Origin of the sequence: Paenibacillus sp. F411, from assembly GCF_017582705.1 — a bacterium.
GTDB classification, from domain to species: Bacteria; Bacillota; Bacilli; order Paenibacillales; family Paenibacillaceae; genus Paenibacillus_AQ; species Paenibacillus_AQ algicola.
On the sequence record NZ_JAGFIP010000005.1, the window covers coordinates 1 to 57,671 of the forward strand.

Genomic DNA, 57,671 nt, shown 5'->3' on the forward strand with positions numbered 1-57,671 from the left:
CCCCCGGCGCGGCTGCACTGCCGCCGCGCCCCTCCGAGCCCGCATCGCTGCGCGCGGGCTCGGCGGCGGGACCGGGCGGCTTCATGCCGCCGCTCCGGCTCCCGCCGTAAAAGCTGGCTGCGCGTGCCTTGCGCGCAGCCAACCGCCCGAGGCCGGGGTCCCGCCCGGCCTCAGCGGCAGCGGCAGGCTGGCGGCGCAGCGGCCGCGCCAGCCAGGCGCCGATGGCGGCCCATGGCAGAGCCAGGCGCCGCACGGCGATATCGGCGACCCACAGAAGCAGGGCCGCCGCCAGCAGCGGGTAGCTCCAATCATGGAGCACCTGCCGCGAAACCGCTTCGCGGTCAAACACCGCGGCCGGCTCCTCCCACTTAAGCACCCGGCCTCCCGTCAGCTCGGCCAGCTGCTGGAGCGCCTCTGCCCCGCCGCCCGTGGAGATCTTGTACTCCGGCGAATACGGGACGACGAATCCCGTGCCTGCCGCTGCCTGAACAGGCGTATCCCCGCTGTCATCCGACAGCGACAGCAGAAACGCACCGGGCTTGGAGATGTCCAGCTGACCTGTATAGCGACCAGGGGCCTCTTGAACCAGCTCGACCTGCTGCTCCTGCCCCTCTTCTCCGGTAATCATCGCAGACAGCTTCTCCGGAGCGCTGCTGCCATCTGTCGTAATCTGCAAATTCACCCGGCTGCCTGCAACCTCCGTGCTCACTTCATAAGGGGATGCCTCAAATTGCGGAAACGTCCATTTCACAAGCTCGGTCAGCGTGTCTGCAAATTTCGGCCACGAGACCCACGCCTTCGACCACTTTCCGCTCAGATCACTGCTCCAGGCCACCGTTCGTCCCGACCCATATTGCCAGCGGGCCAGAATCGGGTCCGGCTCCGGGCTCGACAGCACCACCTGGGCCGTCGATTTCGGCGTCGTTGCGACATAACCAAGCAGTCCGGGAACGCCCTCCGCGAATAACGGTCCCCAGTCGCCCGCATTTTGTACAGCTGGAATAAACGGCTTATCCACGATATAGGACTTGGCCAGCATAACAGCCTCCCGGCTGAATATGGCCGGAAGCGTTGTTTCATCTTCTACGAAGTAGTAACGGCCCTTCGCAGCCTCTGCCAAGGATTGCAGCAGCACCTGATCGGAATCCATGCCGACGGCTACGGAGGACATCGTAATCTTTTCCGCCACCATCTGATCCGTCAGCTCGCTGTAGTTGCCCCCCAGCGCCGACTGTCCATCTGTCATCAGAATCAGGTGCCTGCGCTGCGTGGTAATGTCCAGCATTTGCTCAAGCGCATCGGCGACAGCGGGATAAATGTTCGTTCCCCCGCTGCTTTGGATTCCCTGGATTGCCTCCAGTACCTCCTTCTTATCTCCCAGCTCCCGGGGCTCCACAACCCACCAGGGCCTGTCGTCAAAAGCAACCACCCCCACGGTATCCTTCGCCCGCAGCAGCTCGACCGTCCGCATCGCCGATTCCTTCACCAGCTCCATCTTGGCGCCGGACATGCTGCCAGAGCGGTCAATGACCAGAATCAGGCCGAGGGACGGGATTTCCCGCTTGCCCTCCAGCTCCATGGACACAGGCAGCGCTTTTTCGATCGGGGTCTTGAAATAACCGCCCATGCCGAAGCTGTCTTCGCCGCCAACCATCATAAACCCGGTGCCAAAGCTTCGCACGGACTGCTCAATCATCTCCATCTGCCGCCCCCCGACCCGGCTGCCAGACACATTATTAAAAATAATACTGTCATAAGCCGCATACTTCGCCGCTTCCAGCGGAAGCAGCTCCGGTGGAATGACTTCGACAGCAATCATACCTGAGTCCAGTGCAGCCTTGATGTTGCCTGAGCTGCCTTCCTCTCCTTCTACAATAAGCACCCGCGGCGGTCCGTCTACCCGGGTAAAATCAGCTGCTGCATTATTGGCAGAGGATGTGTCTCCATCCATAAAAATCTCCGCCCGATACCGGTGCAGCCCTGGAGACTTGGCCAAGCCTTGTACAGCATACCGGTTCTCACCCTTGCTGACCTCAATTTTCTGCCGCCCAATCTCCCGGCTGTCCTCATAAATGCGCAGCTCACCGGAAGCATTGTACGTGCTGTTCAGCAGCACCTCCATGGAAAAAGCCTCTCCCTGATACAGCTTGTCCGGCAGCTTCAGCTCCTCAACGGATACATCTTGAATGTCCTGTCCGGGTACCGGCAGTACATCCACGGCAATCCCACGGTCCTTCAGCAGCCGGCCCATAGAGGCCATGCTGCCTACATTCTCCTCCCCGTCCGAGAGCAGCACAATTCGCGCATCTCCCTTTCCCTCAAATAAATAGGAGGCGAGCTGCAGACCAGACTCCAGGCCCGTGAACGATTCCGCCACGGAAGCATTCAGGGAAGTGCCGCTCCCCTGTGCAGACAGCTTCTGCTCGACAGCTCCTTCAAGGCCCGTCGAGACCACCGCAATACGGTCCTTTTCTCCTTTCGTCTTCATGGACTCGCCGATCCACTGCTGAAGCCTAGCGGCATCCCCCATGCTGTCAGAACGGTCAGCCACATAAACAACCTGCTTGTCTTGCAGCACCGTAAATCCGTGTAGACCGGATATAGCCAAAACAAGCAGCAGAATAATGACGGCTCTCAGCCCGAAAGCGAGCTTTTTTCGGAAGCCGCTGAGCCGGTAATCTGAACGATAAGCACGGTACAGCAGCACGGCTGCCGGAATGAGCAGCAAGAGCCACCCGGGCTCGTTAAATTGAACGCCCACGCTGATACACCCCCCATTCCAGTGCAATCACGAGTAATGCCAGCAGCGCCAGCCATGGCAGAAGCGATAACCCGGGCAGCGCAGTCGACCGGCGACCTTCTTGATCCTCCCCAGTCTCTGCTGCCGCTGCACCGCTGCCTGCAAGCTGGCTAACGGCGGGGCCGCTCCCTTCTGCCAGATTGCCTTCAAAAGGATCCGGAGCTACAGCCAGCCAGCTGCTTACCGTCTCTCCGGCCGGATTCACCTGCTCAAACCTGTACAGTCCCGGCACATCCGGAACCGTCTGAGCTGCAGATATTCCTTTATCACTCTTTAGCGCCTCTGGCGGAATATATCCACTTTCCTTTACATATCCCTCTGCCGGAAGCCACTGTGCGTTTACGGTATCCAGGGCAACCGGAATATTTACAACCGTCCCTGCGATATATCGTCCGAGGCCGGAAGCGTTATCCGAGGTGATCCACTGCAGGACGTTGCTGACCAGCACCGGGAACTCCGGTGACAGCGGAAGATCACTATCCTGAAGACGAAAATCAAAGGACAGGCGAGGATGCCCGGCTTCTGTTCCGGCATAAATGACCGGTGTACCGCCAACTTTGACAATAGGCTCTCCCCACGACGGCCGTTCCCCGGATACGGAGCCAATGTATACTCCCGACAGACTAAGATAAGCCGTGACCGGATGACGCTCAATGACGGGCTGACCCTGCGGTCTCGATGTCCCCTTTGCCCCGGTACCCAAGGTCCAGAGCGGAGTCCGGGAGATCAGCTTCTCCCACTCTCCTTGCTGCACCGTCTCTGGCATCGGGCCATCCAGCACAATAAGATCAAATTCCCCTTCCGGCACCGGCAGAGATTTGGAGGCCTGATCCTGTGCCGGATTTCCTTCGCTCTCGGCATCAACATTCACGCGAGTCACCTGAGAGCCGCCCAGCTGCAGGGCTTTCTCCAGAAAGAAGCTCCCTGGCGTCAGCAGCAGCACTCTTGTTTCTGTCCGGTCGTATCCAAAAGCGTAGGCCTCATTATCCGCTTTGTAATGATCTGCACCCGTCAGTGCAAGCCGGTAAACCTCGGCATAGGGAAGACCATCAAATGACAGTGTCTGCCTCTCCCCTTCCGAAGACGGTACCTCCCGGCTTGCAAGCAGCTTGCCGTCACCATAAAGGCTGACCTCTACCCCCTCCGGCGAACTGGCATTGCTGGTGATCACAGCCACAGCCCTGGAGGAAGCTCCCGGACCAGACGCACCGGAAATACCGAACTGCTCCACAGCGGCATTGACCGGATTTCCGCCGCTGATCTTCTCAATACCGACCGGAACCTCGAAGGCAATCTGAGCTGTATCGTCCTTCCACTGGCCATCTGTAAAAATAACAACCTCCGAGTCTCCATCCTCCCGTGTAAGTGCTGAGGCCAGAGAGAGACTTTCCCGGTAGGAGGCCTGACCGTAGTAAGGCTGTAATTGTTCAATAGCCTTCACGATGTCTTCCCGGCTGCTTTCACGCGAGAGCAGTGCTGCCGGCCTTGCACCCACGGCAACAAGCGAAATATCCCGTCCGCGTCCTTCCCGCCCTGTATATTCCACCAGCCGCTCCTTTAACAGCTCCAGCCGGGTCGAACCGCCTGAGGAGGGATCTATCTTCTTTGCAGCATCGCCGGGGGCCTCTGCGCTCATGCTGCCCGAAGTATCCGCGACAATAACAAGGTGCTGACTGCCGCCGCCGGACACCTGCAGGAAAGGCTGCATCAGCGCAAAGACCAGAAGCGCCGCCGCCAGCAGCTGCAGCCAGAGCAGCAGCCGGTTCTGAAGCTTCTGCCAGGGACGATTCGCCTCCAGGTTACGGAGCACCCGATTCCACAGCATATGGCTGGGAACCGGCGTGTCGATATATTTTCGCTTGAACAGGTACATCAGCACAATCGCCGGAAGACTTAATCCGAACCAAAGGCTGAGCCATGATTGTATCCCCACTTGCCTTCCCTCCTCCCATGTAGCAAATAAAGCAAATAACAAGTAATTCTTCAAATTCGTACATTACAATGCTGCCCTGCGGCATGCATTTCAGCTCTTGACCAGACCTGCGCCGGCCAGGATACCAAACACCGCCTCCTGCAGCGGCATATCCTCCGGAATGAGCACGTAGGACATTCCTCTTTCGGCACATACTCTGGCCAGCATCCCCTGATAGCGATCCAGCTCCTCCCGATAAGCTTCCAGCAGCCTTGACGTTACGGCGACCTCCTTGCCTCCGCCTGTCTCCACATCCACAAGGCGAAGATCCCCCGCAAAGCGCGGTTCCAGTTCCTCCCGGGACAGCACCTGCACGAGCACGACCTCCTGCCCTGCCCCTGCTAGCAGCGACAATGAACGGGACAGCTCCTCTTCGCCGCCTTCCAGCCAGCAATCCGAAAAAATCCACGTCATTCCGGGCAGACGGGGCAAAGCACCCGGTACCGATAACGCAGCGGCGAGGCTTCCGTCTCCGCCTAGAGGAGCCTGCTGAAGATGGGAGAACAGCCGGTGGGCAGCCCCTTTGCCCCGCAGCACAGGCAGCCTGGAATCCATTGATTTGCTGTAGCATGCCAGCTGCAGCCGGTCATATGAGGATAGCGCCAAATATCCGATGCTTGCGGCGAGCTGACGCGCCAGCAGCCATTTGTCGGCTGCCGCTCCGCCCTGGCTTGTGCTCGGTCCGCCTCCTGTGCCAGCTTCCGTGCCTTGAATGCCAGCCATGGAAGCCGAGCAATCCACGTAGATGCTGACCATCAGCTCCTGCTCGTCCATAAATTGTCTGACGAACGCCTTACCGGTCCGGGAATAGACGCCCCAGTCAAACCGGCGTACATCATCGCCCGGCGCATACAGCCGGTAATCCGCAAACTCCAAAGACGAGCCCAGCCTCCGCGAACGCCGCTTGCCCTGAAGGGTCCCTGCCACCCGGATTCGGGTATTCAGGCTCAGCCGCTCCAGCCGGGTCAGCCATTCCGGCGGCAGCAGATGCTTGGACCCGCTCACACCCCTTTCTCCAGCTGCTCCATAATTTCGCGGATGACGGTATCGGTCGTCACGCCCATCGCCTGGCCTTCAAAGTTCAGGAACAGACGGTGACGCAGCGCCGGCAGCGCACAGGCATTGATATCACCGGTGGACAGATGCATTCGTCCTTTGAAGAGTGCGCGCACCTTGCCGATGGCAATGATGGACTGCACGCCGCGGGGACCCGAGCCATACCGGACATATCTGCGTACTCCCTCCGTTGCTGATGCATCCTCCGGATGAGTCATCATGAGCAGCCGGACTGCATAATCCAGCACTTCATCGGCAACGAGAATTTCCTTCGCCCCTTGTTGAATATCCAGCAGCTCAGCTGCTGTCATTTGCTTCTCCACCCCGATTTCCCGGGAAGACGTTGTTCGCTTTACAATCTCCTTCAGCTCCTCCCTGCTAGGGTAGGAAACCTCAATTTTGAGCAGAAAACGGTCGAGCTGGGCCTCAGGAAGCGGATAGGTCCCTTCATTCTCCAGCGGGTTTTGGGTAGCCAGAACGAAAAAGGGTCTCGGGAGCGTATGCGTCTCACCGCCCACCGTTACCGTCTTCTCCTGCATCGCCTCCAGCAGGGCGCTTTGAGTCTTCGGTGTGGCACGGTTAATCTCATCAGCCAGCACGATGCTGCTGAACAGCGGGCCTTTTTGAAATGACATTCCCGTACTGCCCTGCTGTCCGAAGGACAGAATGTTCGTACCCGTAATGTCACTTGGCATCAGATCGGGTGTGAACTGGATTCGGGAAAAGGATAAATCCAGCGCTTTGGAGATCGTGCTGACCAGCATCGTTTTCCCAAGTCCAGGTATCCCCTCCAGCAGCGCATGACCGCCGGCGAAAATACACCACAGCATTTGCTCTACCACTTCCTCCTGCCCCACAATGACTTGACCAATCTGCTGCCGGAGTCTGGCTATTTGATCGGTCCATTCCTTCGGTTTCATCATAATCTCAGACATACTATGTCCTGCCTTTCTTGATCAGTCTACGGATTCGGATTGATTTGGGTAAAATAGTCCTCGACCAGTCCCTGCATCTGCTCGGGAAGAAGATTGCGCTCCAGTGAGCGCCGCGCCTGTACAGCGTAATCCTGATATACTTCCTCATACGGCCTTGACGTCCCTGGCATCGTTGGCGATACGCCGCCCTTTTGAATGTCTCCTCCGCCGGTTCCGTTCAGCTCTCCCTTATCATTCTGCACATTGCCGCTGCCTTCCAGGCCACGGGGAGTTGTGACCAGCTCCCGGCCTCCGCTGCTGAGTCCGGCACCTGAACCTTGGCCGCCTCTTCCACCGCCGGCGCCACCCGTTCCCTGGCCTGTGCCAGTGCCCTGTCCGCCGGCGCCTTTCTGACCAGACCCTTGGCCTTGGCCCGAGCCCTGGCCACCTGTCCCCTGCGCACCAGCTGAAGAGCCGCTATCCGAGCCGGCCCCTTCGGTCTGCTCTGAAGCTTGCCCTTCAGCGCCACTGCCTTGTGCGAGCGCTTCTGCACTGCCGCCTCGTGCCCAGGAGTCCGAAACCTGCATACCCGAAGCCGCCATCTGTTCCGCCAGCTTCAAGCCTTGGGAGGCCACTGCTGAGGCCAGCTCTGATGAAAGGGAAGAGGCCGCTTCAGCAGCATTCTTGTCCTGTGCTGCCTTGGCCAGCTCCTCCGCCAGCTCCTGCAGCGCCTGCTGCTGCTCCTCAGTCAAGCCTTTCTTCAGACTTTCTGAAGCCATTTGAAGAGCACTGGACAGCGGGTCAGCTTCTTTCTTGGCTGCTTCTTCTGCCAGCTTCTCCAGCTCCTCGGCCAGCTTATTCTTCTCTTCCTCTGACATTCTGGCCGCCTCCTGCTTCAAACGGTCCAGATCCTGCTTCAGCTGCTCCGTCTTCCCTTGCTCCAGGCTCTGGCCTGCCTGCGCCAGCCGGGGCTGCTGCTGCATCTGCTGAGCGAGCTGGGATACCTTCTTGGACAGCGCCTCTTGCTGCTTTGTCATTTTGTCCAGCTTCTCCATAGCTTGCTCCAGCTTCTCCAGCGCTTCCTCCGGCTGCTTCAGTGCTTGAAGCTGCTGCTTCAGCTCTTGAATCTGCTCCAGCAGCAGCTGCTTCTCTTCAGAGCTCTCCCCCTCATTTTGAAGTGACTCGGCAAGCTCTTCACTTTTCTGAATCTGCTCTTTCACCCACTGGCGCTGCTCTTTCGCCGCTTCGATCTTCTGGTCCATGGAATTCGGAATCAGCATCAGGATCAGCATAGCCAGCACGCCCAGGCTGCTCGCTATGATCAGCTTCTGCGGTCTGGGTACTGGCAGCCGGCTCTGAATCCTGTCCACATATTGCTGGCCATAGCCTTCCGCTTGCTGACGCTGATAGCGTACAGCTTCTGAATCCTCACGGGCGAACGACAGCGCTGTCGTCATCATATCGCTCCGTTCCACGCCTTCTGGCATGTTGTCCATGACGGCAGCGGCTTCCTTCAGGGGCACCCGCCGGAGCCAGCCCCCTGCCCCTCCGATGAGCAATCCTGCGACAGGAAGGACTGAAGCCCATATGTTCAGCGCCGGGATTGGGACAATCCGTCCCATTGCAAGCAGAATCAGCGCAAGCAGCAGGCCGGCCAACAAGCCGTACAATCCATACACTGCCGCCTTAAACGCCTGCAGCCTTCGTCTGGCAGCTTCAATGAGTCGCAAAATACTGTCCATTCCTTACGCCCCTTTCTCTGATGTGCAGACACAGCTGTACCTGTGCTTTAAATATTCATCTAGCCTTCCCGGCTAACGCTTTCAGGTGGCTGCTGCGGCTTGGGTGATTTTCTCCTCATCCAGCTGCCCCGCTTAACAGGCCGAATCTTCCGGATTGCAACCATGAGAACCAGCACAATAACGACCGAATACACGATTACAAACTCTTGCCACAGCTGGATCGGCGCTTTACTGTTCAGCGAAGAGCCTCCCCGCATCATGTAAAAAACCTCTTTGGAAAAGCTCGGCTCAAACAAGCTGATGAGCGCACCAGCAGGGTTCAGTCCCAGAATATACCCGGTCCAGGAGATCGAGTTTACGGGCGGTGCTCCATTGATCATCAGATCCCGTGAATCCAGACTCATAAAAAACAAAAAAAGCAGTCCGGTCCCGAGGAAAATAAACAATCCCGCTCCGTAGGTGACGATGATCGCAACAATCGTTCTTTTGAACAGGGTTGAGAACATGACACCAAGCGAGCCCAGCAGCAGCATAACGAATAAATAAAATAAAAATACTGAGATAAGCTGCTGGGGTGAAATTCCTCCATATAAAAACACAATACTGTACACTGGCAATGTAGATAAAACGATCAGAGCCATAAAGCTGAGTGAAGACAGCAGCTTGCTCAGCACGATCGTAGCCGAGCTCTGCTGAGTCGTCAGCAGCATGCTAAGCGTCTGCTTTTCCCGCTCGCTGCTAATGACGCCGGCGGTCAGGGCCGGTGCCATGAATGCAATCAGAACAAGCTGAGCAAAGCTTAGTACATAGAACATGGATCGGCTCATGGAAGGGTCAAAACGCTGCTGTCCGCCCTGCTCTAAATACAGAAATATATAGATAAAAGCCATGGCCACTCCGCCCAGTGCCATCACATACAAAAGGACAGACAGCATGGATTTCGGAGAGCGCATGCGAAGTCGGAATTCTTTATCCAGCACCGGATTGATTAATTTTCGGCTCCAGTTCATTCCGCAGTCCCTCCCTTCGTAATTTCAAGGAATACATCCTCCAGATTACTCTGTGCCTCCTGAAATGACACCACAGGAATTCCCCAGGAAATAACTTCCCGCAGCAGCTCGCTCTGCTGGGCATCATCACCACTAAAATGCACATGGACTCCCGTATTGTCAGTCAGCACCGAGGTCACAAACGGCTCATCCCGAAGCTTGTCGCTCAGGCCGCTCTCCGGCTCTAGTGTGCGAATGTGGATGACCTTCTTGACACGCAGGCGATTCTGGATATCCGACACCTTGCCCTGGGCCACCATCTCTCCATGCTCGATAACTCCGATCTGGTCCACCATCTCTGCCAGCTCGGGCAGGATATGCGAGGAGATAATAATCGTCTTGCCCATCAGCTTCAGCTCTTTCAATATTTCGCGCATCTCAATCCGCGCTCTCGGGTCCAGCCCTGAGGCCGGCTCATCCAGAATAAGCACCTCCGGATCATGCACCAGACACCGGGCCAGGCAAAGCCGCTGCTTCATCCCGCGTGACAGGCTGTCGACATAGGTATCTTTTTTATCGCTCAGATTGACGAGCTCCAGCAGCTGTGGAATCAGCTTTTCCCGCTCTGCACGCGGAAGCCCGTAGCTTGCTCCGTAGAAGTGAAGGTATTCTGTCGCCTTCAGCTGATCGTACACACCGAAGAAATCCGGCATATAGCCAATCCGCTTGCGCACCTCCTTGGGATACTCGGTCACCTCATAGCCCCCCACCTTGGCTGTTCCCGAGGTAGGCAGAGCCAGCGTGGCGAGAATAGACATGGTGGTTGATTTACCGGCTCCGTTCGGCCCAACAAAGCCGAATACCGTTCCTTGCTCAATGTCGAGATTGATCCCCTTCAGGGCTTCAAAGGAGCCGTATCGCTTTTTCAGATCTCTGATTTCTATCATTTATTGATTCTCCCCCTTTAAGGTCAGCTCCGGCATCTGGATCATCCCCTGGCCCTTGGATTGGATGGAGAGTCGGATTTGGTTATCTACAATGTAACGCTCTGTATTGTCCATGACGTCATACGTATTCTGATTGGCAGGAAGCACCTCCCAAGCCGCTTGCTCTGCATTCCAGATTTCCATGGTAATGTTGTTTCCCTGCTTGATTTCTTTGATTGAGAATTCATCATATCTGGCATTTGGATTGCTCAGGAGTTGAAACTCCGCCGTGATGCTTCCTTGACCCATTTCAATGCCGTGCGGATAAACAAAAAAGTTCGTGGCATTGACCTGACTTACTTGAGGAGTCAGGAAACCATACGGAATGCTGAAGGCACCTTTTTGGCTCCAGTCCAGCTCTACACTCTGGGTCCACAGATTAAGCTGGTCGCTCGGGATGAAGCTTCCTCCAACCGTATAGCTCGACAGCTCCTCGTCACTCCACCCCACAACATACGCACTGGTCGAGAAATTACCCTGCTGATACGTGTACGCGGACAACATATCCCGCTGCCGATTAAAAGAATCCCTGCCCTGGTTCGGGTATGGATAAAGCTGATACGCCAGATCAGATCCCATTAACGTGATCATGGACTTCTTGTCTGACGGAATATCTGCTGTTCCCCGGGCAGAAATATCTCCAACCTTATAGGCGGTGCCTCCCACTACGAGCACAACCTGATCCAAATCATGAAGCGTTTCATTGGTTACTTTCCCGGCGATTTCGCCGTTATCATTAATGTCGAGGGTAACCGCAAATTGTCCGGTTTGCTCAGGCGCTGCACGCCGAGCCCACATTTTAGCGAGTGACCATTGCGGCATGTCCCTTAGCTCCAGCTTCGTCTGCTCCTGCTCCACGCGGATGAAGTTTTTATTTTCTCCCAGATTAGTCACGAAGCCGCCTGATCTGCGCTGGGTTTTCACATACGTGTTCTGCGGGAATTCAACCTGGTAATCACCACTTCGAGGTGTAAATAATGCCGTGGCCGTATCTATCGTTCCTAGGCCGGCTCCATCCAGCTCCACAATATTCAGCGTGTGCGCCATTTCCTCTGTCTTGTCGGTAGAGCCTGCCATATATACTGCGGCACTTGCAATGACCGCGACCAGCGGAATGAGAAACCAGGCCCATTCCCGCTTATCCGCCTTCTTGAGGATAAAGTATAGCAGCGGTGCCGCAACGAAGGCGTAAATAATCAGCATCCAGAGCAGCACGGGGAACGATGGCATTTGAATAGAAGGAAAAAATTCCAACGTATAGCTGAGCTGGTCCATGGACGGGTTATATCCACCATTACTCATCGGCAGGTCATTCTTTAGAACCGAAGCCCAGACTGCAGCGTGTCCCGCCCAGGAACTGACGGGCTCCATGCTGACGTCGTATGCGGCATACCGAACCTTGCCCTGTCCCACATCGCGATGAGCAAACAGCGGCGCACCTGCTGTTATCGTATCAACGACCGCCCCTTCCACGACCGAACCCTTGGAAAGGGTCAGTGTGTCCGCCAGACTAAGCGGTTTTCTGCCCAGCTGTACCAGCTCCGGCAAGCTGTCAACGTCCATTGTTCCTTCCGGCTGTACCGGAGCGATGTCGAGAAACGGTGCGGAGGTCTTGGCGTAGCCTGCCCCGCCGGACAGAACCAGCGTCCCTCCGGATTGAACCCATGAAGTGATGCTCTCCTGCTGTCGCTCTGTCAGGGTATCCGAGGCAAAATTGTTCATGACCAGCACGTCCAGACCATCCAGCAGCATAGCATTTTCATAAATATCATCTGCCTGAAGTGGAGCTCTGACGATGCTGTTGCCCTTTCCGTTCAAAGTGTTCAGAAAATTCATCGTATCCGGGTCCGCGGACAGCACACCGACAATCGTGCTTGCAACGGCACTTTTGGACAAGTAGGTTTTGCTGCCGGAGATCGCAACCGGCTTTCCTTCACTGTAGGAACCCTCATAGAAGGTGATTGTATTGTTATCCTTCGTCAGAAAGACGCCGGGAATCGCAATGACGATCTCTTTCTCTGTATCTTTAGGCAGCTCCACCCGCTGAACGTATGAAGCTGCCTCTCCCATACCGTTATTGTTCTGCAGCTGGATCACGATATCGCCGGCGAGATCCTCACTGCTCTTTAGCATGATTCTTAATGGATTCCATTTCCCTTGCTTGAACACTCCCTCGTACCCTAGCTCTGTCTGCATTTCAACCTGAGGTGCCGCGTTCGCTGTGCCGCTTAGCTGCGGAACAGCCAAGCCAGCCGCCAGCAGCAAGATGGCTGTCAGCAGCAGACATCCTTTTCTTATCATGGACAATGACAACATATAATTCCCCTCTCCTTATATCTGACGACCATGGCTTCCAAGCAGTTCTTATGTATTTGAAGTTCTTGGTCTATGCCTTCTATGATGTAAGACGAATCACCGTGGCTAAAAGTTTGCTGATCCACAAAAAAACATCCCGCTCCACATGAAAAAGGAGCGGGATGTTGATCTCTGCAGCAAGTATTAGGCTGCTCCAATAGGCATATTCAATGTTTGCTTCATATAGAGCATTGGTGCTTGGTTATTCGTGGTTTTAGGCAAAAACAGGCAAAGCCCTCTTAGAATACTACCGTTTTGTTGTGATGCACTAAGATGCGGTCCTCAATATGCCACTTTACCGCTCTGGCCAGCACTACCCGCTCGATCGTCCGACCGATCCGCTTCAGCTCAGTGACCTCATCCCGGTGGCTGACACGCTGAACGTCTTGCTCGATAATCGGGCCGCCATCCAGCTCCTCGGTTACGTAGTGGGCCGTTGCGCCGATGATTTTGACGCCGCGGTTATAGGCTTGAGCATACGGCTTGCCGCCGACAAATGCGGGCAGGAACGAGTGGTGAATATTGATGATCCGGTTGCGATAATGCTGAATAAATTGCGGACTGATAATCTGCATATAGCGGGCGAGGATGATTACGTCAATATCCTCTCCGATCACGTCAAGCTGCCTTTGCTCCGCTTCCGGTTTGGTATCCGCGGTGACCGGGATATGATGGAACGGAATCCCGAATGACTCGACATACTCCTGCATGTCTGTATGATTGCTAACCACCATAGCGATGTCTGCATCCAGATCACCGGCCTGCCATTGCCATAGCAGCTCGACCAGACAATGATCCTCCTTGGAGACGAAGATCGCAAGACGCTTTTTGCGTGAAGTGTTGTTAATATTCCATTCCATGCTGAACCGCTCAGCGACTTCACGGAATGAGGTCTCCAGCTCCGGCAGCTTGTGCGCCAGCTCCGGCAAATCGAACTCGATGCGCATGAAGAACATGCCCCCGGCAGGGTCCATCGTATATTGGTCGGATTGAACGATGTTCGCTCCATGCTCATGCAGGAAGCGGGACACCGCAGCTACGATGCCGGGTCCGTCCGGGCACGCAATCAGCATGCGGGCACGGTTCTCGCGCTCAGCCGCGGACGGTGTGTTTTTGTGAATGTGAATGTCCATTGTAAATGTACTCCTTCTGATTCCTTCTAAAATGATCTTCAATCAGGCGCGGCCGCTGCTTGCAGGCTTGTCCCTAATTCCAGCAGGCGGCCGTTCTGTCTTCTTCGGCATCACTTCATGACATGGCGTGCCGCCGGTGACGCTAAGGTCAGACGTTCGATCTCCTTCTTCTAACAGCCAGCATGAGCTTAGAGCTTATTTTTCCTGTCCCGCAAGCCAGGCAACGATACGCTGATTTATTCCTTCTTCACTTACGTCCGGCAGCAGGCCTGCACCCGCAACAAGATCATACAGCCGTTCCATGGGCTCGCGGGGATCAGCCTTCTTCGCCTTGGCGTCCGACTTGAGCAAATTCCAAGTGTCCAGCACGAACGGCCGGCCTGCAATGTTCTGTCCCTCAAAGAAAGCGCCAAGCTCCTTCACCTGTGACAGAAATTCCGATCCAAAGCGTTCTTCTACATTGCCGCGGAGAAGCGCAATTTCAATCTCGTACATCGGACGCTGGGTTTTGGCATCCTTGCCGATCCACGGCGTCTCCAGAATGAATGGTCTGCCCTGAAGCCGTTCATGGTGAACTACCTTCTTGATCGCCTCGTAGCCGATCCAGCCTGTACCCAGCGGAGTATGACGGTCTTTGGCTGCACCGCGCGGATTCTTGCTGTCATTCAAGTGCACCACAGTAAGACGGTCCAGTCCGATCAGCCGGTGAAACTCGTCCAGCACACCGTCCAGGTTTTCTACAATGTCGTAGCCGGCATCATGCACGTGACAGGTATCGAGGCAGATTGCAAGTCGTTCATTGTACTTCACTTTATCAATGATCCGGGCCATTTCCTCGAAGCTTCGTCCCATCTCCGTGCCTTTGCCTGCCATCGTTTCCAGGGCGATCTTGACCTCGGTTTCATTCGTGCCCCCGAGCACCTCGTTCAGCCCTTGTGCAATCCGGTCGATCCCATAATCGGCATCCATGTCCGTATACGCACCAGGGTGAAGCACGATGTTGTTCACGCCCGCAGCCTGCGTACGGCGGATTTCTTCCTGTAAAAACGTTACCGCCAGCTCATAGGTGTTCTCCTTATAGGAGCCCAGATTGATAATGTAAGGCGCATGCACTACAATTTCATCAATACCGCTTTCCTTCATTAGAGCATTTCCTTCTTCAAGGAACATCGTATCCATGGGCTTACGCCGCGTATTCTGCGGTGCGCCGGTATATATCATAAACGAGCTGGAGCCGTATGAATTGGCCTCCGTTGCCGCTGTCAGGAGCCCCTGTCCGGAGAAGGACACGTGGGAACCGATTTTCAGCATGCTGCATCCCCCTTTTTTTTCAAACAATTATCACCTATTTTAGCCCGAAAGCTGAAATAAATCTAGAAATGCGATATAATTCTTACGAAAGCTGTCTTTTTGGAAAAGAACGTATTGAGGTGAGATTCTATATATGGTTAACCTTTCGGCATCCTTCCAGACCTTGACCACCAGCGGTCCACCGTCGTGGTTTATGTATTCAATCGCTTTTTGGGGCTGGGTCATGCTCGGCTTGATGACGGTCGGCGGATTTTTTATGTTTCGTAAATTCCTGAAGGTGCTGCCCAAGGCAGACGGCAAGTCCAAGCTCGACTGGCAGAACCATTGGGTAGAGACCAGCCGCCCCCTGTGGACGGACGAATCGAAGAGCTTTCTGGATGAATTAGTACAGCCCGTGCCCGGCCCATTCCGGGATATCGCCAAGCATTCCATTGCTGCCGAGATCGGCAAGATTGCCGTAGAGAGCGGAGCGAGGGAAGTCACACGTGATCACTGCATCAAAGGCTATATCGTCGCGACACCGCGTCGGGATTACAAATTCCTAATGAACTTTCTTCACAAAAAAGGCATCGATTATTCTCCTTACCAGCACTTAATCAATAAATAATGAAACAAGACCGCCAGCCTTCGGGCCGTGCGGTCTTTGTTATTCTGGCTTACATACAGCAGCAGTCTGTTCTGTGAAATCCTCTGTTAGGAGAAAGAGGGGGCTGATGACCGAAGCGGTATAATGTGAAAGGCATAGGGCATCGGGCATAGAGCATCGCACAGCTTCAGCAAGTCAGCTCTCAAGAGGCCCGAAACGTATACTGCCCTTCAGCAATCACAAATACATCTCCTTCTCCCAGCATATATTCCTTGTAAGCCACCATAGGCTCCCCGCGCAGAAGCGTTCCATTTCTGGAGCCGAGATCCTTGATTTTGTAGCCTTCCGGGCTCCGGGACAGCTCGACATGCGCACGAGATACACCTGCTGACGCCGCCACGTACTGGGCGACCTCACCGGAACGGCCAATAATAAAGTGAGCCTGGTCAAGCTCTACCCGTTCAGATTCCTGCCGGGAAGGCAAGGATACCTCCAGATAGGGGCGCGGGCTGCCTGTGCTATCTGCTGCATCTGACCCATATCCTGTTCGGGGCTGCAGCAGCACAGTCCCTCCGTCTTCAGAAACAGCAGCCGCAGCCGCGAACCCGGACGCGCTTACTGCCGCAGGATCTTTGCCGATCCCTCCGATGGACGATCCTTGAAAGCGCTCCTGCAGCAGCTGATCCATCGGCATCGCTTGGTTGTTTACAGCACCGTCATAAAGTGCCATAGAGCCGGCATTTCGCACATTGGCCGAATCGCGATACCCGCTCCCAGGCAAGCCTTCATCATGCGGCGACAACTGATCGTCACCATGATCTCCGTAGTCATGGCCTGAAGAAGGAGGCTTGTTCCATCTCCATTTCTCCGACCCGGGCGGGGAGTCCAGATCTGGGGTATGGCCGCTACGGTCCTTCTTTCCACCCCGCCCCGACAGCAGGCCGGTAAACCGCTCCAAAGAGAAGATATGCTTCTCTGCCTCTTTCCGGTCGAAGTGAAGCGGTCCCGACACATCCTCAGGCATTCCGGCATCCATACGATCTGACACCTTTTTCGAGAACCAGCCTTGGAGCAGGCCGAGCCTCCCTTTCCAGCCCAGAACGGCGATAGTGCCAAGAACAGCTGAAGCTGCGCTGGACAACCACATCCCTCCAGCTGATGGTGCATCCATATATACAAAGCGCCACACCACAGCGATCGCGAGTAAACCGCCCAGCAGCCAGTACACGCTGGAGGAGGTTTGCCTCGGCTCATCATCATATAGCTCATCCCAGCCTCCGCTCTCCCAAGCTTCAGTTCCGGATGCTCCGGATGCTGGTAATCCCGGCGAGCCTGTTGTCATGTTCACCTGCAGCTGCTTCACGGAATTGGCATTCCACACCGTTTGCAGAGGGCGTTCCTCTCGCCCACGCTGCGGTTGAGCTGCTCCCGGGAAAGGAGTCACAGGACTCTTTGAAGAGCTGGAGCCATTACGGATGTGTGGAATTTGCGGCGCACTGGGCATATGAGAGGCATTCAGCGGATTTGGCTCGTTTTTCACATTCGGCTTACTCCGAGTATCCGCGCCGCTCCGTAGATGCAGGGCATCCGCTGTGTGGGAAACAAGCTGCGCGACCTCTGCTTGGTGTTGAACAGCCGCATCATGTTCACCCGACCCAGCCATTAAGCCCAGCAGCAGCTTCTTCAGCCCGGCCAGCTCAAATTCTTCCTGTGAACAGGCGTGCAGGAGCGATTGAATACCATTGCCCTGCAGCTCTTTAACAAGAGCAAGCCAGCGGGTAACCAGGCTTTTAATGCTGTCAGCCAGGCTTTGCTCCGAAGCCCATACACCCGCGGTAAACGGCAGGTAGGTAAGATAGATCAGTCCGCTGTGCAGCGGCCCCTCTAGAAACATGTATTCTTCATTCAAAACGTACTGGTCTGCTTTGAGCATGTACTTCCCGCTATCCTGAAGCGCCGTGACGATCTGGAGCAGCAGGGCATAGAATTCGGTCAAAGTCAGCTTTTCGGTTCGCAGCACCTGTGACAGCATTTTTTTGCCGGAGATGTTATATTCCAGTGTTATGCTGCAGTCCATTTCCTTGAGATAGAGCGGCAAAAAGTGCGGAATGCTGACAGCCCGGATCATCCCCATCTGAACATGACTGATGTCCTTTTCATCCAGCCCCTGATCTTTTGCCAGCACCATTAGTGTCCCGGCATTCTGAACAAAATCACGTGTCATTCCGAACACGGCTGTTCCCTCCTACATTTGAGCAAAATAAGTCCAGAGCATTCCCGGCAGCACCGCCAGCATAAATGGAAAGCGCAGCTGCCCGCCTTGCTGTTTGCTGCTGAAGGCCGCTTTAAACCTCAACATTTCAGCGGCCTGAAAAACAATCCTTTTGAAGCGAAGCCGGATCTCCCGGCGCCATATCACGATGCAAAGACCAATGATGCCAGCACAGAACACGGAATAAAACACGCCCTGAATCGTAAACCATAGCCCGCACCAGGCACCAATTGCCCCGAAGAGCTTTACATCCCCTGCACCGACGGCTCCTGCCAGATACATCACGAGCACAATGCCAAAGCCTGCTGCCATGCCCTGCAGCGAAAACAATACACCCTCCACGCCGCCGGTACCGCCGTGATATCCCAACCCCAGCAATGCAGAGGGCACCGTGAGCATATTAGGAATTCTCATGTACCGCAGATCCATGACGAAAGCTGCCGCAAGAAACACAGCACATATCCAAAAAGCGATATTCATCGCACCTCGTCCTTTCTCTTTCGTTCTACCGCCGATCTAGGGCCTTTCAACCACAGTAAACATGACCTCGATCCTGTCACCGTCTGCAGTTTCAATGACAAAGGGCCAGGACCCTGGGGTTGTATTAAAGCCGACGTTCCACTCCCATTCAATGAAGCCCTGCTCATCTGCGGTTTTCCAGCCCAAGTACTTGGCTGTACTTTTTCCGGATTTGTAATACACCGACATTTGTGCGGCAGTACCCGGAGCCAGCTTGGCTCTAACCCGCGCTTGCTTGCTGGCCACAGCAGGGTTCGGCTTTTCCAGCAGCTCAATTCCACCCGATGCTCCATCTTCAGCCCCAGCATCACCTTCTGAGCCCCCCTCTCCGGTATCTCCGATCCAGAGCCGTTCCTGGGATTTGGCCTGAAGCACAATGCTTCGGTTCAAGAACGGAACCTGGATTGGAAGCTCATAGCTGACCTCAATCCCGAAATATGGATGCTTGCCGCTCTTCAAATTGGGAATGGAGACATTGGATACATGAATACGCTCATATTCCAGCAGTCCTCCCGGAATAAAAGGCCGGAGCATCGGCTTGATGACCGGATCTAGTACGGCCTCGGCGGCCTGATTCTTTAGCTGCTGTAAAGGCTCGTCTCCTGCTGCCGCGGCAGTATTCATCCAGCCCTTCACAGGCTCAGGTAAAGTAGCGCTGTACCTTGCTGCCCAGTCTTGAAGGGAGAGCTTGGGAACCTCCCAGTGCGAGCTGGAGGCATTTTCGAAAGAGGAGCCCCCTGACTCCATCTCTCCCTCTCTCTTCGCCCCGCCTGATGACTGTACTGCGATCGAGACCGGGTATATATGCGCTGCCACAGTCTTCACACTGTCCGATACCATCGTCTGCAGAGCGGTCGAAATAATGGTCATTTGAATGATATAAATTAGAAAAATGACAAAAAACATAAACAGCGGAAGCACCATTGCGGCCTCCAGCACCATGCTGCCGGCTTCACATGCAGCGTTCCGCTGTTTCATTTCCGGCGGCGTCTTCCTTACTGTCCATTTCATCATCGCTGTCTCCTAATAGGAAAAATCTGCTCGGCGAGTAATGATATATTCACTGCCCTTTACAGCATCATCACCGTGATCCATTACCGCCCCCAGAGCCTTAGTCACTCCAGGAAGAAACCATAGCTTCATTCCCAGCTCGATCTCACCCGAGGCGTAGGTTGCTCTTTCCGCCGGGTTGATGCCGGTATGAAAACGAATGAGCGCCAGCATGCGCGACATTTTCTTGTCGTTATGGCTATGTAGAAACAGAAACAATCTCAAATGATCTCTGTAGGTCATTTCAACCGGCATATATCTGGACAGCTCCACCGACCCTTTCGTGCTCAGTGCAATCATATCTTCAATGGCCTTCTCGACGCCGTACAGGATCGCCGCTGCGAGAATCAAGAGCGGGTTTCCTTTATTGCTGTTGACCACAAAGCCCTCCATCGTTCGAATGGCCAGGCGAGACGCAAAAATCTCACCGTAAGCAGCAGCAATATTGGCGTATCCGTTGTGGAAGCCGTATAGGATATACTCCACTTCCTGCTCTTTGAGATCAGGTGGCGTAAAGCCAGACAGCGTGCCGGGATCTGAAAGCCCGGACAGCTCTGTTATGTCGTAGTGCGAGAAATAGTGCACGGCGTATTCATTCTGAAACAGCTCATCCATAACGCCATCCATCAGCCCTCCCATGGCAGCGAAGGAACCATCCATCTGATCCATGGAGGCATGCCCCGCGTCATAGGGATCACTCTCCCACTCTGTCCCTCTGCGGTCTTCCTCGGCAGCCACCGCGTTAAAGGATAGGCTGTCGTCATAATAACGCTTGAGCTCCTTGAACTGAGCCTGAACCTCGCCACTCTCTTTGCCCCCATGAAGAGCCGCCATCCATCGCTCAGCCTGCTTCAGCTTTCCGCGAGCCTCTCCTTCCAGCGCTTTCCGTTCTTTGTCCGAGGAACGAAGCTGCTCTAGCTCAAGCTGCTTCTGACTCAACTTATTTCTTGTCCCGGGATCACTATATTCCTGAATGTATTCCTCCACAGATCTGCTGGCTCTACTAACGGAAGATGCTGCTGCGGAGCTTCCGAGAGAGCCTGCCAGTGCGTCCAGTTTCTGCACCACAGGCCCCCACTCATTCTTCTGACGATTGATTTCAGCTTGAAAGCTGTCTAGAAATGAATCATGATGAATCAGCTTTCCGGTCTGCTGCCGAATGGACTGAATCATGGGCGCATCTCCAGCGCTGCTGCTGTCCGTGCCTGGTACACTTTGATGAGATAGCGCATCATACCCGCTGCTGGCAGAACGGGACTCCGCTTCTTCAATGACCTGCTTCATCTCTTCATTCAGCTGCTGCGCTTTCTTAAAGTGCTCTTCCGCCTCTTGAAGCAGAGCCTCATGCCTCGATGAGGCTCCCCTGACCCCTGCAGCAAGAGTGGAAGACATGGAGGCAGTGCCCTCCAGGTATTTCCGGAGCAGGTCGGTATACAGCTTCTCATCGCTCTCCCGCGATGCATCCTCGGCTGATTTATTCATGTAATCCTGGTATTGAGATGCCGCATCGCCTGCCGTTGCAATGGCTCCTCCAAGGACTTCATCAGAGATCTGACTGCCCGGAGGCTGCAGGACTAGCCTGGATAATGGCGGCGCCTGCTGCCCTGCCTTTCTTTGCTTCTCCAGCATATCGTCCAGCTCTTTCTCCCGCTGGTCATACAGCTTGCCGAGCTTCTTCAGGACATCAAAGGTGCTCGAGGCCTCCTTCATGGATTGAGACATCGGCTTGAATTTACTTAGCATCTCCAATGTAAAATCAATAGGGGCTTTGTACTTCATATCCTCACTAATCTGGCGATTAAAGATGTCATAGGTCCCCAGCGGCCGTTGTAGCTGAAGCGCTGAGCTGTCAAGCCGTAACGGGAGCAGCGGAAATGCATCTGCACGGGGGGATGGCTTGAGGCTTTCATTTAAAGTTTTTCCCATGATCAGATCTCCGCGGGTCTCGCCAATCGCATAAAGTCCATAGTTCTGCTGAAGCTGCGGATCATAAGCTGACATGACAGAGCGCACCGCAGCATGAGCCAGACGTTCCCCTTGCACCTTCATCGCGGCAATTCTCGCATAATCAATAAACACGGCAACGAACATAAACACGACCGATAACGCGATCATCAAAAAAATAGATACCGCGCCTTCTTCTCTCCGGAAAACTCTTCTCATCACTGGAGCTCTCCCCCAAATCGTCCCAGCACCTGTGCAGCGGCTTTCGGATCCATACGGCCTCCCCCGGATTGTGCAAATCGGGAGCCATAATAGCGCATCAGCTCCACAGTCCGTATAAACTCCACCGGATCCACGATCACCGACTGAGACAAAGCTTTAAGCTCCATCCCCCCGGATAGTAAATGATCCAGCGGCTGGATGACAGATGGCCAGGACAGCTGAGTATACACCCGCCGCAGCAGCAGCTTGTTCTCATAACGCAGCTCTCCCTCCATGCCAGCCGGTACCGCCAAAGATGCCTTGGACAGCTTTACTTCGGGTAAATCAGCTTCTGAAGCCGCTCCTCCAGGCAGCTGAAGGGACACCTGACTCTCAGCTTGCCCTAACTGAAACAAGCCTGACAGCAGATGGTCATCCTTCAATCGCCAATACAGGCTGTCATACAGACCAGGTTCAACTGAGCCGCTGACTGCTTCCTTATAACTGTTGTCCCACATGAAGGAGGCACGCTCTGACACGGCGGAAGACGCTTGAGTGAGAAAGGATTTCTGATACAGATACAGGCATAGGAATAACAGCATAGCTACGACGAGGAACACGATTGGAAGAACGAGAGAAGCTTCAATTGTAAACTGTCCCCTGTCATCCCTCCACAACGATCGACTACTTAAGAAACTCTTCAGTTTTCTCATTTACATTGTCAAAAAGATTGTTTACCAAGATCGTGATCTGTTCTTTAAATATCAGAGCAATGACCAGGATCACCACAATAATCAAAATTACCTCCAGCGTTCCCAGCCCCTCCTCATCCTTCCAAAAGCGTCTTACCGGATTCATAATTGTAGATAATTTCATAACTTATCCATTCCCTTCTAGATATTTATCATCATTAATGCCGGAGCTCCGATCAAGACCAGAACTACCATGAAAATAACAACCATCGGAAACACCAGCTTGGAGGAGGCCTGCTCCCCTCTTGTGCGGGCAATAGCTTTTCTTTTCTCCCACAGCACTCGCGATAGATCCCGCAGGGCTAATACAAAGTCGCTTCCACCCCTTTTGAAATAAAGAAGCACTGTGGTCGTAAACACGGAAATCTCCTGCACCGCGCAGCGCCTGCTGAATTGCTCAAATGCCTCCTGAAAGGAATGACCGCCTTCCCACTCGGAAACCATCATCCTCAGCTCCATATAGAGCGGATGCGTATCGTTGTCTGAACGATGACAGCAGTGCAGCAAAGCCTTTTGCACGGTTTCACCTGCCCCGACGAGCAGGACCAGCTTGTTGAGCAGCTCTGGAAGCTCCATTACAATATCCTGCTCCCGCATGATCACCCTGCGCTCCAGATCACGCAGCATGGATATCGGCAGCAGACCTCCGAGCAGCACGCCCGCGATCATCCCTATACCCTCTCCGGTTAGTAGAGCTATGGAGCTGCCTGCGATCAGCGCAGCCCATCCATATGACATAGCCTCTGCGAGAACCAGCAATGTCTTCTCTCTGCTTAAACGCAGGCCGTGCAGCTTCTGTACGGAACGTTCAGTCCGATAATACAGCGTAGGTGCACGCTGCAAAAGAGAAGTGCGTTCCAGCAGGTGCAATCCCGGTGCAAGCCATTTCTGCAGCTTCAGTCCACTCACCGGAATCCGGCTCCAGAGCCGGTACCGCGCATGGTGACGGTAATAAAGCCCCAGCCAGGCTCCTGCCAGCAATATCAGCAGTACCGCCGCACCAAATGTCAGCATTTCCTTCATCACCTCAGCATCTGAAGTATCCCGCTGTCTCTAGACGCGAATATCCATCATTCTTGAAATCCACCAGCAGCAGCCGGCAAGCGCACTCAGAGCCAGCGTTGAAATCACAATACCAGCGCCGCTATTATGCATAGGCTGCATATAATCACCTGCCGTGAAATTCATAAATAACAGGAGCAGGAACGGTGCAGCCATCATCGCTTTGGATTCAAATTTCTTCTGTGCCACCATCACGGCAATTTCCTGCTGGATATCCAGCTTCTCTCCAATGACGGAGGAGGTCCGGCGGATCACCTCTACCAAATCTCCGCCTGTTCTTTTGCAGGTGACAAAAACATCGGCGAAGCTGGATATATCATCAAGTCCTGCCCGGACCGCAAAATCCTGTAACGCTGCCTCCACAGGTTCGCCGATCTCAAGCCTGGCTGTGATGACCCGAAGCTCAAACATCATGTCATTCTCCTGTCCCGGATAAAGCAGCCTCAAATCCTCAGTCGCATCCTTAAAGCCATTCTCGACAGAACGTCCCGCAGACAGAGAGGACGAGAGGGAATACAACGCCTGCTTGAAATGAAGATTCAGCGCCGATCTTTGTCGCTGAAGCAGATGCTGCCGCCAAAACCGCGGCAGCAGCAAGCCTGCCGGGGCCACCAGCAGCGACAGCAGCGGGTTCTGATAGAACAAATGGCCCGCTATGAAGCAAAGAACACAGCCGATGATGGCGAAGCTGATCCGCTGCTTTGATGAGAGCGTGTACTGCTTGTAATCCCTGAGCTGTATCTGTCTTTGCATAGTCCTCCTCCCTTCCCTTCTTGGCAGTAAAATCACTTGACTCCCTGCCTTTGTCACAGCCCCTCTGAAGCTTCTCCGAGCTCCTGCAGGGGCCACCGTGTCATTCCGGCCATCAAGAGCTTGTCCGTATGTACAATAGGATTGCCGCAGCGTTCCAGTTCACCCCGCAGCCGTCCGTCAGACTCTCCCCGCTCCACGAAACGATACAGCGGATTTAGCTGAACCTCCCCCTCCCTTAGCCCTGCCACCTCACTGATCTCTGTTACGCGGCGCGAGCGGTCGCGCAGCCGAGATAAATGAACCAGAATATCCACCGCCGAGCTGATCTGCTGACGAACCACCTGCACAGGAAGCTCTCCACCGCTAAGCACCATGGTTTCCAGTCGACTGATCATATCCTTGCTGCTGTTGCTATGTCCTGTAGACAGCGACCCGTCATGTCCCGTGTTCATCGCCTGCAGCATGTCCAGCGCCTCACTGCCGCGAACCTCGCCTACAATAATACGATTGGGTCTCATGCGAAGAGAGGAGCGGATAAGATCTCGAATATTGATTTCGCCCTTTCCTTCGGTATTTGCATTCCTGGTCTCCAGTGCTACAAGATTGGGAACCGTGACGATCTTCAGCTCGGCAGAATCCTCAATCGTGATCACCCGCTCATCTCCCGGAATGTATTGAGACAACGCATTGAGAAAGGTCGTCTTCCCGGAGCCTGTACCTCCGCTTATAAAAATGTTATATTTACTCCTCACCAAAATGCGAAGCAGCTCCGCAGCTTCAGACGATAACGCCCCCCGCTCCACCAGCTGCCCCATCGTCATCGGAGACTCCGGAAACTTGCGAATGGTCATGGTCGGTCCCTTCAGCGCAACAGGCGGCAGCACGATATTTACGCGGGAGCCATTCTGCAGCCTGGCGTCGACAATGGGAGACGATTCATTCACGACCCGATTCACGGACCCGACAACACTCTGGATAATATCCTCCAGCCTGTTCCTGGACTCAAACCGGACATTTAGCTTCTTGACCTCGCCTTCCTGTTCGATGAACACTTCTTCATGGCTGTTAATCATGATTTCAGTGATCGCTGGATTGTCAACCAGAGGCTGAAGCACATCCAGACCACGAAAGGAATCAAACACACGTCGAATCAGCTCCCGCTTCTGCGCTGCCGTCAGTGACGAGATGTCGCTCCGGCGCCAGGCATAATCCTCAATCTGCGCCATCAGCTCCCGATTGCTCACAGCCGCAGACAAATCCAGACTGCCCCGGACTTCATTACGTATCGAGTGGAACATCTCGTCCAGACTCATCTGCCGCCACCACGCATTCCATCCATGAAGGCTCCGGAGGACTGAGCGGTTCCATACAGCTCATGGCACAGCTTCAGAATCTCCTTCTGAAAGGCAGGAGTATGAAGCTGCTCCAATAGGTTACTGCTGTCCCAGCTGTTCATCATTGGCAGAACATGATCTGCTGTTATCTCCTGCTTCCTTGAATCCAGCTTAGGCGTATAGCGGTTTATGATAAATCGACTCTTCGCTGCGAAGTCTGTGCCGTTCATCTCTTGGGTGCCAAGATGCTGTATCCACTTCCCCGTCTTCCATTGCCCTGTATGATCCGCAGTCAGGACCCAGAGCAATTCATCCGCATGCCGGGTGACCGCCTGAAGCAGCTTCTGGTTTAATCCATCGTTATCAACAACGATCATGTCATAACGATTCAGGCCCTGCAGAGCTCCCAGCAGAGCAGCCGTATCGTCTGCATTCATCTCCAGCATCTCCTTCACCTCAGCACCGCCAACCAGTCCATCGCATTTCAACGCTTCCTTCCTGACAATGTACGGCCCCAGATCGATCTCTTCTCCGTTCTCCTGAAGCACCTTCAGGTCGTACAGCAGCCGGGAAAAGCTGCTCTTGCCGCCCTGCAGACGTTCCTCGGACAACAGCTGCTCACTGGAGTTCAGCATTTCCAGATTAAGATACAGCACCCGGCAGCCCAGCTCCGCGAGCTGCCGCGCTATGCTCATGGCAATCATCGTCTTGCCGCAATGACCTATTGCCGAGACCATTCCGAGTACACGGGTCCCTCCAGACCGAAGCTCCCGGCCCGTATGGCTGCTGTGCACACTTCGGCCCGCTCGAGCAAGCCATCCGCTCAGCAGCTCCGGGATCGGCTGATATTTCGGTACAGCCACCTCATGCTCCGCCACAGGGCCGATGCTCCCGTCACTCAGGTAAATCCACCGTCCCGGGATCAAAGGCAGCTCAAGGCCCCTCCAGGCCTCCAGCATAGCTCCATCCAGAACGACCAGATCATGCTTCTTTCCCTTTTCCTTGTACTGCTGCAGGGCATCCACGCGAGTAAATGCCGCAATCTGTAAACGAGTGGCATCATCGCTGGATTGCACATAATTCAGGACGGCTTCTGCATATGGAGGGTCCTGTACTGCCAGTACCAGCCTCACCGGATCCATATCTCCATTCTCCTTTTCCCAAGACAACGCAAAAAAGCACCCTTCTATACTGCAGCATCTGCAGTCATAGAACGGTGCTTCCGTCGTCTTGTTATATTTTTACATAGGATAGCATATACTCCCGGGGTCTGCAACCGAAATTTTGGATCATTCCCACCCTATCTGCTGCTATAGGCACCCTTGCCAAACCTCGGCAAACCTATCATAATACAATGGAACAAGTGTTCCGAGTCGATGTCGGTTTATATACAGTTGAACTACATAACGCGCTCCCTATCTTACACCTATTACAACTACTTAAAGAGGAGAATCATCATGAGATTGAAACTGATCCCTGCGCTGCTTGCAGCCTTGCTGCTGACCGGCTGCGGTAGTGACCACGCAGAACGCCCCCAAGTCCCGGCTTCCGGGCAAGCACCTGCTTCATCCTCCGGGGCTGACAAGAACTCTGCACCTCCCGTCTCCGGCAAAGGATATGAAACCGACCAACTGGATATCGCTAAAGCACCGGTTCAGCTAGTTAGAGCCGTGGATGGAGATACCATCCGGGTAGAGTGGCAGGGACAAGAGGAGAATGTTCGTTTTCTTCTGATTGATACACCCGAAACCAGTCACCCTCAGCTCGGCGTACAGCCGTACGGCCCGGAAGCCAAGGACTTTACTGCCCGTATGGTAGAAGAAGCAGACCTTCTGGAGCTGGAATTTGATATTGGGCCCAACCGCGATAAATATGGACGCCTGCTCGCCTATGTCTATGCCGATGGGGTGATGGTCCAGGAAGCCCTTCTACAGGAAGGTCTCGCGCGGGTCGCCTACATTTATCCACCCAATGTGCGATATGTCGATAAATTCAACGGACTTCAGCAGGACAGCCGCAATGAGGCGCAAGGCATCTGGAGTGTAGAAAATTATGCACAGGAGGACGGCTTTTATCCCGAGCATTTTGATGATACTGCAGCAGCTGAAGCTGAAGAGCCAGCATCCAAAGCCACACCAGCGGAAGACAAGACTCCGGCCAATGGCTGCAGCATTAAAGGCAATATCAACTCCAAAGGAGATAAAATCTACCACACGCCGGAATCCAGATATTATGACGCTACCGATCCGGAGGCGTGGTTCTGCAGTGAGCAGGAAGCTGAGGCTGCCGGATTTCGGGCGCCGAAGAGCTAGCATTACAGAAAGCGACGGCGGATCTCCGGAGTCGGAATCATACACTCTTCAGACTTTCCGAACCAACGATACCGGTTATTAGCGACCCATTGGTAAACAGGATTCCTGATAAAAGGGGGTACCATCACGAAGACGTAAAAAAGCGGCCATGGCAGCGGCAGCCGCTTTGCAATCCGCAACGCAGCAGCGGACTTCGTATAATAGGTTCCTCCTTCAATGACAATTACGGTATTATTCAGCTCTGGAGACAGCCCCCCCGCAAGAAGGAGCTCCTGCCCAATGTCCGACTGCTGGGAGGCAAAGCGAAAGCGCCCTTCAGGATCCCGTTTGATGATAAAGCGCGTAAGGCCTTGGCATAAATGGCATACACCATCGATCAGTACAATAACGTGATCCGTCATCCTCATTCCTCCAGATAAAATGTACAAAAATAGCGTGGAACTCATACCAAAGTCCACGCTGTCGTTGTGCCTCATTCAATTATTCGGCAGCTGCCTTGCTCAGCCATTCTCCCTCTTTCATCTGCTCATCAAAATCCGAAGAAAACTTCTCCATGCATCTGCAAATGAAATCCTTGCGGCATACGGGACAAGGCGTCTTGCCCAGACGGCTGACATTCGTCAATTTCCATTCTGGATAACGGTTGTAAAACACGCGGCAATCGGTTCCGTCTGCCAGATTGATGATGAACTCATAAAGCCCGTCCTTCTCATTGTTTCCGGCTTTAGTTACATTGGTAATCTGCGGTCTGTATGGCATGTGCATCACCCATTTATCTTAAATTTCTCGTTCATTAGTACATTGTACTTTCCGGTACTTAGACATATTAAAGAATTTCAGGGGCAATGTCAACCAAAGAAGACGTCAAAGATGGAGCCCAGCTGTCCCCGCTTTTTCCCCTCCAGAATATCCGGATTGAACACTTCTACATATCCACAGTCCATACAGGATACGAACAAAAAGTGATTATGCTGAATATCAAACATCTTACTGAGGCCGGCTCCGGACATGGATACCTCTTTCGTCTTGCACTCGGTCCCCTTACATTTCGTGCAAACAAAACGTTCCGCAATCATATCCTCAATTTTCATAAACTTCCCGTCTCCCTTCCCGATTCAACATATCCTTCTTTACGGCATGCGCTTCATTTCGGTTCATTTTCTTCACAAATTCAGGTCTTCACGTCAAAAAGACGGGCTCCCAATGAGCCCGCCTTCATATATGAGCTGCTGCTATGCCGCAGACCCGTTCCTTGATTACACTACATTTAATTCTACATCAATATTTCCGCGGGTAGCCTTGGAATAAGGACAGAAATCATGCGCTTTTTTGGCCAAATCCTCGGCTTGAGCACGATCAATCCCCGGCATGTCTACATTGAGCTTCACCGCCAGCTTGAAGCCGCCGTCGCTGTCATCCTTGCCAATCATAACCTGGGAGTGTACGGTCACATTATCCAGCTTGACGCCTTCCTTTCGGGCAACATTCGCCAAGGCACTCTCGTAGCAGGCACCATATCCCGCCGCAAACAGCTGCTCTGGATTCGTACCGTCTCCGCCGGGTCCGCCAAGCTCCTTCGGCATGGAAAGATTATGCTTTAACGCACCATCGGAGGACTCCAGGGATCCGTTTCTTCCGCCTTTAACCTTCACATCTGCTGTATACATTGCCTGCATCACAAAATCATCTCCTTCGGTTAGAAAAAACTATTATCCACATTTGTTTTATAAACGTCTCACTGTAATTGAAACGTAAAATCGGGTGGATGACCGTCAAATAGCATTTCCAACCCCCGGATGGAGTATGCAAAAAAGCAGCCTTTCGCTGAGTATTCAACGAAAGGCTGCTTCACATTGCGATGCGGTAGAGAGGACTCGAACCTCCACGGGTATACACCCACTACCCCCTCAAGATAGCGTGTCTGCCATTCCACCACTACCGCATAATAAGCTTCCTCTTGAGGAGAACATTCCTATTATACCTTGCTTGCTTGTGGAAGTAAAGCATGATCTGCGCCTGTACCTATGCACTTGAAGCCACTGCCTCAGCATCAAATAAAAAGAACAGCCCTCAAGCACGGCTGCTCCTTAAACTGCGGTTGTTGAAACCGAAAATGAATTTAAAGCTTCTTGTTCCTCTTCTTCCGGTACTCCGTAAACGCTATATATTCCTGAATGAAATTCTTCTCCTCCTCAGACAGGCCATCCAGATGCTTCTCCTTGGCTGCTTGATCCCATTCATAACCTTCGCGCTCTTCCATAATCCCTTCCGGTGTTCCGCGGCCCACAATGAGCCAATCCAGGCTGACAGAGAAAAAAGCTGAAATTTCAATCAGCTTATTCGTGCTCGGCGTCGTCTTACCCCTCTTCCAATCCCCGAAGTTCCCGGTACTAATTCCCAGCGCTTCACAAAATGCTTTTTTTGTCATCCCCCGGCTTTCGATAAGCTGTTCAATTCGTTGATATATCGAGTGCATTGAAAGAACCGCCTTCCTGATCCCTAAAAAAAATCACTTATGTACGTCATGCATTATTGACACCATACTTAGATAAGTGTATAATAGGTGCATTACGTCTAAATTATACCACATTTGTCATCGCACTGTTACTGCACCCAGATTTGAATTGGAGGCACGATGAGGTTGAGTGATATATTATCCTGGGGCCATGCTGTACATCATGTGATGTCTGGAATGGTAATCCTCCGCGAAGACGGCACCATCGACAAGATCAATGATCGTCTGCTCTCCATCATTTCACATTGGGGACTCCTGCCCGACGTTCAGCTTCAAGGACTTTCTGTTTTTGAGTTGAGACCGGAGCTGTTCGGCAGGCCTTTCTTCAGCACTTTCTGCCATGACATATACTTACCTGCCATCCATAGTATCCTTCGGGGCGATGAGCACAGCTTCCGCATGGAGCATCAGATCCAGCTTCAGCAAAGTATCGCCTGGTACTTGTTCGAGATTCACGCTCTGACCCGAGGCCCCCAATCCACCTCACACGGTGCGATTCTTTCATTTACAGACATCACAGAGTTTAAGAACCGAGAAACCGAACTTAGGCATGCATTAGGCCATGTCTGTGTGCTCCCGGATCATATTCCCATCTGCGCCGTCTGTAAGCATGTCCGCTCTGCGGGACACTGGGATCCTGTGGAGAGCTACCTGGAGAGCAAGCTGCCGGTGCATTTTACACATGATATTTGTCCCGCCTGTATCCGCCGTTTATACCCCAGATATTCTTCGATCCTGGACCATGCCTCTTCCGCGGAAGAAGAGTAAATGAATCATCATATGACAAACAGCCCGGGTGATGAGGCTGCCGGGCTGTTTGTTTAGATAGAAAAAGGCTCTGCATCGCTGCAGAAGCCTTTTGTTTATGCGGTAGAGAGGACTCGAACCTCCACGGGTATACACCCACTACCCCCTCAAGATAGCGTGTCTGCCATTCCACCACTACCGCACAATATAAGGATTACCTATGAATAAAATGGTGAGCCATGAAGGACTCGAACCTTCGACACCCTGATTAAAAGTCAGGTGCTCTACCAACTGAGCTAATGGCTCTCGAAGAAAATGGACCAGCTGCGCCATCATTCATATGTTAGATAAAATGGTGACCCGTAGGGGATTCGAACCCCTGTTACCTCCGTGAAAGGGAGGTGTCTTAACCCCTTGACCAACGGGCCTTATTAATAGCTGCTCGCCGTGACGACAAGATTGAGTATATCAAATATATATCTATGTGGCAAGCACTTTTTTTGAATCGACGGCAATCTGCGTTTACTCGGTATTTAAAGCCAAAAAAGTTAACCGGAGTCTTCCTCTACAAACGGAAGACTCCGGCATCATCCTTCCGAACAGCTTCACTTTCTAAACCAATAGAGCTTATCTCTGCCGTAAATTGCTTGTTACTTGTCCACCAGTTTTACAAGCAGCGCTGCAGCCTCAGCGCGGGTAATGGTTCCCTTTGGCTTCAGCGTACCGTCCGGGTAACCGTTAACTATGCCGATCATCGTCAAGGCGGAAATTGCTTTTTGAGCCCAAGCCGAGATCTCGTTTAGGTCCGAGTAGCTCAATGCGTTAAGTTCTTGCTGTGTCAGATCTTGCTGTGTCAGTTTATTCTGGAAAGCACGGTACAGGATTACCCATACCTCTTCTCTTGTCATTTGGCGATCCGGCCGGAAGGTTCCATCGGCATAGCCTTGTATGATTCCCGCATGAACCATGCCGTTAACATGTTCTGAATACCACGCACTCTCTGCAACATCAGTATAAACAGAACCTGCTGGGGCTCCAGATAATCCGAGTGTCCGCGAAACAACAGTTACGAACTCCGCTCTGGTCATCTCCTGATCCGGTTTGAAGGAGCCGTTATCGTAGCCCTCCATAATTCCCTTAGCGGATAGATGCATGATCGCTTCAAAAGCCCAGTGGTCATTTATGTCTACATAGGCTCTTCCTTGTCCGGTTGAAGGATTTTCACTCACTGGCGAATCTGGACCATCGTTACTGCCAGGATCACTGGAGCTGTCATCGTTACCGGGATTTCCGTTGTTGTTCTGGTCCACAATCGGGCCCGTGCTTCCATGATCATCTCCGCTGCCGCCATTTTCATTACTGCTGCCATCTCCATCATCACTGCCGTCTCCATCATCACTGCCGTCACCACCACTGCCGGTGCCGCTGCCATCACCGTGATCGCCTCCGACAACCTTGACCTTCACCGGCTCCGTGTAAATATCGTACGTCTTCTCTTCATCAATCGTTCCCGTATATCGAAGCAGCACGTAAGTGGTACCCGGTTTCCCAGCCTTGATCTTGCTGCCGTTGTCCTGGTCCAGGCTTACAATACCACTGTCATCAAGAAGTACAATACTTGGGTTTACCTGTTTTCGTTCGCGACTATAGCTTTCTGCCCATGCGGAGAGTTCCGAGCTCTCGCCGGACTTCATGATGACTTCCTGATTTTCAGGCTCTATTGAAATGACCCAATCTTTCGCCCAGTATGCATAATCTGTAGTAATTCCAAACACACCCAGCAGAAAAATATTGATGAAATGATCATAATTGTTAAACGTCCACGGTGAAATGATCAGACCACGCTGATGAGCAGCATCCATAAATTTAGGGCCTAATCCGCCGTAGCTGGTATTCAAGGTGCTGTTGTAACGCTGCATCACCTTCAGAGTCTCACGCATAGCGCCATTAACCCGACTCTCGCTCGCATACCCGCCAGTCAACAGGCCAAGAGGCATGTCCGGAAGCTGGGCAGCGAGCCGATCCAGCTGATTCGTATCGAAGGACATGACATTAAACAAGTCTTCTGCATCCTTCTCTTTTACAAGCTTCACAAAAGCATCTACTGCTGCAGGATTATGAGTCTTGATCTCTGCATAGATCATGACACCCCGTTCCCGGGCCAAATCAATCTGCTCCTCCAGTGTTGCGATCCGTGCTTCCGGATACTCCGCCCCCGGCACCTGCCGAACCTTTAAGCTCCGCAGCTCTTCCAAAGTCATATCCTCCACCCGGCCAGTTCCATGAGTGGTTACATGTACAGCACTATCGTGGATAATAACCAAATGCCCATCTTTGGAAAGAAAAATATCATTCTCAATATAATCCGCTCCAGCCTCGATCGCCAGCTCATTGCTGATGATGGTATTCTCCGGAGCAACCGATGGCATCCCTCTGTGCCCGATCATATACGGCTTACGAATCAAGGTGGTGTGATAGAAGTACACCCCCAAGGCCCGATAGGCTTCGCTCGGTGAGCTCGTGATCATTCCGTTCACACCTGCTGTAATCATACGGTGAATATCCATATATTTATCCTGCTCATTCTGCAGCTTTGCTTCCTTGCTCCACACCACGATCGTTCTCTGCTGAAGATACGCGGTGTTGTCTTTGGTTGCTGCATCACGGGAGAGCATGGCAATCTTGGCGCCGCTCAGCGTTGTCTGCTTGCGAATAGCCATCAAGTCATCGTTGGATTTCACATTCCACCCGCTGAAATCCACAATTCCCCGCAGCATCGGGTAAGCCTGCCTCGCTACCTTGACCAGTTCCGGCTGATTAGACACGATAAAGGCATCTTCCAGACCGATGCTTGTCAGGTGGGCTATCAACCGGCCAACCGTCTCTGAGTCCTCTACATAGAATGCCGGCATGATTCTTGTGTCTATGGATTGAAGTGCATCCTGAAGACTCATAAGCTCTTGTTTTCCTTCGGGATCGGTAACCTGCAGGTTGGAGTTCACGTACATGACCAGCGTGGCTGGCAAGCTTCCTTCAGCGTAGGAATCCAGCTGCGCCTTGTTCTGAAGCTCTGCAATGACTGACGGGGCAAGCGCAATGAAGGTATCGGCCTTGACAGTCTCTACGAAGCTGGATTCCGGAAGCGGCGGCAGCTCTGTCTCCCGTAACGTTACCTTAAGATGATCTACCTTCATGACACTGCCATTGGCCTGCAGACCGATACCGCCCCGGAGGTAGGAGCCTGCTTGATCGGTGTTCACGATCACCTGCCCATTAATCGACTGCATGACCCTGACTCCATGAACGGCAACCTTATAACGGTACATCGTGTCTGAATGGATCGTTTCTCCAAACGCCCCTTTGTTCATGACATTCCACGTATTATTCGCCGTACGTTCCGCAAACTCCACGCCATTGGCCGCTTTAGCGTTCTGGCGGACCGCCATGTGATAATAAGGATAGCTGCCGCTTGTTCGGTTTTGAGTACGATACATGATTGAATGCCAGCGAGTGGGCTCGTTTGCCGCAGCATGGGTTACGTCGGCCTCAATGTCATAATTCCCGAACAGCTCCAAATACTCCGGAAGCAGGACACGGGTCGGATTATCCGGTGCGCTGGACGCATCGATCACAAATGCACCATCCTTGACCGCTGCCTTTCCGTCGGTTTTCCCCTCCACTTTCGTCCATCCATCAGGGAAATCTCCATCTGCCTCCTGTTCAAAATCATTCTCATAAAGCACGTATTCTGTACTCGCCTCGTCTTTGGCAACAACCAGCAGGGAAACGCTAGCCCCGTCCTTCTCCCCTGTTAATGAATAAACGCCCTTGTCTTGAACGATCAATTTGCCGTTGTTGACCACGACGGACGAGTCGTCTGCCGACCAAGTCAGATCAGCTCCGGTCATCGTACCATAAGTAAAGTCATTGAATTGGGCAGTGAATGGAAGCTCCGCCAAGGCCATCTCTTTCCCTGCTTCAGCCAGCACATATCCCGAATCATGGCTGAGCGAAGTGACAGAGACCCCGTCAGCTCCCGGCTCTACAGTCACTTCCTGGGACCATTCTGCGTTAGCATATACCGCTGTCAGAACAGCAGATCCTGCCTTTAAAGGGTAAAGCATGCCGCCGCTCACCTTGAGCACCGATTCATCGGAGGAGACATATTGAATCCTTTCCGGCACGATCGCTTCCTCCACTCCATCGGAGAAATATACACTGCCAGTGACCGTATAAGGGCCCGTCAGTGACTCCACCGTTGGAGGAAATGCAAGCCGCAAATCATCGACTTTAATCCGTGTTACTTTCAAATTGTCGAACGAGACGGTGCTTTGGTCTCCTTGAAAGCCGATTTTTCCACGGTCCAGCAATCCGGATGTGAACTCCTGATCAAGCAAAAGCTTGTAATCTCCTTCATCCTTGGCCTTAATGTACTCTTTGACGTTATCGCCGAACACCCTGACCTTCAGGGTATAGTCTTTTCCCAGCTCCAAAGCGTCTGAGGAACCGCTTGCCATAACAGACCAGCTGTTACTCGGATTGCGGTAAGCTACCTCAAAGCTTCCGTTCTGGCGGACCGCCATTTGATGGTATGGCGCTTGGCCGTTCGGCGCCGCTCTGAACATCAGCGCTGCCCAGCGGGCCGCATTCAGAACACTGTGGAACCGAACGTCCGCCTCAATGGAGTAATTGTCCCATTGCACCGGTGCTGTAATTCTGGCCTGCTTACCGGAAGCAGTTCCCGCGAATGTCATGCTTTTATTACCATAGGTATCTTCCGTCACCGAAAATGACGGACTTCCCGCTTGAACATCTGATATCCATCCGTATGGAATTTCACCACTTCCGAAAGAGTCAAAATTCTCCTCTAGCAATACCGGATTTGCATCGCCGGACACCGGGTTGTCCTTCACCAGCGCAAGGATCCCGTAGCCGCTTGTATCATTCCAGAATGAGCTGGATTGATGTGCACTCCAGGCATTGACCCGTTCATTAGAAGGATCGTTGCCGTAACGGTCCGTCGCAGTCGCCTCAAAGCCAAGCTGCTGCTGTTGAATCGGATTCATATCCAGCATGCTCCAAGGCACAGCCACCTCTAGAGACCACCCCTCTCCGGTCGTCCGGATCGCTCGTAAAATTTGCTGGGCATCCTTGCCGGAATGGTCGTCCAGCGCTGCGCCAAAATGAAAATCTGGCGTTGCAGAATTCGGCTTGTACACAAAGCCAGCCTGCATATCGCTGTTAACATACGGCGCAGATCTATGCAGCGTTGGATCAAAAAACAGACTTACGCTGTCCTGCTGGAACCAATATCCCGGTGCCTCGGACATGAGCTGATCATCCTTCATCTTCATGCCGATATACAGATACTGATTGTCCCAGAGAAATCCCATTTCTGCCGCAGAGGACAAGCCCTCCCCGAGTGGAACGTCCAGCGTTTCGCTCATCGACCAGAACGCTTCCCCGACATCACCGTCAATCACTGGAGGAGTCATTGTTTTCCGGACCTCCGTCCGTTTCAACTCCTCCTGTGCGCTCACAGGCGCAGCAGGCAGAACAAGGGACATTACTAAACTTCCGACCAGTACCCATGTCAAGCTGACAGCGATAAACCTTTTTGCTTTTCCCACTTCATCGTCTCCTCTTCTTCATGATTTCCTGACTATTTCAAGCCGGCGTGCATGAAGCTCTCAACAAATTTTCTTTGGAAAAAGAAGAATGCAATCAGCAAAGGTGAAATGACCATCATGGTTGCCGCAGTCACCGTCCCCCACTGAGCCCCTGTCTCGAAGGATTGGGCAAAAATGGCGATGCCGACCGTCAGCGGTCGGTTGTTAACAGAATCCGTAACAATTAGCGGCCACATAAAATTGCTCCAGTGCGTACTGATCGAGATCAGTGAAAATGCGATGTAGGTCGGTCGTGCCGACGGCAAATAAATGTGCCACAGGGTTCGCCACCATCTGCACCCATCCACCCGCGAGGCTTCATCCAGCTCATAGGGGATTTGCTTGAAGGTCTGTCTCAGCAGGAACACACCGAACGAAGAGGCCCAATACGGAATCATAATCGCCCACTTCGTATCGATCAGATGAAGCTCCTTCATCACGGTATAATTGGGAAAAATCAAAATATCCGGCGGCACCATAATCTGAACCAGGAACAAGACAAAGAGCAGTCCCTGTCCAACAAATCGCAGCCTGGCAAACGCGTACGCCGCAAGCGTAAGCGTAAGCAGCTGAACCATCAGAATGCCCAACACGATCATGATGGTATTCCAATAGTAAATTGGAAAAGGAATGGTCTCCCACGCCTTAAAATAGTTGCCGAAGGTCGGTTCTGTGACGGCGAACGGGTTAGAACGCGTCAGCATCTCACTCGACGGCGTAATGGAGGTGACGGCTGCCCAGATCAAAGGCATGACAAACCCAAGCGCCAGCAGTGATATCACCATTTGATTGAGTAAGCGATGCATGAAACCTTCCTCCTCAGTAGTGGATCCGCTTGTCAAGGAAACCGTAATAGAATATCGATACGGCCAGCAGCATCACGAGCAGAATGACGGTTAATACGGACGCTTTTCCCATATCCCAGAAGCTGAACGCCGTTTCGTAAATATGATAAAGCAGCAAATTGCTCGCATTATTCGGACCGCCCTTAGTCATGATGTACAGGTGATCCACCAGCTTGAAGGAATTCGTCGTAGCAATCACAAGTACGAACAACGTCGTCGGCATCAGAAGTGGAAAGGTGATCGCTCGAAATTTCCGAAGCGGACCCGCTCCATCCATTTGGGCTGCCTGATACACCTCTTGAGGCAGCGACTGAAGTCCGGCCAGAAAGAAAATCATGAAGTATCCAGCCTCCTTCCAGATCAGCATCACCATCATGGATACCAGCACCCATCCCGGTTCCCCCAGCCAGCCCGGACCCTGAATGCCGAATAATCCGAGAAATTTGTCCAACAGCCCGTAGTCTGGTGTGTAAATAAAGAGCCATATATTTGCGATTGCAATCATCGGAATCAGTGTCGGATAAAAGAATGCCGCGCGGATCAGACTTCTCCCGCGCAGCTTCCCATTGACCCACACAGCCATATATAGCGCAAGCCATATACTAACAGGCACGGTTACGAGAGCGAGCCAAACATTGTTACGGAGCACCTTGTGGAACACCTCATCCTGAAGGACATGCTTATACTGATCAAGTCCCGCAAAATGTCTCTCTTTTAACACCGTCTCATAGAAACTCCAGTCCAGCACCTTGACCATCGGATAAAACGTAAATACAGCCAGAAGGAGTAGCGATGGAAACAATAAAGCATAGGCCAAAAGATTGTCTTTCAGACGATATCCGCGAAAACGACGCGGCCAGCTGCGTGTCACGAGCCTCTCACTTCTTTCTCAGGCGATGATAGGGGAGGAAGCCCCCCCCCCTTAGCTTTTCTCATTTATTTACGGTACTTCTTGAGAATGTCATCCGCTTGCTGCTGGGATTTCTCCAATGCTTCTTCAGGCGTCATTTCACCCAGCAATGCAGACTGTATGTTGTCGTTGAACAGTTTGGTGACCTGCCCGTTCTGATAAGTGGACAATTCACTGGAGGCATACTTCATCTGATCCCGTGCTACGGCAGCTTGCGGGAATCCGGCAACATAGCTTTTTAACAATTCTGTTTCATAAGCCGCTTCCGTAGTCCCCACATATCCGGTATCTATGGACCACTGCGCTACACGCTCAGGCTGAGTCAAGAACTCAATGAACTTGACGGCTGCCGCTTTCCGCTCTTCAGGGATGTCCTTAAATACATACAAATTACCGCCGCCTGTTGGAGAGCCGTAGCTTTTGTTAGCCGGTAAATAAGCTACACCGAAATCAAATGTTGCATCGGCTTTGACTTTGGACAAATTCCCCGTTGTATGGAACATCATCGCTGTTTTGCCGCTGATAAAATCAGAAGGGACTGTTGCCCATTCCAGTACACCTTCAGGCATCACTTTGTCCTTGCGTCCAAGGTCCGTGTAGAATTGAAGCGCTTCTTTAACTTCCGGCTTGTTGAAATATACCTCTGTCCCGTTGTTGTTGACGATATTGCTTCCGGATTGCAGGGAAAGTGCCTGCAGCATCCAATATTGATATCCGGTACTCGGAATTTCCAGGCCCCACTGGCTCACGCTGCCGCTGCTGTCTTTGACCGTCAGCTTGCTCGCGAATTCTCTCAATTCATCCCAGTTCGCGGGCGCTTTCTCCGGATCCAGCCCTGCTTCTTTGAACATGTCCTTGTTATAGTAAAGCACGATGGTGCTCCGCTGGAACGGAACGCTCCATACCTGATCACCGGATTTGGTGTTGCTCATAAACGCTTCATAGAAGCCATTAAAATACTCCTCCGAAAACCGAGGCGTCAGCTCCTCCAGTGCATCCATTTCCAAAAGGCTGTACAGCTCGGTTGACAACAGCACGGCGAGATCCGGAGCGTTGCCGCCCTGCACAGCCGTGGCAGCCTTGGTCATGGTATCTTGGTAGCTGCCCGCATAAACCGGCTTTACAGTAATCGATGGGTTCTCCTGGTGGAAATCTGCGGCCAGCTTGTCTATAAAGCTGGTGATTGGTCCGCCAACCGCTACCGGGAAGTAGAAGCTAAGCTCAATCGGCTGTTCATCCTCCGCATTGCCGCTGCCTTGGCTCTCCTTACCGCTCTGATCTGCAGAAGCCACGCTGTTTCCATTCCCGGCTGCCCCCTGTTGCCCTCCGCTGCTGCAAGCTGTAAGAAGAAGCATCCACACCATAATAACCAGGCTTAACTTTTTCATTTCGAAGTTCCTCCTCAAAATTAATATGCCACTAATTATTTGCTCCCTCGCGAAAAAGGCGAAGGCTGATACCGCTCTATCCGGATGAACCGGATGGCCAGCGAAGCTCGCTTTCTTTTGAACGAAAATGCTCAGCAATGACTCCCACAGACCGCAATATGTAGTCCGGCTGTATGCCTGTTTGCTCAATGGACTCTGCAGCATCGACCCCCGTAAGAACAAGCGCCGTAGACATTCCGACACGTTGACCAAGTGCAATATCCGTTTCGAGCTTGTCCCCGACCATGAGGCAGTCTTCCGGGCGGACTCCGAGCTGCTTCAAGGCGCAGGCGGCATAGTAAGCCGATGGTTTGCCTAGTCTGATGTCCGTCGTCCGGCCGCTCGCCGTTTCAATGGCAGAAATCAGCGCCCAGGTGTCGGGGATCACCCCCTTCTCCACCGGACAGAACGGATCAGGATTGGCGGCTACCAGGAACGCTCCGTTCCTTACGGCATTCACCGCAGCGGTCAATCTGCGATAATTCATGCTCTGATCCAGTCCGACCAAGACGTGGGTGGCGTCTTCTTCATGCTGTGTCACATTTAGTCCCATTCCGGTCAGCTCCATAGTCATGGCCTCCCCGCCGAGCGGGTAGATGCTTGCACCAGGAGCATGCTCCCGAAAATACTCTCCTGCTGCCGTAAGCGCCGTTATGATCTCATCTCCAGAGCAGTGGATGCCAAGTCTAGCCAGCTTGTACATCACCTGCTTTCTTGTGTACAATGTCGTGTTCGTAGCGAACATGACCGATTTTCTACGTTCCCGTAATGTACGGATCGTGTCCTCAGCCCCATCCAGCACACGGTCCCCTATGTAAATCGTGCCGTCGAGATCAAACAGATAAGCGGTAAATTCATTAATCAAGGTACGATGCATGGGCCTTTCCTGCTGCTCCTTTCAAGCAAAATAACCCTTGCTCAAATAACGAGATACGGAAACGGACCACCCCTACAAGCCAAGTGGTTCAAGTCGTATCATCGCTACAGAACAAAGGTTTTCTCCTGTTCTCAACCTTTCATTGCAGCAACCATATTACCATTCCAATATAAAATAGAATAATTAACGCAAAATCAACCTTTTGTTATTTTTGAGTAAATTTGTGGAATATTGCAAAAAAAAGAACCTTCCGAAAACCGGAAGGTCCTTCTTCATCATGTGTTACAGAACGGAGAGAGAGGGATTCGAACCCTCGCACCGCTTACGCAGTCTAACCCCTTAGCAGAGGGTCCCCTTATAGCCACTTGGGTATCTCTCCAGAATAATGGCTCCCCGAACAGGACTCGAACCTGTGACAACTCGATTAACAGTCGAGTGCTCTACCAACTGAGCTATCAGGGAACAGTATTTAGTACGTTCACTAATGTACCATTATTCCTTACCGGAGTCAAGCGTTAACAGCTGAAGCGGGCCCTGGCAGCGACCGCAGCGATAACGCGCCGGGTCCATCCTTCGTTTGCGCTTATACTCCATATGGCACTCCTTGCAGCGCAGGAGGTAGCGGTAGGGCAGTGCTTTTTTCTTATTAGAGTCTGCTCTCGGTATTGCCTTGCAGTACCTGCTCCCTCCTACAGCCTGCAGCAGTGCTTTGAAATCGGCATCCTGGTGGCGATAGCCCTTGCCTGACAAGTGCAGATGATAGTGACACAGCTCATGCTTGATAATTCTCTCCACCTCATCCGGACCGTGCTCCACCAGCTGATGGGGATTGATCTCGATATCATGACTCTTCATAAAATAACGTCCGCCTGTAGTGGACAGCCGGCTGTTAAACACAGCCCGGTGGCGGAACGGGAGCTGAAAGCTGGTCAGCGATATGTGCTCCACCCATGCCTGGAGCTCTTCATTGCTCATCATATTTTTCAACAGTCGGCCTCCGATCTCTGCCTTCTTCTCACGTAAATCTACTTGAATTTTAACTTCTTCCTACGCTACACTGTCAAGTGAAGACTCACACCGCAGGTGATGAGGACGTATGGAAGGGGAAGAACACCAATGCCGGAAATGCGATATTGTATATTGCAGCACGGCGACCAGCTTCAATATGTAGAAATGCCATCGGATTATGCATATCAGCTGAGCGCCCTGAACTTGAGATTAAACAAAGAGATTAGCAAGCTGACCGCTGCGGGCAAGCCAGAGCTGCCGCTTGCTGTGGCTGAGTGCAGCCAGCTGGAGCTGCTGCAGGAGGGCTCGCACATCATTGGCGGGCTGGACTATATTAATCAGCTGGAGTCCTCTTTTGCCTCGCTAAATGAAAGCGAATATCCGCTGATCGCCCTTCTCACTGAGATCCGGGCCCTGCAGGCCCAGCTGGAGCAGTGGTACGAAGAAGAGATGGAATAAAGACGTCAAATTGTGCGAACCGTCCCAATGGAACGCCGTTTAGCATCCGTCTTGCAGCAGACCTGCACACAATAGGCCCTTCCTCCATATGCTAAGGATACAGAGTGTTTAGTCAGAGGAGGAGATTTCATTGCCGCAGTGGCTCTGCAATCAGCTGACTCGCGCCTTCCGCAAGAAGGACCGGCGCCAGATCAAGCTGCTGAACGAATGCTGGTTCTTTTACCGCACCTCTCCGGGGGAGTACCCGGAGGCACCATAACGCGACAAGAAATAAGCCGGATCCCCAGTGGGTCCGGCTTATTTGACCTGCACGTCCTTCTCGCCACGCGCAAGCCTGCGGCGAGCGGAACGGCAATGCGCTGCTGCTCGCTGCTTCGTGCGAAGCCGGCTTTACCCGTTCGCCAGCTCCTTCGGCGGCTTCATGGTCAGTCCGACACGTCCTTTTTTCAGATCGACGTTCAGCACCCAGACCGTGACATTATCGCCTACGGATACGACGTCCATCGGATGCTTGACATACCCGCCGCTAAGCTGGGAAATATGCACCAGGCCGTCATTTTTGATGCCGATATCAACAAATGCACCGAAGTCGATCACGTTGCGCACGGTGCCCTGAAGCTCCATTCCGGGCAGCAGGTCCTCCAGCTTGAGAACATCGGTGCGGAAGATTGGAAGCGGCAGCTCCTCCCGCGGGTCGCGTCCCGGACGCTGCAGGCTGTCCAATATATCCCGCAGTGTTGGAATTCCGACCTCCAGCTTCGCGGCCAGCTCCTCTGCTGATTGCTGCGCAAGCAGCTCGGCCAGCTCCTTCGTGCCGACCTTATCCAGCCCGACGCCCAGCTCCTTCAGCAAGCGGGATACCACCGCATAGGATTCCGGGTGAATTGGCGTACGGTCCAGCGTGTTCTCGCCATCAGAAATCCGCATGAAGCCGACCGCCTGCTCGTACGTTTTGGCGCCGAGACGCGGTACCTTCTGCAGCTGCTTGCGGCTCAGAAACCGGCCATGCTCCTCACGGAACTTCACAATATTCTTGGCAATCGTGCCATTAACTCCGGCTACATAGGACAGCAGGGAAGGCGAAGCGGTATTAACATCTACGCCAACGTGGTTTACAGCAGACTCCACGACCGCCTTCAGGCTTTCTTCCAGATGCTTCTGGCTGACATCATGCTGGTACTGACCGACGCCAATGGACTTGGGATCAATCTTCACCAGCTCTGCCAGCGGGTCCTGAACCCGGCGGGCAATGGAAGCGGCACTTCGCTCTGCTACGTCCAGATCCGGGAACTCCTCCTGCGCCAGCTTGGAGGCTGAATATACGCTCGCTCCCGCTTCGTTCACGATCAGATAGGCTAACTCCGGGCGCCCGGCCTCGGCAATGACCTCTGCCACGAACTGCTCCGTCTCGCGGGAGGCGGTGCCGTTACCAATGACGATCAGCTGGATCTCGTATTTATGAATCAGCTCCGTAAACTTCGCCGCCGCCTCGCGCTTCTTGTTGTTGGGAGGCGTCGGATACGTGACCGCCACTTCGAGCAGCTTGCCGGTGTCATCAACCACCGCCAGCTTGCAGCCGGTACGGTAGGCGGGATCGACGCCGAGGACATTCCGTCCCTTTACCGGCGGCTGCAGCAGCAGGCTGCGCAAATTGCCAGCAAAGATCGAGATGGCCTGGTTCTCGCCTTTCTCTGTAAGCTCACCGCGAACCTCCCGTTCAATCGAAGGTGCAATCAGGCGCTTATACGCATCCTCAATGACCGCTTTCAGCACCTCGCTCACTGCCGATGGACCTTGAATGATCTGCTTCATCATGTACTGATGCACGGAGTCGGCAGGCACGTCCAGCCCGACCTTCAGAATACTCTCCCGTTCTCCGCGATTAATGGCGAGAATCCGGTGAGGCGGCATCTTCTTGGCAAGCTCCCGGTAGCTGTAATAATTCTCGTAAACAGACTCTGCATCAGCATCCCGCGCTTCGGAAGTGAGCATACCATGATCCATCGTATACCGGCGGACCCAGGCACGTATGGACGCATCATCTGCGATATTCTCTGCCAGGATATCCATTGCTCCCTGAATCGCCTCTTCCGCCGAATGTACGCCCTTCTCCTCATCCATATACTCCGCGGCCTTTGCCATAAGATCCCCTTGCTTCGGCTGGGACCAGATCCAGGCGGACAAAGGCTCCAGGCCTTTCTCCTTCGCGACACTGGCACGTGTCTTGCGCTTCTGGCGGTAAGGGCGATACAGATCCTCAACCTCCTGAAGCTTGACGGCTTTGACAATAGACCCTCTCAGCTCTTCTGTCAGCTTGCCCTGCTCCTCGATGATTCGCAGCACCTCGCGCTTGCGGACCTCCAGGCTGCGAAGGTATGACGTGCGGTCCTCGATATCCCGAAGACGGTTCTCATCCAGTTCCCCCGTCATCTCCTTGCGGTAGCGTGCAATAAAGGGAATCGTGTTCCCTTCATCCAGCAGATCAACGGTGGTGCGCACCTGCTTCAGCGTAAGCTGCAGCTCCTTCGCAATTTGTTTGACAATCCGTTCCTGTTCTTCTCTATGAAGCTGTTCCTCATTCAATGCAACCGCTGCTTCAATATCAGACAATGTACAATCCCTCTTTCTTCAAAAAAACTTGTACCCCCATTATCCCAAAACCCCCGTGCATTTACCAGTTCGACAGACACAACCGGGACAGAAGTTTTTACACATGCTCCAAGGAGCAGTAAAGGCAAGAAAAAAAAGCAGGCTTTTAAGCTTCCCTTCAGCTTCCTTTAAGCTTCAGCCTGTACACTGTACTCAAATCTCACCCGGCGCTCTTCAGCAGTCATCATCCTAAGGAGGTTCACAGCATGACACGCAAAAAAATCTGGATCTGGTCTCTCATCGGTATTTTCACCTGGATTGCCATCGTTACGGCCGCTTACCGGCTCATACCGGATGGCCGCCCGGATTACAGCCCGGCTTCCACCGTCTCTTACGCCCTCGTTCCGGTCCATGAGGCAGCCAAAAACCAGGACGCCAAATAGCCCGCCGGAGCACCGGCGGACTATCACGCACACGACCTTTATCAAGGCGGCTTCGCTTTCGTATCAAAAATCAATCAAACCGAGACTAATCTGCAGGGAATCATCCACCTTGCTCATGGTTTCATCATCCAGATGGGTAATCTTATCCGTCAGGCGCTGCTTGTCAATTGTCCGGATCTGCTCCAGCAGAATCACGGAATCCCGGTCAAAGCCATGGGACGCCGCGTCGATTTCGACGTGAGTCGGAAGCTTTGCTTTTTGAATCTGTGCTGTAATTGCTGCTACAATGACCGTTGGACTGAACCGGTTTCCGATATCATTCTGAATAATCAGAACCGGCCTGACACCACCCTGCTCTGAACCCACAACGGGTGAAAGATCCGCAAAAAATACGTCGCCGCGTTTTACGATCACTTTGTTCACACCCCGCTAACTAAGCGGTCCAGAGTGCTGTCTGCATCTTCCTCCGCGTGAAACGCCTCGGACGCCATGGTGAGGTTAATCTTGGCCATCTCCATATAACCTCTCTGCATTGACTCACGGATATAGCGCTTCTTCCGCTCGTGCAAATACAGCTTCATGGCCTGCCTGATCAATTCACTGCGGTTGGAATTTTCCAGCTGAGCGATCCCATCCACTTCCTGCAAAAGATGATCTGGTAGACTGATCATGATTCGTTTGGTGTTCTGCATGTTGGCCACCCTTTATTACACCCCCACAACCTTCTTGCCCTGTGCACCAGTATTACGTTATTCAAGGAAATTTATACAAAAATATATATGCCGAAGGTATATCATGTATGCTGCATCCCATTATAAACCACACTCGGCACTTCGTACAGACCAACCGACATATTGTTAAGTTCGGGAAAATCGGCACGAATTCCTGCTTTCCTTGAAAAAACGATACCTGCTCAGGTCAAAAAGCACTACAAAAGGGGGTTAACCCGGGTGATCGGCATGCCGCCGCGGATATAGGTGCGGGGCACGCGATGTGCTATCATGCAAACCAATTCATAAGGAATGGTACCCAGCCTGGAAGCCAGCTCATCTGCAGAAATACATTCTCCAGATTGCCGGCCGATGAGCACAACCTCTTCACCGGCTTTGATTTGTTCCGCCTCTTCGGCGAAATGCTTTAGCGATACCATACACTGGTCCATACAAATGCTGCCGACCACAGGAGCGCGGCGTCCGCGTATAAGCACCTCCGCATTTCCACTCAGCATGCGCGAGTAGCCATCCGCGTAACCGACAGGAAGCGTGGCAATCCGCTCTTCCTCTTCCGTTACATATCTGGAGCCGTAGCTCACGCCGGATTGCGGCGGCAAGGTTTTGACGTAGACCGCCTGCGTCTTTAACGTCATGACCGGGCGCAGGCTGACCGCTGTGCGATGGACCTCCTCCGAAGGATAAACTCCATACAAGCTGATGCCGATTCGCACCATATTGAAGGATAATTCGGGAGTGTCAATCGCTGCGGCGCTATTGCCCGTATGTATAATCGGGATAGAGAAGCCTCCCTCCCGCAGCGCATCCGCCACGCTCTTGAACCGCCGGTGCTGTTCCAGTGTATAGCTCTTGTTCTCTTCGTCCGCTCTTGCGAAGTGGGTAAACATTCCTTCAATGAAGGCCTGAGGAAGAGCAAAGGCTTCTTCCACAAAAGCTGCTGCCTCTTCCGGGAGCAGCCCCAAGCGTCCCATGCCGCTGTCAATCTTGATGTGAAGCTTCAGCGGACGATCCAGGGATTTCGGCAGCTTCTGAATGGCTGTCAGCACGTCGCGGCTGAACAGGGTCACCGTGATGTCCTGCTCCCATGCGGTCATAATCCCCTCAGGCGGGGTATACCCCAGGACGAGGATCGGCAGCGTGATCCCGGCCTTACGCAGCTCCAGAGCTTCATCCAGAAACGCAACGCTCAGGTAGTCTGCCCCTAAGCGCTCCAGCTCCCGCGATACCTCAACGGCTCCATGGCCATAGGCGTTTGCCTTCACACATGCCAGCACCTTCATGCCTTCAGGCACATGTGCCCGGAACGCATTCAAGTTGTCACCCAGACCATCCAGATCAATCTCTGCCTGGGTAGGCCGATAAATATGTTGCAATCCAGTCACCTTCTTACCATTATGAATAGCTCTGTTGTCATTAAACTCATGGTAATGTTCTGCCCGGCAACTGTCAATCCGGCCACAGCTGTGAGAATTCCCATCCTACTGCTGACGCAGTCCCTTCGCGGACAAGCGGACTCGGCTGATTCCGCTAAACCAGGGTGAACACGACTTTCCTGACATTTTGACACCCCAGTTGAAGAAAGAGGCGAATGGCCTAAGATTTGCAGCCATATCCTGATTGCTGCAAATCTCGGTTATCCGCCTTCATCGTATTACTTACCCGATTGTCCGTGCATGGAAGCAGCGATTTGCACCATTTCAGAAGCCGGCAGATTCCCGCTCGTAATCCGGTACTCCACGCCTTCTGTCGTCCAGGTCAAGGTCTGCTGCTCATCCCCTGTAAGCAGGGCCACCGTGAAGCCCAGATCAATGACCTGACCCGGCGCTAGAGATACTGCCCGGTCCAGCGGACGCGATTCCATAATCGTGTATTGATAGATGCCATCGTACCTCAGAATCACGGCATGATCCTCGCTGTTGGCCATTTCCTGAATCCCCTTACTCACTACGCCGGCTGGTGTATAGGAAGGCTCGATGATGCCGAAAGCCCCCAAATGCTGAGCCGCTGCCGGCTCGGCCGCTGTCCCTGGCTGCTCCCCGGCCGGATCACCTTGTGCAACCGGCTTTCCATCCTCGCCCACCTCGGCCATCACGTCCTTGTTCTCTTCGTTCATGGCACTCAGATTCCGGTTCGTATCAAATGAATCCTTGGTCAGGTTCGTATCAAAGGTGAAGTCGCTAAACCTGACATCGACGACGACCTTGGCTTCGGAGTCAGACACCTGAATCTGCTTTGGCGAGTAGTTATCTTTGGCGAGCCAGATTTTTTGCCGCACCAGAGCATGACTGTGATAATTGGCCGCCACCTCAAACACATAGGCATCCTCGATCTCTGCAAACTGACGCGTGCTATCACTCAGGATACTGCCCAGCATCGTCTGATACAGATATACCTGACCCTGATTCTCCGGCCAATCGCTCTTGAAGCGGAAGCTTTTGTTCAGGCTCGGTGTGAGTACAAAGACCCCTTCATCATTTCGGAGAACGATCTGTGTGAGGTCCTTCTGTCCGTTGGTCAAGCTGATCCGGTAATAGGACGGGGCCTGATACCATACCTCGACCTCATATTGCTGCGGCGTCGAGCCGGTGTTGATGGTCATGACTCCCTTGCCCTGGTATGCCCCCTTCTCGCCTTCCAGCTGATCCGCTACCTTAGCCAGATCCTTGATGACTCCTTCTGCATCCTTTTTCCCGCCACAACCCGAAAGCACCAATGTGAAGCATAATACAGCAGCAAGCAGCACCCAAGACACCCGGCGCATGTCATCATCCCCTTTGTGCACATGTTTTGAATTCATTGATACATGTCTATGAGGGACTTGGTCACATTATGCAGACGGGCTTGACAAGCCGGAGAGCGGATTCTTTTTTAGCGCCTGAAATATTTCTCTTTAAGCTCCCCGGTTAACAGCTCCATCCTTCCTCCTTGAATAATATACAGCGTATCGCAAAGCGACTCTAAATCTTCATAGTTGTGGCTGGTGAGCAGCAGGGTCTTGCCATCCTCTTTCAGCCTCATTACGATGTCCTTCATATCGTTGTAGGTCTGGTAGTCCAGCGCATTAAAGGGCTCATCCAGCACCAAAATATCCTGCCCTTCCATGATGGCCTGGGCAATGCCCAGCTTCTGCTTCATCCCCAGAGAATAATGGGCAACCCGAGTCTTCAGCTCCGGGTCCAGGCCTACCCGTCTCATGGCGTCTTTGATCTCGGCATCACCAATTCTCCGGTTAATATCAGCGAGAAATTTCAAGTTTTTATAACCGCTGTAGGTGGAAATGTATCCCGGGCTATTAATGAACACCCCCACGTGCTCAGGAAAATCAATGTCCTTGCCGAGCTGTTTGCCCCGTACAAAGACTTTTCCGGTATCCGGCGCCGTGAACCCGCACAACATTTTGAACAATACGGATTTGCCGCTGCCATTCGCACCGACGATGCCGATGCTCTCCCCCTTCTGAATGTCTAAATGAATGTCAGATACTACGGGGATTCCGTTATAAGCCTTGGATACCCCTTCCAGCTTGATCTGTGTCAATGTCAATCACCTCTTTCAGCATAGTTGAGCTATTGAAACCGCCGTTTATATCCATGGATCAGGATGTACAGCACCGCTGATACCGCTATGACTATAAGGATCAGAAAAATGGTTTGCGGAGGCAGTCCCTCATACGCGGAGTCCGCCGCAGACATAAAGAGTTGATGCTGTGCCAGGCTGGACATGCCTGCAGGAATGTATAATGTCCAGGAATATGGAAGAAGGTAGAGCGCGTACATCAGCAGCAGCCCTCCGAATGCGGCCGTGACTTGCCGACTCCACAGGAACACCAGCAGCATGAGCAGAAGCTGCACCAGCAGCTCCAGCCATTTTACGGCTGTGATATAAACCCAGATCTCATTCCAGCTGAGTGCCAGGTCCGGGATCATTGTAACGCCTTCAGCAGGCAAGCCTGCTAAGGATGGAATGAGGAGACTCCCTGTCGTCAACCCGATGGTGTACACCAGCAAATAGATACCGCCTGCAGCGAGGATCGAGGAAGCCCATTGTATTTTGGAAGTAAGACGGATGGTCAGCAGCATGCTGTGCACTCTTTTTTCATTTTCCAAAAATAGGGCAAGCATATATAACGGGGCTGTATTCATCAGCAGCATCACGAGAAAATCTGCCGGCTTGAAATAACCGTGCCCATGCCCCCAAAAGGTATAGATCATGTAGTCCGCCCATGTGCTTGGACCGACTGCCAGGTTGTTCAGCTGCAGCCATTTCCATAAGCAGATTACAATCGCCAGTGTGGCCAGGATACCCACATTTCGGAATGAAAACAGCTGCGCAGCATAATAAGGCATCACTCCCCGGGGCCTAGGCCATTTTCGGTGCCATTCAAAGTCTTTATTCCAATATTTGCAGATGAGATACACTGTGCCTCCAAAGATCATTCCCAGTGAAATGTAAGTGACCCAAAATGCATACGGATAGGTCAGATTGTACATGAAGATGATGTAATTATTGATAAACAGAAACGGGATGCGCGTCAGCTCCGGAATTTTGGATTTCATGGCAAAGACCATCAGAATAAACAATCCCGCCGTTATCACAGCAACCCATCTCTTCTCAAGAAAATGATGCAGCGTCATCATAACGAGACCCAGCATGCTTAGCCCCAGGATCAGATGCAGAACCGACAGCGCGGAGGCCTGCCATGGATGCTGTACAATGTCACTTAATTTCATCAGTACTTCCATCGACAAGTCTTGTTCAGCCGGCGAAGGAAAACCGGAGCCTGCTGGCAGGCCCAGACCCACACTCATGATGACGGCAAGCTGCACAAGGACAAACAGACTTGTATTTAAAGCCCATGCCGCCGCCTTCACGGCAAAATAGCGAGGGAACCGGGAGATGCGGATCAAGACATAATCCAGATTGTCCTCCAGATAGGTATAGCTGATCCACAGAAACATCGGCACCATAAAAAAAGTAATGTAGTAATGGTCCACCAGCACAAACAGCACAAAGCTTTCATAGGAGTATGCAAAGCCTTGACGCGCTGAGAGACTGAACAAAGCGGCGCCCAGCAGGAGCAGAAGCAGCTTCGGCGTATAGAACCTTTTCACATCCCGGAGAAAAACAGCCCCCATCTTGCTCCCCTCCTTTAAGACGGATATACCGTGGCTTTTTGAATCCTGCTGAAGTAAAAGGCAATACCCGCCGTGAACAGCAGAGCAAGCGCGGGACCCACAAGCAGAGGCCCATACCCGTGCTGATTAACATCAAAAGATTCCGGATTAAAGGCGGTGTAGATTCTGTAGATCTCCAATTGAAGCAGAGATAAAATGAAGTTTTCCAACGTGACATACAGAAAAGGTCCGGTCAGAATAATAAACACATTCGAAACAAACAAGGACAGCACAAATGCAAGTGTAGCCATCATCGCGGACAGGACTCCTTGCCAGAAGCTGATGAGCAGACCATAGCTCAGCGGATGATTCACAAACAAGGAGCCCAGAAAGTGCGTTTTCTCTAGCCTGGGACCCGGTTCGCCTGTGCTTTTATCGACTAAGCTATAAAACGGAGTGATTTCCGGCTTGATATAGAGTGCGAATATGACGCCGATCATCATGGCGATAAACATGATCGAGAACGAGCTTCCTGCCACCACCAGCCATTTTGCGGACAGATAGCGCCTTTTACTTACTCTCGGCAGCGTGTACATCAGAAATCCGTCTCGGCGCTCCAAATACATCAGCCAGCCTACAGGCAGAACTGCTATTAGCGGAAATAGAAATACAATGATAGAAATGCCGACTTCCCAGGCCTCTAAATCATGCTCTAGTGCATAGCTTTTATAAATGGTTCCACTTAGAAGAGCTACAGCAAGACTCAAGCTCAGCAGCGTGATCAGGACCGGCCAGCGCAGCTTGCCCCATTCCAATCTGAGCAGATTATTCAACATACTCACTCCTTTTTTTCTCGGATCTGTCTACAATATAGTCTGCAGCATCCTCATGTACAATAGCTTGAGAAGGAACAAGAGCCTTACGGGAATGAACGAAATTTCGTTCCCATAAAGCTCTTGTTTATGCTTCCGTGCTTGAGGGAAGCCGCACACCGATAGACAAGTAGGCGCCGCCCTGATGCTCCGTATTGGAGGTCAACAGCTTACCTTTAAGCTGCACAACCAGCTGCTTCACATTGTACAAGCCAAATCCGCGAGGTCCTTGGGCTGTATTTTTGGTAGTGTAGCCTTTCTCAAACATTTGCATGAATGCTGTACTGGATTGGGGTGACCCTGGATTCATTACGAGCAGGTCCACCCACCCTTGCTGAGTCGCTTGCACTCTTACTACGATCTCGTTTCCCGGATATGAAGCTTCAATCGCATTGTCGATCAGCACGCCCAGAATTTCCACCAACTGCTGCTCTTCTGCCACGATCTTGTGAAAAGAAGTGTAGATTTGCGTGGTAATGACCATTCCTCGAACCTCTGCGAGCTTCATCTTTGTGTACAGAAAGCCTCCAATCACCTTGCTGTCGAGCTGCAGAATTTCACGAATCCCGGTCTGTATGATGACGCTGTCTGTATAGGCTGAAATTTGAGCCCGGACCTCCGGCAGGGAGCCGGCGGTTTCCACAATACTGTGGATGGCCAGCAGCTTGTTATGAAATTCATGCTGTCTGGCGCGCACCTCGGATACCAGCTCGTCAATGGCGGGCAGATATTGCTCGATGGCGGACACTCTTTTCTCATGACGTGCCTGCCGATGATGTTCATAAATAATCCAGAGGTTCATACTGATCACCAGCGTAAACACAAGGAACAGAAGCAGCAGGTTCCGGGTCACAAAAGCGGTCTCAAAATTAGCATAGATCACGAGCCCGAGCACCATGACAGAAGACTGAATCAGCATAATCCGCAGAAAGATGCCGTTATAATCTCCTAGATAATGATTTCCCTGCTTTATGATCATGGCAGCATAAAGAGCGCCTGCTAGTAGCAATGTGACCCCGCGATGCACATGTGGAAAGGCCTCTGCGTCTTGCTCCAGCAGCAAACTGATCCCGGCAATGCTGAAGGTCCGAAGCAGGATCCAGATCAGAAAGCTTAGAAACGTTACCACGATAACCTTCATATTGGATATAGGACGGAAAAAGCTGCTATTCAGCATCATCACACACAGAATCAGCACACATAGCAGCACCGGGTTATTGACCGGAAGCAGATCGTAATTATTTACACTGAACCCTGCCCCCCATTCTGTGTAATCTACCCTCTGATAGCGGAATATCAAGCAAAGGAGATGAAAGCATATAAACCAGCTCACCGTAGCTTTTGTAAATCTGACGGGTTGTCCGGCCATGCTGTAACAGATCAAGAGCATGATCACTGTATCCAGCAGAATTTGAAAATAAATCATGAATGTCCCCGATTCTTTAGCGCGTGCTTGAAGGTGTGGCCAATGGGAATGAGCTGATCCGCACCGACCAGCTTGATGGTTCCTTCACTTTTATCGATTTTTTGAATATACGCCGTGTTAATGATATAGCTTTTGTGGCATTGAATGAACGATTTCTCTCCCAGCAGCTCAGCGATCTTTTTGAGAGACAGTCCAGAAATCCGATCGGACCGTATTTCTTCCCCCGCCGATTTGATGTGCAGCTCCAGATGCTTGCCGAAGGATTCCACGTAAACAATCTGGTGTATGGGATACTCCAGCACGTGGCTCTTCTGCTCAATACTCAGGATCTCCGGCTGCGGAGTCATTCCTGCTCCAAGGTGATCCATGTAGGACAGCACGTCCCGCACCGCATGCAGCACTTCATCCCTTGTAAACGGCTTGATCAGAAAGCCATAGCACTTAATTTGCCGGTATGCGTTAAGCTCCTCATTGGCAAGTCCGGTGGCGAATAGAATCGGGGTGAAGCTGTAGCACTCCATGGCACGCAGTTCTTTTGCAAGCTGTGTCCCTTTATAATCGGCTAGCTGAATATCCAGAATAAACAGATCTATTGGATTTGCCAAAGCAATCTGTATGGCTTCTGCGGATTGATCCGTTGTAAACAGGCTCGCGCCCGGGGCGGCCTCCTGAATACAGGAAGCCAGTAAGCTCACAATGTGAGGCTCATCTTCCACGATGAGTACATTCACCAGGAAATCCTCCTTACCTATATGTCTGCATTTATTCTAACCCCTCACGCCAAAAAGGTACAACCTCACGGCTGCACCTCTCCCTCTTTATTCCAAGCGCCTTCGCGCTTCTCTACTCCCCTGGCGGTTCTTTAGGAACCAGCTTGAAAATCTCTCCGCTGACAAAGGTGTCAATCAATCGGTCCAGCCATTCGTAGTAGGCAACGGCCTCCTTGATTCTTGATACATCCTGCTGCAGAACTGCAATCAGGAGCTCATCCTCATGATGGTCTTTCATGAGCCGGTTCATTTCGTCCACGGATTTTTTCAATATATGAATGTTGCTCTCCACCGACTTGCGCCACTTGATATCAAAGAAATCGAAGAAGGTCTGATACCAGTCATACTCCACCTCATATAGATCCTTCCGCGAACCCTTCTCCCATACCTTATGCACCATTTTGTAATCCAGCAGCGTTCGGACTCCGGTACTCATGCTGGTCTTGCTCATCTTCATCTCCTGGCCCATTTCGTCCAGATTCATCGGCTTATCAGCAAAAAACAGCAGTCCATATAAATGGCCTGTGGAAACGGGAATTCCATATAAGTCCATATTTCTTCCAATATTCTCAATAACACGCTTGCGTATTTTATCTACAGCAGCCTGCCGTTCTTCATCCAGCGGGTACAAGCCCATGCTCGAGCCTCCTCTTATTGCTAACCGTCATCTTCTCTATTCTCATTGTGTCCTTTAGTGATGAAATTGCATCCATATCGCTCCAAAAGATTCTTGTTCTATTGTAGGTAAAGCTTTTTTAATTGTAAAGAACTCCTGGCGGGAGCATTTAGGAGCATCCAAGAGGATATGGGAGCATAACTTTGTACAGTTTTTACTGTATGAACTTAATGTACGGATTTAACGTTTGCAACTGTAACTTTTGTGTTGTTATAATTCAGCACATGGGTTCACCGGACTAAGACGCAAGAATCGGTTTCAAGGTTCATTATGAATGCTGGATCATGATAGAGGGGGAATATGCTTGGCTATTCTACAAGTAAAAGATGTCAGCAAGCTGTTTGGGAATCATCCCGAGCAAGGGCTTGCGCTCCTGCAAAAAGGCTGGAGCAAAGAACGCATCGCTAAAGAAAAAAATATTACCGTCGGCGTAAATCGAGTCAGCTTCGATATACAGGAAGGCGAAATCTTTGTCATTATGGGCCTTTCGGGCAGCGGCAAATCGACGCTGGTGCGTTTGCTGAATCGGTTAATTGAGCCCACCTCGGGTGAAATTCTGATTCACGGCAAGGATCTTCGAAAAATGAACAAGGAGCATCTCCGCAATGTGAGACGTAAATCCATCAGTATGGTCTTTCAGAAGTTCGCCCTGTTTCCTCACCGCACGGTGGTGGAGAATGTGGAATACGGACTGGAAGTTCAAAAGGTGGACAAAAGCAAGCGGCACGAGGCTGCACTGAAATCCCTGGAGCTTGTCGGCTTGAAGGGCTGGGAGGACAAGCTGCCCAGTGAGTTGAGCGGCGGCATGCAGCAGCGTGTCGGGCTTGCCCGCGCCTTGGCCAACGATCCGGAGATTCTGCTTATGGACGAAGCCTTTAGTGCGCTGGATCCGCTGATCCGCCGCGATATGCAGGATGAGCTGATCGAGCTGCAGGATAAGATGAAGAAAACCATCGTCTTCATTACACATGATCTGGATGAAGCGCTCCGAATCGGAGATCGCATCGCCCTCATGAAGGATGGCGCTGTGGTGCAGATCGGCACACCGGAAGAAATTCTGACCCAGCCGGCCAATGATTATGTCGAGCGCTTCGTCGAGGACGTGGATCTGTCCAAGGTGCTGACCGCTTCTCATGTCATGCGGCGTCCGGAGACGATCACACCGGACCGGGGTCCTCGTGTGGCACTGGAACTTATGCGGGAACGCGGCGTATCGAATCTGTTCGTCATCGACCGCTCCAAGAAGCTGCTCGGCGTAATCACGGCAGAGGATGCTTCCGAAGCGCTGCACAGCAACCGCAAGCTGGAGGACATCGTCATTCAAGACGGTCCGGCTGTCGGACCTGACACGCTGTTAAATGAGCTGTTTGAAATGACCAGCTTGTCCAAGGTGCCTGTAGCGGTCGTTGATGACAAGCAGCGTCTGCTGGGCGTCATTGTCAGGGGTGCGGTACTCGGCGCCCTGGCCGGCGAGAGCAAGACCGGGGAGGTGAATGGACATGCCTAAGATTCCATTAGCCGACTGGATCAACGCCATCGTGGACTGGATGGGAGAATATTTGTCCGGCCTGTTCGACGGCATCGCCGAGGTCATTGAATGGATTGTAACCTCATTTACCGATCTGTTCATGCTGCCTCATCCGTATCTGTTTATCGCCATTCTCGGTATTCTGGCCTTTATTCTGGGCCGTGTTCCGCTGACGTTGTTTACGGTCATCGGCTTCCTGATCATTGACAATCTGGGCTACTGGCCGGAAACGATGGACACCCTTAGCCTGGTGCTTACCTCCGGACTGATCTCCATCCTTCTGGGTGTGCCGATCGGAATTTGGGCGGCCTATAGTAAAGGTGCCTCCCGCATCATTATTCCGGTGCTGGACTTTATGCAGACGATGCCGGCCTTTGTATACCTGCTGCCTGCCGTCACCTTCTTTAGTCTCGGTGTGGTACCGGGGGTGATCGCCTCTGTCATCTTTGCGATTCCGCCTACGATCCGCTTGACGCGGCTTGGTATTATGCAGGTTTCCGGAGAGCTAACCGAAGCCGCAGACGCATTCGGCTCCACTTCGGGGCAGAAGCTGTTCAAGGTACAGCTGCCGCTGGCGATGCCTACCATCATGGCGGGCGTGAATCAAACTATTATGCTGTCTCTGTCTATGGTCGTCATTGCGTCCATGATCGGAGCGCAGGGAATTGGTGCTGAAGTGTACCGTGCTGTCACTCAGCTTCAGATTGGTAAAGGGTTTGAAGCCGGCCTGGCTGTCGTCATCCTGGCGATTGTGCTGGACCGCTTTACACAAAATATATTTAAAACCAACAAAAGGGGTGCTTAGTTTTGAAAAAGAACATGAACTGGTTGTTAATGCTCAGCTTGTCCGCGATGCTTCTCCTGTCGGCGTGCAGTCAAAGTGACGAAGGGACAGCGGGTACCGGTGAAGGCGGCAATGAAGAAGCCGCGGCTTCCATCGGAGAACAGGTCGACTATGAAATTATCGGTATTGATCCCGGCGCAGGGATCATGAAGGCAACGGCACAAGCAATCGAGGACTA

At 52.6% G+C, this 57,671-nt stretch carries 51 protein-coding genes, 6 tRNA genes and 1 pseudogene (1 of these 58 running past the window's edge); 9 read left to right on the forward strand and 49 right to left on the reverse strand.

Translation table 11 applies throughout. The features are described 5' to 3' along the window. The 10 genes from JJQ72_RS06875 to JJQ72_RS06920 form a co-directional block, all read right to left on the reverse strand. The coding region (locus JJQ72_RS06875; protein ID WP_208203190.1) for a VWA domain-containing protein at positions 1–2,761 on the reverse strand (2,761 nt) is incomplete at its 3' end. Next, complete coding sequence (locus JJQ72_RS06880) at positions 2,745–4,733, reverse strand: BatA domain-containing protein (RefSeq protein ID WP_208203191.1); 1,989 nt, start codon at positions 4,731–4,733, stop codon at positions 2,745–2,747. The genes JJQ72_RS06880 and JJQ72_RS06875, both read right to left, overlap by 17 nt. 90 nt (positions 4,734–4,823) lie before the next feature. Further along, positions 4,824–5,777 (reverse strand): DUF58 domain-containing protein, encoded by a 954-nt coding sequence (locus JJQ72_RS06885; RefSeq protein WP_208203192.1) that lies wholly within the window; start codon positions 5,775–5,777, stop codon positions 4,824–4,826. Beyond that, positions 5,774–6,763, reverse strand: a complete 990-nt coding sequence (locus tag JJQ72_RS06890; RefSeq protein WP_208203193.1) for an AAA family ATPase — start codon at positions 6,761–6,763, stop codon at positions 5,774–5,776. The genes JJQ72_RS06885 and JJQ72_RS06890 overlap by 4 nt, the downstream gene beginning before the upstream one ends. Positions 6,764–6,789: 26 nt before the next feature. Then, entirely contained in the window at positions 6,790–8,484 is a 1,695-nt protein-coding gene (locus JJQ72_RS06895) for a coiled-coil domain-containing protein (RefSeq protein ID WP_208203194.1), read from the reverse strand. 59 nt (positions 8,485–8,543) lie between these two features. Beyond that, the gene (locus JJQ72_RS06900; RefSeq protein WP_208203195.1) at positions 8,544–9,494 is read right to left on the reverse strand and encodes an ABC transporter permease; all 951 of its coding nucleotides are present in this window, start codon (positions 9,492–9,494) and stop codon (positions 8,544–8,546) included. Next, entirely contained in the window at positions 9,491–10,420 is a 930-nt protein-coding gene (locus JJQ72_RS06905; protein ID WP_208203196.1) for an ABC transporter ATP-binding protein, read from the reverse strand. The genes JJQ72_RS06900 and JJQ72_RS06905 overlap by 4 nt, the downstream gene beginning before the upstream one ends. Beyond that, entirely contained in the window at positions 10,421–12,775 is a 2,355-nt protein-coding gene (locus tag JJQ72_RS06910; protein WP_243895929.1) for a DUF7408 domain-containing protein, read from the reverse strand. It abuts the gene before it with no gap. A 278-nt stretch (positions 12,776–13,053) separates the two neighbouring features. Continuing rightward, positions 13,054–13,947 carry a formyltetrahydrofolate deformylase gene (gene purU, locus JJQ72_RS06915; RefSeq protein WP_138226769.1) on the reverse strand — a complete coding sequence of 298 codons (894 nt, stop codon included), beginning with the start codon at positions 13,945–13,947 and terminating at the stop codon, positions 13,054–13,056. Between the two features lie 195 nt (positions 13,948–14,142). Continuing rightward, positions 14,143–15,258, reverse strand: a complete 1,116-nt coding sequence (locus tag JJQ72_RS06920) for a deoxyribonuclease IV (protein ID WP_208203197.1) — start codon at positions 15,256–15,258, stop codon at positions 14,143–14,145. Positions 15,259–15,391: 133 nt separating this feature from the next. On the opposite strand from JJQ72_RS06920, the gene JJQ72_RS06925 reads away from it, so the two are divergent. After that, on the forward strand, positions 15,392–15,865 hold the full coding sequence (locus JJQ72_RS06925) for a DUF2621 domain-containing protein (RefSeq protein ID WP_138226771.1): 474 nt from the start codon (positions 15,392–15,394) through the stop codon (positions 15,863–15,865). 181 nt (positions 15,866–16,046) lie between these two features. On the opposite strand, the gene JJQ72_RS06930 is transcribed toward JJQ72_RS06925, so the two are convergent. The 11 genes and pseudogenes from JJQ72_RS06930 to JJQ72_RS06975 all read right to left on the reverse strand — a co-directional run bounded on the left by JJQ72_RS06930 (position 16,047) and on the right by JJQ72_RS06975 (position 26,873). Next, positions 16,047–18,068 (reverse strand): DUF6382 domain-containing protein, encoded by a 2,022-nt coding sequence (locus JJQ72_RS06930; protein WP_243895942.1) that lies wholly within the window; start codon positions 18,066–18,068, stop codon positions 16,047–16,049. Positions 18,069–18,089: 21 nt separating this feature from the next. After that, a complete protein-coding gene (locus tag JJQ72_RS06935) occupies positions 18,090–18,596 on the reverse strand; it encodes an A24 family peptidase (protein WP_208203199.1) in 507 nt (168 codons plus the stop codon). 36 nt (positions 18,597–18,632) lie between these two features. Continuing rightward, the gene (locus JJQ72_RS06940; protein ID WP_243895930.1) at positions 18,633–19,649 is read right to left on the reverse strand and encodes a TadE/TadG family type IV pilus assembly protein; all 1,017 of its coding nucleotides are present in this window, start codon (positions 19,647–19,649) and stop codon (positions 18,633–18,635) included. Positions 19,650–19,658: 9 nt separating this feature from the next. Continuing rightward, positions 19,659–21,848, reverse strand: coding sequence for a hypothetical protein (locus JJQ72_RS06945; RefSeq protein ID WP_208203316.1), 2,190 nt, complete (start codon positions 21,846–21,848; stop codon positions 19,659–19,661). Then, complete coding sequence (locus JJQ72_RS06950; protein WP_243895956.1) at positions 21,848–22,348, reverse strand: pilus assembly protein; 501 nt, start codon at positions 22,346–22,348, stop codon at positions 21,848–21,850. The genes JJQ72_RS06945 and JJQ72_RS06950 overlap by 1 nt, the downstream gene beginning before the upstream one ends. Positions 22,349–22,381: 33 nt before the next feature. Further along, positions 22,382–22,543, reverse strand: a pseudogene (locus tag JJQ72_RS20650) (TadE/TadG family type IV pilus assembly protein); the annotation flags it as partial. Then, a complete protein-coding gene (locus tag JJQ72_RS06955; protein ID WP_138226776.1) occupies positions 22,515–22,706 on the reverse strand; it encodes a Flp1 family type IVb pilin in 192 nt (63 codons plus the stop codon). The pseudogene JJQ72_RS20650 and the gene JJQ72_RS06955, both read right to left, overlap by 29 nt. A gap of 17 nt (positions 22,707–22,723) precedes the next feature. Next, positions 22,724–23,596, reverse strand: a complete 873-nt coding sequence (locus JJQ72_RS06960) for a type II secretion system F family protein (protein ID WP_208203201.1) — start codon at positions 23,594–23,596, stop codon at positions 22,724–22,726. A 39-nt stretch (positions 23,597–23,635) separates the two neighbouring features. Beyond that, the gene (locus tag JJQ72_RS06965) at positions 23,636–24,397 is read right to left on the reverse strand and encodes a type II secretion system F family protein (protein WP_208203202.1); all 762 of its coding nucleotides are present in this window, start codon (positions 24,395–24,397) and stop codon (positions 23,636–23,638) included. Positions 24,398–24,450: 53 nt separating this feature from the next. Further along, the gene (locus tag JJQ72_RS06970; RefSeq protein WP_138226779.1) at positions 24,451–25,710 is read right to left on the reverse strand and encodes a TadA family conjugal transfer-associated ATPase; all 1,260 of its coding nucleotides are present in this window, start codon (positions 25,708–25,710) and stop codon (positions 24,451–24,453) included. Further along, positions 25,707–26,873: a P-loop NTPase family protein gene (locus JJQ72_RS06975; protein WP_208203203.1), complete on the reverse strand. Its 1,167-nt coding sequence runs from the start codon at positions 26,871–26,873 to the stop codon at positions 25,707–25,709. Before JJQ72_RS06975 ends, JJQ72_RS06970 begins: the two co-directional genes overlap by 4 nt. A 315-nt stretch (positions 26,874–27,188) precedes the next feature. Between JJQ72_RS06975 and JJQ72_RS06980 the strand changes: the two genes are divergently transcribed. Beyond that, the gene (locus JJQ72_RS06980; RefSeq protein WP_208203204.1) at positions 27,189–28,043 is read left to right on the forward strand and encodes a thermonuclease family protein; all 855 of its coding nucleotides are present in this window, start codon (positions 27,189–27,191) and stop codon (positions 28,041–28,043) included. A 2-nt stretch (positions 28,044–28,045) separates the two neighbouring features. Here the strand turns inward: JJQ72_RS06980 and JJQ72_RS06985 are convergent, their stop codons facing one another. The 6 genes from JJQ72_RS06985 to JJQ72_RS07010 form a co-directional block, all read right to left on the reverse strand. Next, entirely contained in the window at positions 28,046–28,444 is a 399-nt protein-coding gene (locus JJQ72_RS06985) for a thiol-disulfide oxidoreductase DCC family protein (RefSeq protein ID WP_397331284.1), read from the reverse strand. A 79-nt stretch (positions 28,445–28,523) separates the two neighbouring features. Further along, positions 28,524–28,802 carry a hypothetical protein gene (locus JJQ72_RS06990; RefSeq protein WP_138226783.1) on the reverse strand — a complete coding sequence of 93 codons (279 nt, stop codon included), beginning with the start codon at positions 28,800–28,802 and terminating at the stop codon, positions 28,524–28,526. A gap of 89 nt (positions 28,803–28,891) precedes the next feature. Continuing rightward, a complete protein-coding gene (locus JJQ72_RS06995) occupies positions 28,892–29,134 on the reverse strand; it encodes a zinc ribbon domain-containing protein (protein ID WP_138226784.1) in 243 nt (80 codons plus the stop codon). 165 nt (positions 29,135–29,299) lie between these two features. After that, positions 29,300–29,719: an organic hydroperoxide resistance protein gene (locus JJQ72_RS07000; protein ID WP_138226785.1), complete on the reverse strand. Its 420-nt coding sequence runs from the start codon at positions 29,717–29,719 to the stop codon at positions 29,300–29,302. A gap of 183 nt (positions 29,720–29,902) precedes the next feature. Beyond that, positions 29,903–29,985: transfer RNA gene (locus JJQ72_RS07005), tRNA-Leu, on the reverse strand. 177 nt (positions 29,986–30,162) lie between these two features. Next, positions 30,163–30,519: a helix-turn-helix domain-containing protein gene (locus tag JJQ72_RS07010; RefSeq protein WP_208203205.1), complete on the reverse strand. Its 357-nt coding sequence runs from the start codon at positions 30,517–30,519 to the stop codon at positions 30,163–30,165. A 165-nt stretch (positions 30,520–30,684) separates the two neighbouring features. Here JJQ72_RS07010 and JJQ72_RS07015 point away from each other — a divergent pair, with 165 nt between their 5' ends. Then, positions 30,685–31,326, forward strand: a complete 642-nt coding sequence (locus JJQ72_RS07015; RefSeq protein ID WP_208203206.1) for a hypothetical protein — start codon at positions 30,685–30,687, stop codon at positions 31,324–31,326. A gap of 98 nt (positions 31,327–31,424) precedes the next feature. Here the strand turns inward: JJQ72_RS07015 and JJQ72_RS07020 are convergent. The 11 genes from JJQ72_RS07020 to JJQ72_RS07070 form a co-directional block, all read right to left on the reverse strand. Further along, positions 31,425–31,507 (reverse strand) — tRNA-Leu (locus tag JJQ72_RS07020). Positions 31,508–31,535: 28 nt separating this feature from the next. Beyond that, positions 31,536–31,611, reverse strand: a tRNA-Lys gene (locus tag JJQ72_RS07025). 47 nt (positions 31,612–31,658) lie between these two features. After that, positions 31,659–31,733, reverse strand: a tRNA-Glu gene (locus tag JJQ72_RS07030). A 222-nt stretch (positions 31,734–31,955) separates the two neighbouring features. Then, entirely contained in the window at positions 31,956–36,935 is a 4,980-nt protein-coding gene (locus JJQ72_RS07035) for an S-layer homology domain-containing protein (protein WP_208203207.1), read from the reverse strand. Positions 36,936–36,967: 32 nt separating this feature from the next. Beyond that, a complete protein-coding gene (locus JJQ72_RS07040; RefSeq protein ID WP_138226789.1) occupies positions 36,968–37,780 on the reverse strand; it encodes a carbohydrate ABC transporter permease in 813 nt (270 codons plus the stop codon). A gap of 13 nt (positions 37,781–37,793) precedes the next feature. After that, entirely contained in the window at positions 37,794–38,690 is an 897-nt protein-coding gene (locus JJQ72_RS07045) for a carbohydrate ABC transporter permease (RefSeq protein ID WP_233281039.1), read from the reverse strand. A gap of 65 nt (positions 38,691–38,755) precedes the next feature. Next, positions 38,756–40,117 (reverse strand): ABC transporter substrate-binding protein, encoded by a 1,362-nt coding sequence (locus JJQ72_RS07050; protein ID WP_138226790.1) that lies wholly within the window; start codon positions 40,115–40,117, stop codon positions 38,756–38,758. 76 nt (positions 40,118–40,193) lie between these two features. Then, positions 40,194–41,033 (reverse strand): HAD-IIA family hydrolase, encoded by an 840-nt coding sequence (locus JJQ72_RS07055; RefSeq protein ID WP_138226791.1) that lies wholly within the window; start codon positions 41,031–41,033, stop codon positions 40,194–40,196. 290 nt (positions 41,034–41,323) lie between these two features. Then, positions 41,324–41,412 (reverse strand) — tRNA-Ser (locus JJQ72_RS07060). Between the two features lie 7 nt (positions 41,413–41,419). Further along, positions 41,420–41,495, reverse strand: a tRNA-Asn gene (locus JJQ72_RS07065). Between the two features lie 30 nt (positions 41,496–41,525). Then, the gene (locus tag JJQ72_RS07070; RefSeq protein WP_208203317.1) at positions 41,526–42,008 is read right to left on the reverse strand and encodes a SprT family protein; all 483 of its coding nucleotides are present in this window, start codon (positions 42,006–42,008) and stop codon (positions 41,526–41,528) included. Between the two features lie 141 nt (positions 42,009–42,149). Here JJQ72_RS07070 and JJQ72_RS07075 point away from each other — a divergent pair, with 141 nt between their 5' ends. After that, positions 42,150–42,500 (forward strand): hydrolase/acyltransferase, encoded by a 351-nt coding sequence (locus JJQ72_RS07075; protein WP_138226793.1) that lies wholly within the window; start codon positions 42,150–42,152, stop codon positions 42,498–42,500. A gap of 130 nt (positions 42,501–42,630) precedes the next feature. Next, positions 42,631–42,759, forward strand: a complete 129-nt coding sequence (gene cmpA / locus JJQ72_RS07080) for a cortex morphogenetic protein CmpA (RefSeq protein ID WP_138226794.1) — start codon at positions 42,631–42,633, stop codon at positions 42,757–42,759. A 131-nt stretch (positions 42,760–42,890) separates the two neighbouring features. On the opposite strand, the gene JJQ72_RS07085 is transcribed toward cmpA, so the two are convergent. Beyond that, positions 42,891–45,110 (reverse strand): Tex family protein, encoded by a 2,220-nt coding sequence (locus JJQ72_RS07085; RefSeq protein ID WP_138226795.1) that lies wholly within the window; start codon positions 45,108–45,110, stop codon positions 42,891–42,893. Between the two features lie 245 nt (positions 45,111–45,355). Here JJQ72_RS07085 and JJQ72_RS07090 point away from each other — a divergent pair, with 245 nt between their 5' ends. Beyond that, positions 45,356–45,532: a hypothetical protein gene (locus tag JJQ72_RS07090; protein WP_208203208.1), complete on the forward strand. Its 177-nt coding sequence runs from the start codon at positions 45,356–45,358 to the stop codon at positions 45,530–45,532. A 63-nt stretch (positions 45,533–45,595) separates the two neighbouring features. On the opposite strand, the gene JJQ72_RS07095 is transcribed toward JJQ72_RS07090, so the two are convergent. From JJQ72_RS07095 to JJQ72_RS07140, 10 genes are all read right to left on the reverse strand, one after another. Continuing rightward, positions 45,596–45,946, reverse strand: coding sequence for a type II toxin-antitoxin system PemK/MazF family toxin (locus JJQ72_RS07095; protein WP_138227849.1), 351 nt, complete (start codon positions 45,944–45,946; stop codon positions 45,596–45,598). 5 nt (positions 45,947–45,951) lie between these two features. Continuing rightward, the gene (locus tag JJQ72_RS07100) at positions 45,952–46,233 is read right to left on the reverse strand and encodes a CopG family ribbon-helix-helix protein (RefSeq protein WP_138226796.1); all 282 of its coding nucleotides are present in this window, start codon (positions 46,231–46,233) and stop codon (positions 45,952–45,954) included. A gap of 227 nt (positions 46,234–46,460) precedes the next feature. Then, complete coding sequence (gene alr / locus JJQ72_RS07105; RefSeq protein ID WP_138226797.1) at positions 46,461–47,636, reverse strand: alanine racemase; 1,176 nt, start codon at positions 47,634–47,636, stop codon at positions 46,461–46,463. 278 nt (positions 47,637–47,914) lie between these two features. Further along, positions 47,915–49,024: a LolA family protein gene (locus JJQ72_RS07110; RefSeq protein ID WP_138227850.1), complete on the reverse strand. Its 1,110-nt coding sequence runs from the start codon at positions 49,022–49,024 to the stop codon at positions 47,915–47,917. 107 nt (positions 49,025–49,131) lie between these two features. Continuing rightward, complete coding sequence (locus tag JJQ72_RS07115; protein WP_208203209.1) at positions 49,132–49,800, reverse strand: ABC transporter ATP-binding protein; 669 nt, start codon at positions 49,798–49,800, stop codon at positions 49,132–49,134. A gap of 29 nt (positions 49,801–49,829) precedes the next feature. Continuing rightward, on the reverse strand, positions 49,830–51,398 hold the full coding sequence (locus JJQ72_RS07120; protein WP_208203210.1) for a hypothetical protein: 1,569 nt from the start codon (positions 51,396–51,398) through the stop codon (positions 49,830–49,832). Between the two features lie 14 nt (positions 51,399–51,412). Continuing rightward, positions 51,413–52,213, reverse strand: coding sequence for an ABC transporter permease (locus JJQ72_RS07125; protein ID WP_208203211.1), 801 nt, complete (start codon positions 52,211–52,213; stop codon positions 51,413–51,415). 124 nt (positions 52,214–52,337) lie between these two features. Further along, positions 52,338–53,675: a sensor histidine kinase gene (locus JJQ72_RS07130; RefSeq protein WP_208203212.1), complete on the reverse strand. Its 1,338-nt coding sequence runs from the start codon at positions 53,673–53,675 to the stop codon at positions 52,338–52,340. Next, positions 53,672–54,406 (reverse strand): LytR/AlgR family response regulator transcription factor, encoded by a 735-nt coding sequence (locus JJQ72_RS07135; RefSeq protein ID WP_208203213.1) that lies wholly within the window; start codon positions 54,404–54,406, stop codon positions 53,672–53,674. Before JJQ72_RS07135 ends, JJQ72_RS07130 begins: the two co-directional genes overlap by 4 nt. 112 nt (positions 54,407–54,518) lie before the next feature. Next, positions 54,519–55,082 carry a GbsR/MarR family transcriptional regulator gene (locus tag JJQ72_RS07140; RefSeq protein WP_138226803.1) on the reverse strand — a complete coding sequence of 188 codons (564 nt, stop codon included), beginning with the start codon at positions 55,080–55,082 and terminating at the stop codon, positions 54,519–54,521. Between the two features lie 343 nt (positions 55,083–55,425). On the opposite strand from JJQ72_RS07140, the gene JJQ72_RS07145 reads away from it, so the two are divergent. The 3 genes in view from JJQ72_RS07145 to JJQ72_RS07155 are tightly spaced (at most 2 nt apart) and all read left to right on the forward strand, a layout consistent with a single transcriptional unit that may run on beyond the window. Continuing rightward, complete coding sequence (locus JJQ72_RS07145) at positions 55,426–56,628, forward strand: quaternary amine ABC transporter ATP-binding protein (RefSeq protein WP_279591699.1); 1,203 nt, start codon at positions 55,426–55,428, stop codon at positions 56,626–56,628. Then, entirely contained in the window at positions 56,621–57,454 is an 834-nt protein-coding gene (locus tag JJQ72_RS07150; RefSeq protein ID WP_138226805.1) for an ABC transporter permease, read from the forward strand. Before JJQ72_RS07145 ends, JJQ72_RS07150 begins: the two co-directional genes overlap by 8 nt. 2 nt (positions 57,455–57,456) lie before the next feature. Beyond that, positions 57,457–57,671, forward strand: the 5' end (the start) of a protein-coding gene (locus tag JJQ72_RS07155) for a glycine betaine ABC transporter substrate-binding protein (RefSeq protein WP_279591700.1). The gene runs 709 nt beyond the window's last position; only the first 215 of its 924 coding nucleotides appear in the window; the start codon lies at positions 57,457–57,459; its stop codon lies off the right edge, out of view.

What these genes read in the sequence shown, in the direction of transcription:
- JJQ72_RS06890 (WP_208203193.1), bottom strand. Translation starts at nt 6,763, where the DNA reads ATGTCTGAGATTATGATGAAACCGAAGGAATGGACCGATCAAATAGCC.
- JJQ72_RS06895 (WP_208203194.1), bottom strand. Translation starts at nt 8,484, where the DNA reads ATGGACAGTATTTTGCGACTCATTGAAGCTGCCAGACGAAGGCTGCAG.
- JJQ72_RS06900 (WP_208203195.1), bottom strand. Translation starts at nt 9,494, where the DNA reads ATGAACTGGAGCCGAAAATTAATCAATCCGGTGCTGGATAAAGAATTC.
- JJQ72_RS06905 (WP_208203196.1), bottom strand. Translation starts at nt 10,420, where the DNA reads ATGATAGAAATCAGAGATCTGAAAAAGCGATACGGCTCCTTTGAAGCC.
- JJQ72_RS06910 (WP_243895929.1), bottom strand. Translation starts at nt 12,775, where the DNA reads ATGTTGTCATTGTCCATGATAAGAAAAGGATGTCTGCTGCTGACAGCC.
- purU (WP_138226769.1), bottom strand. Translation starts at nt 13,947, where the DNA reads ATGGACATTCACATTCACAAAAACACACCGTCCGCGGCTGAGCGCGAG.
- JJQ72_RS06920 (WP_208203197.1), bottom strand. Translation starts at nt 15,258, where the DNA reads ATGCTGAAAATCGGTTCCCACGTGTCCTTCTCCGGACAGGGGCTCCTG.
- JJQ72_RS06925 (WP_138226771.1), top strand. Translation starts at nt 15,392, where the DNA reads ATGGTTAACCTTTCGGCATCCTTCCAGACCTTGACCACCAGCGGTCCA.
- JJQ72_RS06930 (WP_243895942.1), bottom strand. Translation starts at nt 18,068, where the DNA reads ATGACACGTGATTTTGTTCAGAATGCCGGGACACTAATGGTGCTGGCA.
- JJQ72_RS06935 (WP_208203199.1), bottom strand. Translation starts at nt 18,596, where the DNA reads ATGAATATCGCTTTTTGGATATGTGCTGTGTTTCTTGCGGCAGCTTTC.
- JJQ72_RS06940 (WP_243895930.1), bottom strand. Translation starts at nt 19,649, where the DNA reads ATGATGAAATGGACAGTAAGGAAGACGCCGCCGGAAATGAAACAGCGG.
- JJQ72_RS06945 (WP_208203316.1), bottom strand. Translation starts at nt 21,848, where the DNA reads ATGAGAAGAGTTTTCCGGAGAGAAGAAGGCGCGGTATCTATTTTTTTG.
- JJQ72_RS06950 (WP_243895956.1), bottom strand. Translation starts at nt 22,348, where the DNA reads ATGTGGGACAACAGTTATAAGGAAGCAGTCAGCGGCTCAGTTGAACCT.
- JJQ72_RS06955 (WP_138226776.1), bottom strand. Translation starts at nt 22,706, where the DNA reads ATGAAATTATCTACAATTATGAATCCGGTAAGACGCTTTTGGAAGGAT.
- JJQ72_RS06960 (WP_208203201.1), bottom strand. Translation starts at nt 23,596, where the DNA reads ATGCTGACATTTGGTGCGGCGGTACTGCTGATATTGCTGGCAGGAGCC.
- JJQ72_RS06965 (WP_208203202.1), bottom strand. Translation starts at nt 24,397, where the DNA reads ATGCAAAGACAGATACAGCTCAGGGATTACAAGCAGTACACGCTCTCA.
- JJQ72_RS06970 (WP_138226779.1), bottom strand. Translation starts at nt 25,710, where the DNA reads ATGAGTCTGGACGAGATGTTCCACTCGATACGTAATGAAGTCCGGGGC.
- JJQ72_RS06975 (WP_208203203.1), bottom strand. Translation starts at nt 26,873, where the DNA reads ATGGATCCGGTGAGGCTGGTACTGGCAGTACAGGACCCTCCATATGCA.
- JJQ72_RS06980 (WP_208203204.1), top strand. Translation starts at nt 27,189, where the DNA reads ATGAGATTGAAACTGATCCCTGCGCTGCTTGCAGCCTTGCTGCTGACC.
- JJQ72_RS06985 (WP_397331284.1), bottom strand. Translation starts at nt 28,444, where the DNA reads ATGACGGATCACGTTATTGTACTGATCGATGGTGTATGCCATTTATGC.
- JJQ72_RS06990 (WP_138226783.1), bottom strand. Translation starts at nt 28,802, where the DNA reads ATGCCATACAGACCGCAGATTACCAATGTAACTAAAGCCGGAAACAAT.
- JJQ72_RS06995 (WP_138226784.1), bottom strand. Translation starts at nt 29,134, where the DNA reads ATGAAAATTGAGGATATGATTGCGGAACGTTTTGTTTGCACGAAATGT.
- JJQ72_RS07000 (WP_138226785.1), bottom strand. Translation starts at nt 29,719, where the DNA reads ATGCAGGCAATGTATACAGCAGATGTGAAGGTTAAAGGCGGAAGAAAC.
- JJQ72_RS07010 (WP_208203205.1), bottom strand. Translation starts at nt 30,519, where the DNA reads ATGCACTCGATATATCAACGAATTGAACAGCTTATCGAAAGCCGGGGG.
- JJQ72_RS07040 (WP_138226789.1), bottom strand. Translation starts at nt 37,780, where the DNA reads ATGCATCGCTTACTCAATCAAATGGTGATATCACTGCTGGCGCTTGGG.
- JJQ72_RS07050 (WP_138226790.1), bottom strand. Translation starts at nt 40,117, where the DNA reads ATGAAAAAGTTAAGCCTGGTTATTATGGTGTGGATGCTTCTTCTTACA.
- JJQ72_RS07055 (WP_138226791.1), bottom strand. Translation starts at nt 41,033, where the DNA reads ATGCATCGTACCTTGATTAATGAATTTACCGCTTATCTGTTTGATCTC.
- JJQ72_RS07070 (WP_208203317.1), bottom strand. Translation starts at nt 42,008, where the DNA reads ATGAGCAATGAAGAGCTCCAGGCATGGGTGGAGCACATATCGCTGACC.
- JJQ72_RS07075 (WP_138226793.1), top strand. Translation starts at nt 42,150, where the DNA reads ATGCCGGAAATGCGATATTGTATATTGCAGCACGGCGACCAGCTTCAA.
- JJQ72_RS07090 (WP_208203208.1), top strand. Translation starts at nt 45,356, where the DNA reads ATGACACGCAAAAAAATCTGGATCTGGTCTCTCATCGGTATTTTCACC.
- JJQ72_RS07110 (WP_138227850.1), bottom strand. Translation starts at nt 49,024, where the DNA reads ATGCGCCGGGTGTCTTGGGTGCTGCTTGCTGCTGTATTATGCTTCACA.
- JJQ72_RS07120 (WP_208203210.1), bottom strand. Translation starts at nt 51,398, where the DNA reads ATGGGGGCTGTTTTTCTCCGGGATGTGAAAAGGTTCTATACGCCGAAG.
- JJQ72_RS07125 (WP_208203211.1), bottom strand. Translation starts at nt 52,213, where the DNA reads ATGTTGAATAATCTGCTCAGATTGGAATGGGGCAAGCTGCGCTGGCCG.
- JJQ72_RS07130 (WP_208203212.1), bottom strand. Translation starts at nt 53,675, where the DNA reads ATGATTTATTTTCAAATTCTGCTGGATACAGTGATCATGCTCTTGATC.
- JJQ72_RS07140 (WP_138226803.1), bottom strand. Translation starts at nt 55,082, where the DNA reads ATGGGCTTGTACCCGCTGGATGAAGAACGGCAGGCTGCTGTAGATAAA.
- JJQ72_RS07150 (WP_138226805.1), top strand. Translation starts at nt 56,621, where the DNA reads ATGCCTAAGATTCCATTAGCCGACTGGATCAACGCCATCGTGGACTGG.